This is a genomic window from Exiguobacterium antarcticum DSM 14480, assembly GCF_000685865.1.
GTDB lineage: Bacteria > Bacillota > Bacilli > Exiguobacteriales > Exiguobacteriaceae > Exiguobacterium_A > Exiguobacterium_A antarcticum.
This window is the reverse complement of record NZ_JMKS01000003.1, coordinates 173,015-230,685: the sequence shown is the minus strand read 5'-3', so window position 1 is coordinate 230,685 and position 57,671 is coordinate 173,015. Positions and strand designations below refer to the sequence as shown.

65 protein-coding genes and 1 riboswitch (2 of these 66 running past the window's edge) are annotated in these 57,671 nt (G+C 46.8%); of the genes, 62 read left to right on the top strand and 3 right to left on the bottom strand.

Annotation, left to right across the window (positions count from 1 at the left end; all coding sequences use genetic code 11):
* From rsmB to P404_RS0102230, 7 genes are all read left to right on the top strand, one after another.
* On the top strand, positions 1–1,271 hold the 3' portion of the coding sequence (gene rsmB, locus P404_RS0102260) for a 16S rRNA (cytosine(967)-C(5))-methyltransferase RsmB (RefSeq protein WP_026829883.1). 58 nt of this gene lie to the left of the window's left edge; the window shows 1,271 of its 1,329 coding nt (coding positions 59–1,329); its start codon lies off the left edge, out of view; it ends in the stop codon at positions 1,269–1,271.
* A 35-nt stretch (positions 1,272–1,306) separates the two neighbouring features.
* Positions 1,307–2,041 (top strand): Stp1/IreP family PP2C-type Ser/Thr phosphatase, encoded by a 735-nt coding sequence (locus P404_RS0102255; RefSeq protein ID WP_014970727.1) that lies wholly within the window; start codon positions 1,307–1,309, stop codon positions 2,039–2,041.
* A gap of 2 nt (positions 2,042–2,043) precedes the next feature.
* Positions 2,044–3,969: a Stk1 family PASTA domain-containing Ser/Thr kinase gene (gene pknB / locus P404_RS0102250; protein WP_014970726.1), complete on the top strand. Its 1,926-nt coding sequence runs from the start codon at positions 2,044–2,046 to the stop codon at positions 3,967–3,969.
* A gap of 38 nt (positions 3,970–4,007) precedes the next feature.
* Positions 4,008–4,913, top strand: a complete 906-nt coding sequence (rsgA, locus tag P404_RS0102245) for a ribosome small subunit-dependent GTPase A (protein ID WP_014970725.1) — start codon at positions 4,008–4,010, stop codon at positions 4,911–4,913.
* Between the two features lies 1 nt (position 4,914).
* On the top strand, positions 4,915–5,571 hold the full coding sequence (rpe, locus tag P404_RS0102240) for a ribulose-phosphate 3-epimerase (RefSeq protein ID WP_014970724.1): 657 nt from the start codon (positions 4,915–4,917) through the stop codon (positions 5,569–5,571).
* A gap of 23 nt (positions 5,572–5,594) precedes the next feature.
* Positions 5,595–5,701, top strand: a riboswitch (TPP riboswitch).
* 62 nt (positions 5,702–5,763) lie between these two features.
* On the top strand, positions 5,764–6,324 hold the full coding sequence (gene thiT, locus P404_RS0102235) for an energy-coupled thiamine transporter ThiT (RefSeq protein WP_014970723.1): 561 nt from the start codon (positions 5,764–5,766) through the stop codon (positions 6,322–6,324).
* Positions 6,324–6,929: a thiamine diphosphokinase gene (locus tag P404_RS0102230; RefSeq protein ID WP_014970722.1), complete on the top strand. Its 606-nt coding sequence runs from the start codon at positions 6,324–6,326 to the stop codon at positions 6,927–6,929. The genes thiT and P404_RS0102230 overlap by 1 nt, the downstream gene beginning before the upstream one ends.
* Before the next feature lie 259 nt (positions 6,930–7,188).
* Here the strand turns inward: P404_RS0102230 and P404_RS17280 are convergent, their stop codons facing one another.
* Both P404_RS17280 and rpmB read right to left on the bottom strand, forming a co-directional pair.
* Positions 7,189–8,592 (bottom strand): amino acid permease, encoded by a 1,404-nt coding sequence (locus P404_RS17280; RefSeq protein WP_014970721.1) that lies wholly within the window; start codon positions 8,590–8,592, stop codon positions 7,189–7,191.
* A gap of 140 nt (positions 8,593–8,732) precedes the next feature.
* Complete coding sequence (gene rpmB / locus P404_RS18155) at positions 8,733–8,921, bottom strand: 50S ribosomal protein L28 (protein ID WP_012370787.1); 189 nt, start codon at positions 8,919–8,921, stop codon at positions 8,733–8,735.
* 282 nt (positions 8,922–9,203) lie between these two features.
* Here rpmB and P404_RS0102215 point away from each other — a divergent pair, with 282 nt between their 5' ends.
* From P404_RS0102215 to rnc, 11 genes are all read left to right on the top strand, one after another.
* Positions 9,204–9,566 (top strand): Asp23/Gls24 family envelope stress response protein, encoded by a 363-nt coding sequence (locus P404_RS0102215; protein WP_014970720.1) that lies wholly within the window; start codon positions 9,204–9,206, stop codon positions 9,564–9,566.
* Between the two features lie 25 nt (positions 9,567–9,591).
* Positions 9,592–11,265, top strand: a complete 1,674-nt coding sequence (locus P404_RS0102210) for a DAK2 domain-containing protein (RefSeq protein ID WP_026829882.1) — start codon at positions 9,592–9,594, stop codon at positions 11,263–11,265.
* Positions 11,266–11,354: 89 nt separating this feature from the next.
* A complete protein-coding gene (gene sdaAB / locus P404_RS0102205) occupies positions 11,355–12,017 on the top strand; it encodes an L-serine ammonia-lyase, iron-sulfur-dependent subunit beta (protein WP_014970718.1) in 663 nt (220 codons plus the stop codon).
* Between the two features lie 4 nt (positions 12,018–12,021).
* Complete coding sequence (gene sdaAA / locus P404_RS0102200) at positions 12,022–12,918, top strand: L-serine ammonia-lyase, iron-sulfur-dependent, subunit alpha (protein ID WP_014970717.1); 897 nt, start codon at positions 12,022–12,024, stop codon at positions 12,916–12,918.
* A complete protein-coding gene (recG, locus tag P404_RS0102195; RefSeq protein ID WP_026829881.1) occupies positions 12,902–14,932 on the top strand; it encodes an ATP-dependent DNA helicase RecG in 2,031 nt (676 codons plus the stop codon). Before sdaAA ends, recG begins: the two co-directional genes overlap by 17 nt.
* 85 nt (positions 14,933–15,017) lie before the next feature.
* Complete coding sequence (gene fapR / locus P404_RS0102190) at positions 15,018–15,587, top strand: transcription factor FapR (RefSeq protein ID WP_014970715.1); 570 nt, start codon at positions 15,018–15,020, stop codon at positions 15,585–15,587.
* A complete protein-coding gene (gene plsX / locus P404_RS0102185) occupies positions 15,584–16,579 on the top strand; it encodes a phosphate acyltransferase PlsX (RefSeq protein WP_014970714.1) in 996 nt (331 codons plus the stop codon). The genes fapR and plsX overlap by 4 nt, the downstream gene beginning before the upstream one ends.
* Before the next feature lie 13 nt (positions 16,580–16,592).
* Entirely contained in the window at positions 16,593–17,513 is a 921-nt protein-coding gene (gene fabD, locus P404_RS0102180; protein WP_014970713.1) for an ACP S-malonyltransferase, read from the top strand.
* On the top strand, positions 17,510–18,241 hold the full coding sequence (fabG, locus tag P404_RS0102175; protein ID WP_014970712.1) for a 3-oxoacyl-[acyl-carrier-protein] reductase: 732 nt from the start codon (positions 17,510–17,512) through the stop codon (positions 18,239–18,241). The genes fabD and fabG overlap by 4 nt, the downstream gene beginning before the upstream one ends.
* Positions 18,242–18,312: 71 nt before the next feature.
* Complete coding sequence (gene acpP, locus P404_RS0102170) at positions 18,313–18,552, top strand: acyl carrier protein (protein WP_012370777.1); 240 nt, start codon at positions 18,313–18,315, stop codon at positions 18,550–18,552.
* Between the two features lie 59 nt (positions 18,553–18,611).
* Complete coding sequence (gene rnc / locus P404_RS0102165; protein ID WP_034773956.1) at positions 18,612–19,382, top strand: ribonuclease III; 771 nt, start codon at positions 18,612–18,614, stop codon at positions 19,380–19,382.
* Positions 19,383–19,432: 50 nt separating this feature from the next.
* On the opposite strand, the gene P404_RS0102160 is transcribed toward rnc, so the two are convergent.
* Positions 19,433–19,633, bottom strand: coding sequence for a DUF1128 family protein (locus P404_RS0102160; RefSeq protein ID WP_014970710.1), 201 nt, complete (start codon positions 19,631–19,633; stop codon positions 19,433–19,435).
* Positions 19,634–19,759: 126 nt separating this feature from the next.
* Here P404_RS0102160 and smc point away from each other — a divergent pair, with 126 nt between their 5' ends.
* The 44 genes from smc to flhB all read left to right on the top strand — a co-directional run.
* Positions 19,760–23,326 carry a chromosome segregation protein SMC gene (gene smc, locus P404_RS0102155; RefSeq protein WP_026829879.1) on the top strand — a complete coding sequence of 1,189 codons (3,567 nt, stop codon included), beginning with the start codon at positions 19,760–19,762 and terminating at the stop codon, positions 23,324–23,326.
* Positions 23,326–24,330, top strand: coding sequence for a signal recognition particle-docking protein FtsY (ftsY, locus tag P404_RS0102150; RefSeq protein ID WP_026829878.1), 1,005 nt, complete (start codon positions 23,326–23,328; stop codon positions 24,328–24,330). Before smc ends, ftsY begins: the two co-directional genes overlap by 1 nt.
* A 101-nt stretch (positions 24,331–24,431) precedes the next feature.
* The gene (locus tag P404_RS0102145) at positions 24,432–24,752 is read left to right on the top strand and encodes a putative DNA-binding protein (RefSeq protein ID WP_014970707.1); all 321 of its coding nucleotides are present in this window, start codon (positions 24,432–24,434) and stop codon (positions 24,750–24,752) included.
* A gap of 11 nt (positions 24,753–24,763) precedes the next feature.
* A complete protein-coding gene (gene ffh / locus P404_RS0102140) occupies positions 24,764–26,116 on the top strand; it encodes a signal recognition particle protein (RefSeq protein ID WP_014970706.1) in 1,353 nt (450 codons plus the stop codon).
* Positions 26,117–26,209: 93 nt separating this feature from the next.
* Entirely contained in the window at positions 26,210–26,485 is a 276-nt protein-coding gene (rpsP, locus tag P404_RS0102135; protein WP_012370770.1) for a 30S ribosomal protein S16, read from the top strand.
* 86 nt (positions 26,486–26,571) lie between these two features.
* Complete coding sequence (rimM, locus tag P404_RS0102130) at positions 26,572–27,081, top strand: ribosome maturation factor RimM (RefSeq protein WP_026829877.1); 510 nt, start codon at positions 26,572–26,574, stop codon at positions 27,079–27,081.
* Complete coding sequence (gene trmD / locus P404_RS0102125; RefSeq protein ID WP_014970704.1) at positions 27,078–27,806, top strand: tRNA (guanosine(37)-N1)-methyltransferase TrmD; 729 nt, start codon at positions 27,078–27,080, stop codon at positions 27,804–27,806. The genes rimM and trmD overlap by 4 nt, the downstream gene beginning before the upstream one ends.
* 112 nt (positions 27,807–27,918) lie before the next feature.
* Positions 27,919–28,272, top strand: a complete 354-nt coding sequence (rplS, locus tag P404_RS0102120; RefSeq protein ID WP_012370767.1) for a 50S ribosomal protein L19 — start codon at positions 27,919–27,921, stop codon at positions 28,270–28,272.
* A 100-nt stretch (positions 28,273–28,372) separates the two neighbouring features.
* Entirely contained in the window at positions 28,373–28,912 is a 540-nt protein-coding gene (gene lepB / locus P404_RS0102115; RefSeq protein ID WP_014970703.1) for a signal peptidase I, read from the top strand.
* 208 nt (positions 28,913–29,120) lie between these two features.
* Positions 29,121–29,987: a ribosome biogenesis GTPase YlqF gene (ylqF, locus tag P404_RS0102110; RefSeq protein ID WP_014970702.1), complete on the top strand. Its 867-nt coding sequence runs from the start codon at positions 29,121–29,123 to the stop codon at positions 29,985–29,987.
* A 57-nt stretch (positions 29,988–30,044) separates the two neighbouring features.
* On the top strand, positions 30,045–30,797 hold the full coding sequence (locus P404_RS0102105) for a ribonuclease HII (RefSeq protein WP_026829875.1): 753 nt from the start codon (positions 30,045–30,047) through the stop codon (positions 30,795–30,797).
* Between the two features lie 20 nt (positions 30,798–30,817).
* Positions 30,818–31,696: a hypothetical protein gene (locus tag P404_RS0102100; RefSeq protein ID WP_026829874.1), complete on the top strand. Its 879-nt coding sequence runs from the start codon at positions 30,818–30,820 to the stop codon at positions 31,694–31,696.
* Positions 31,693–31,953 (top strand): EscU/YscU/HrcU family type III secretion system export apparatus switch protein, encoded by a 261-nt coding sequence (locus P404_RS0102095; RefSeq protein ID WP_014970699.1) that lies wholly within the window; start codon positions 31,693–31,695, stop codon positions 31,951–31,953. Before P404_RS0102100 ends, P404_RS0102095 begins: the two co-directional genes overlap by 4 nt.
* Before the next feature lie 88 nt (positions 31,954–32,041).
* Positions 32,042–33,202 carry an ADP-forming succinate--CoA ligase subunit beta gene (gene sucC / locus P404_RS0102090; protein WP_014970698.1) on the top strand — a complete coding sequence of 387 codons (1,161 nt, stop codon included), beginning with the start codon at positions 32,042–32,044 and terminating at the stop codon, positions 33,200–33,202.
* 13 nt (positions 33,203–33,215) lie between these two features.
* On the top strand, positions 33,216–34,130 hold the full coding sequence (gene sucD, locus P404_RS0102085; protein ID WP_026829873.1) for a succinate--CoA ligase subunit alpha: 915 nt from the start codon (positions 33,216–33,218) through the stop codon (positions 34,128–34,130).
* A gap of 64 nt (positions 34,131–34,194) precedes the next feature.
* On the top strand, positions 34,195–35,022 hold the full coding sequence (gene dprA, locus P404_RS0102080; RefSeq protein WP_014970696.1) for a DNA-processing protein DprA: 828 nt from the start codon (positions 34,195–34,197) through the stop codon (positions 35,020–35,022).
* A 47-nt stretch (positions 35,023–35,069) separates the two neighbouring features.
* Positions 35,070–37,166, top strand: a complete 2,097-nt coding sequence (gene topA, locus P404_RS0102075; RefSeq protein WP_014970695.1) for a type I DNA topoisomerase — start codon at positions 35,070–35,072, stop codon at positions 37,164–37,166.
* Positions 37,167–37,169: 3 nt separating this feature from the next.
* Positions 37,170–38,474, top strand: a complete 1,305-nt coding sequence (trmFO, locus tag P404_RS0102070) for an FADH(2)-oxidizing methylenetetrahydrofolate--tRNA-(uracil(54)-C(5))-methyltransferase TrmFO (RefSeq protein WP_014970694.1) — start codon at positions 37,170–37,172, stop codon at positions 38,472–38,474.
* A gap of 172 nt (positions 38,475–38,646) precedes the next feature.
* Positions 38,647–39,525 carry a tyrosine-type recombinase/integrase gene (locus P404_RS0102065; RefSeq protein ID WP_026829872.1) on the top strand — a complete coding sequence of 293 codons (879 nt, stop codon included), beginning with the start codon at positions 38,647–38,649 and terminating at the stop codon, positions 39,523–39,525.
* Between the two features lie 13 nt (positions 39,526–39,538).
* A complete protein-coding gene (gene hslV, locus P404_RS0102060) occupies positions 39,539–40,090 on the top strand; it encodes an ATP-dependent protease subunit HslV (protein ID WP_026829871.1) in 552 nt (183 codons plus the stop codon).
* The gene (gene hslU, locus P404_RS0102055; protein WP_026829870.1) at positions 40,077–41,453 is read left to right on the top strand and encodes an ATP-dependent protease ATPase subunit HslU; all 1,377 of its coding nucleotides are present in this window, start codon (positions 40,077–40,079) and stop codon (positions 41,451–41,453) included. The genes hslV and hslU overlap by 14 nt, the downstream gene beginning before the upstream one ends.
* A 16-nt stretch (positions 41,454–41,469) precedes the next feature.
* A complete protein-coding gene (gene codY / locus P404_RS0102050; RefSeq protein WP_014970690.1) occupies positions 41,470–42,249 on the top strand; it encodes a GTP-sensing pleiotropic transcriptional regulator CodY in 780 nt (259 codons plus the stop codon).
* A gap of 248 nt (positions 42,250–42,497) precedes the next feature.
* A complete protein-coding gene (gene flgB, locus P404_RS0102045; RefSeq protein WP_014970689.1) occupies positions 42,498–42,860 on the top strand; it encodes a flagellar basal body rod protein FlgB in 363 nt (120 codons plus the stop codon).
* A 3-nt stretch (positions 42,861–42,863) separates the two neighbouring features.
* Entirely contained in the window at positions 42,864–43,262 is a 399-nt protein-coding gene (gene flgC / locus P404_RS0102040) for a flagellar basal body rod protein FlgC (protein WP_014970688.1), read from the top strand.
* A 15-nt stretch (positions 43,263–43,277) separates the two neighbouring features.
* Positions 43,278–43,565, top strand: coding sequence for a flagellar hook-basal body complex protein FliE (gene fliE / locus P404_RS0102035; protein WP_012370750.1), 288 nt, complete (start codon positions 43,278–43,280; stop codon positions 43,563–43,565).
* A 28-nt stretch (positions 43,566–43,593) separates the two neighbouring features.
* The gene (gene fliF, locus P404_RS0102030) at positions 43,594–45,162 is read left to right on the top strand and encodes a flagellar basal-body MS-ring/collar protein FliF (protein ID WP_026829869.1); all 1,569 of its coding nucleotides are present in this window, start codon (positions 43,594–43,596) and stop codon (positions 45,160–45,162) included.
* 4 nt (positions 45,163–45,166) lie between these two features.
* Positions 45,167–46,174 carry a flagellar motor switch protein FliG gene (gene fliG, locus P404_RS0102025; protein WP_014970686.1) on the top strand — a complete coding sequence of 336 codons (1,008 nt, stop codon included), beginning with the start codon at positions 45,167–45,169 and terminating at the stop codon, positions 46,172–46,174.
* Positions 46,158–46,883 (top strand): FliH/SctL family protein, encoded by a 726-nt coding sequence (locus P404_RS0102020; RefSeq protein WP_034773951.1) that lies wholly within the window; start codon positions 46,158–46,160, stop codon positions 46,881–46,883. The genes fliG and P404_RS0102020 overlap by 17 nt, the downstream gene beginning before the upstream one ends.
* The gene (gene fliI, locus P404_RS0102015) at positions 46,876–48,189 is read left to right on the top strand and encodes a flagellar protein export ATPase FliI (protein WP_034773949.1); all 1,314 of its coding nucleotides are present in this window, start codon (positions 46,876–46,878) and stop codon (positions 48,187–48,189) included. Before P404_RS0102020 ends, fliI begins: the two co-directional genes overlap by 8 nt.
* A gap of 12 nt (positions 48,190–48,201) precedes the next feature.
* Positions 48,202–48,636 (top strand): flagellar export protein FliJ, encoded by a 435-nt coding sequence (locus P404_RS0102010; protein WP_014970683.1) that lies wholly within the window; start codon positions 48,202–48,204, stop codon positions 48,634–48,636.
* On the top strand, positions 48,633–49,187 hold the full coding sequence (locus P404_RS0102005) for a MotE family protein (protein WP_014970682.1): 555 nt from the start codon (positions 48,633–48,635) through the stop codon (positions 49,185–49,187). The genes P404_RS0102010 and P404_RS0102005 overlap by 4 nt, the downstream gene beginning before the upstream one ends.
* Positions 49,188–49,212: 25 nt before the next feature.
* Entirely contained in the window at positions 49,213–50,373 is a 1,161-nt protein-coding gene (locus tag P404_RS0102000) for a flagellar hook-length control protein FliK (RefSeq protein WP_236624247.1), read from the top strand.
* Positions 50,366–50,836 (top strand): flagellar hook capping FlgD N-terminal domain-containing protein, encoded by a 471-nt coding sequence (locus P404_RS0101995; protein ID WP_026829865.1) that lies wholly within the window; start codon positions 50,366–50,368, stop codon positions 50,834–50,836. Before P404_RS0102000 ends, P404_RS0101995 begins: the two co-directional genes overlap by 8 nt.
* Positions 50,836–51,732 (top strand): flagellar basal body rod protein FlgG, encoded by an 897-nt coding sequence (gene flgG / locus P404_RS0101990; protein ID WP_014970679.1) that lies wholly within the window; start codon positions 50,836–50,838, stop codon positions 51,730–51,732. The genes P404_RS0101995 and flgG overlap by 1 nt, the downstream gene beginning before the upstream one ends.
* Positions 51,729–51,965 carry a flagellar FlbD family protein gene (locus P404_RS0101985; protein WP_014970678.1) on the top strand — a complete coding sequence of 79 codons (237 nt, stop codon included), beginning with the start codon at positions 51,729–51,731 and terminating at the stop codon, positions 51,963–51,965. The genes flgG and P404_RS0101985 overlap by 4 nt, the downstream gene beginning before the upstream one ends.
* On the top strand, positions 51,940–52,389 hold the full coding sequence (locus P404_RS0101980) for a flagellar basal body-associated FliL family protein (RefSeq protein WP_014970677.1): 450 nt from the start codon (positions 51,940–51,942) through the stop codon (positions 52,387–52,389). Before P404_RS0101985 ends, P404_RS0101980 begins: the two co-directional genes overlap by 26 nt.
* Positions 52,390–52,398: 9 nt before the next feature.
* Complete coding sequence (gene fliM, locus P404_RS0101975; RefSeq protein WP_012370738.1) at positions 52,399–53,382, top strand: flagellar motor switch protein FliM; 984 nt, start codon at positions 52,399–52,401, stop codon at positions 53,380–53,382.
* Between the two features lies 1 nt (position 53,383).
* Entirely contained in the window at positions 53,384–54,502 is a 1,119-nt protein-coding gene (fliY, locus tag P404_RS0101970) for a flagellar motor switch phosphatase FliY (RefSeq protein WP_026829864.1), read from the top strand.
* A 12-nt stretch (positions 54,503–54,514) separates the two neighbouring features.
* The gene (locus P404_RS0101965; protein ID WP_014970675.1) at positions 54,515–54,880 is read left to right on the top strand and encodes a response regulator; all 366 of its coding nucleotides are present in this window, start codon (positions 54,515–54,517) and stop codon (positions 54,878–54,880) included.
* A gap of 35 nt (positions 54,881–54,915) precedes the next feature.
* Positions 54,916–55,374, top strand: a complete 459-nt coding sequence (locus P404_RS0101960) for a flagellar biosynthetic protein FliO (protein ID WP_236624245.1) — start codon at positions 54,916–54,918, stop codon at positions 55,372–55,374.
* Positions 55,371–56,039 carry a flagellar type III secretion system pore protein FliP gene (gene fliP / locus P404_RS0101955; RefSeq protein ID WP_026829862.1) on the top strand — a complete coding sequence of 223 codons (669 nt, stop codon included), beginning with the start codon at positions 55,371–55,373 and terminating at the stop codon, positions 56,037–56,039. The genes P404_RS0101960 and fliP overlap by 4 nt, the downstream gene beginning before the upstream one ends.
* Positions 56,040–56,049: 10 nt before the next feature.
* The gene (fliQ, locus tag P404_RS0101950; RefSeq protein ID WP_012370733.1) at positions 56,050–56,322 is read left to right on the top strand and encodes a flagellar biosynthesis protein FliQ; all 273 of its coding nucleotides are present in this window, start codon (positions 56,050–56,052) and stop codon (positions 56,320–56,322) included.
* Positions 56,319–57,086 (top strand): flagellar biosynthetic protein FliR, encoded by a 768-nt coding sequence (fliR, locus tag P404_RS0101945; protein WP_014970672.1) that lies wholly within the window; start codon positions 56,319–56,321, stop codon positions 57,084–57,086. The genes fliQ and fliR overlap by 4 nt, the downstream gene beginning before the upstream one ends.
* 1 nt (position 57,087) lies before the next feature.
* A protein-coding gene (flhB, locus tag P404_RS0101940) for a flagellar biosynthesis protein FlhB (RefSeq protein ID WP_014970671.1) crosses the window boundary here: on the top strand, positions 57,088–57,671 show its 5' portion. It continues 508 nt past the right edge of the window; the window shows 584 of its 1,092 coding nt (coding positions 1–584); the start codon lies at positions 57,088–57,090; the stop codon falls past the right edge of the window.

Sequence of the window (57,671 nt, the reverse complement as noted above, 5' to 3'; positions counted from 1 at the left end):
TTTCCACGATTTCCGTCCACCAGATGCTCGAGAAACGAGCCATTGCCAAAGCCGATGTCGGTTTATACACGGAACTCGTCTATGGCACGCTCAGCCGTGAATTGACACTCGACTATATTTTAGAACCATTTTTAGCGTCTCAAAAAAAATTAGACCCGTTCATGCGTCCGTTGCTTCGGATGAGCGTTTATCAACTGTTTTATCTTGACCGGATTCCTGATCACGCTGTCATCAATGAAGCAGTAGAGATTGCCAAGACTCGTGGCAAGCCACATATCGCCAAAGTCGTCAACGGTGTTTTACGGAATGTCTTGCGAAAAGGGAAACCTAATTTTTCGACGATATCCTCTACCGTACAGCGAATCAGTATCGAGACCAGTCATCCGGCATGGCTCGTTGAACGGTGGATTGAATTGTTTGGAGAAGACGAGACATGGCAGATGTGCCGTCTGAACAATGAACCGGCACCTGTAACGGTTCGTGTCAATCAAAGACGGGCAGACAGACAAGAAATGATTCAATTATTAGAAGAACAGGGTGTCATCGCGAAACTAGCGCATGCGGCGCCAGATGGACTGGAAATCATCAGTGGCAGTGTCCAACAAACAGACTTACTGGAGCGGGGCTATCTGTCACTTCAAGATGAAAGCTCGATGCTGGTCGCATCTGCTGTTGGTGCGCAAGCGTCTGATCGGGTATTGGACAGTTGTGCCGCGCCAGGCGGGAAGGCCATGCATATTGCGGAAGGATTGACGACAGGTTCTTTGTTCGCACTTGACCTTCATCCCCATAAAGTGAAATTACTTGAAAAACAAGCGAAGCGATTGGGTCTAGAGACGGTTCAGACAGACGTACTCGATGCACGACAAGCGGGAAGCCGTTTCGACCCAGCATCGTTTGATCGTATTCTCGTTGATGCACCGTGTTCAGGACTTGGTGTGATTCGCCGGAAACCTGATATCAAATGGACAAAACGTCCGGAGGATCTGACACAGTTACCGGTCATTCAACGTCAGATCATTGAAGCCGTCCTCCCACTCGTCAAGACCGGTGGAACGTTTGTCTACTCGACCTGTACGATGGATCCGCTCGAAAACGAACAGCAGACGGAGTATATCCTCAGTCAAGGGTTTGAATTTGATGAAGGTTTCAAAACGCGGATGCCGGAATCGGTCCAATCTTTGATTGGTGAACGGGCAGAATTGAAACTCTTGCCGACGACGCTCGGAACGGATGGTTTTTATATCGCTGCCTTCAAAAAAACGATTTGAAGAATGGATGATCAGAAACGAAGAGGAGGACGGGTATGGAGTTAGCTTATTTGACGACGACCGGAAAGGTCCGTTCAAAAAATGAAGATACTGTCTTGTTGGTAGGGGATGCGAAACAAGGATTGGCAGTTGTTGCAGATGGTATGGGCGGGCACGCAGCTGGTGAGACGGCGAGTGCGATCGTTCGACAGATTTTTGCAGAGGCCTATACCGAGATGCCGAACCGACCGATGGAACTGTCTTCTTGGATTGAACAATTGGTGAAAGAAGCGAATACGCAAATCCTACGTTTTTCTAAAATCGAGAACTTATCAATTGTCGGGACGACGATGGCCTGTGTCTGTTGGTCAGATAATCTGCTCGTCATTGGTCATGTCGGAGATAGTCGGGTGTATGCGCTCGAAGAGGGACAGCTCAAACAACTGACCGACGACCACTCGTATGTCAACATGTTGAAACAGCTAGGCGAATTATCGGAAGCGGAGCTTGAGAATCATCCCCGTCGTAATGTCATCACACGATCGGTTGGTTCGAATGAATCCGTTGATGTCGACATCCAAGTCCGAGACGCACCAGATTATGACATCGTCTTAGTCTGCAGTGACGGATTATCGGATGAAGTCCCCCACGACGTGATGCAGCGACTCCTAAAAGCAGATGAGTCGCTCGAGACAATCGTCGAACGTTTAGCATCAGAGGCAAATGAGCGGGGGGGCGCAGACAACATTACGATTGCTGCAATCCGTTTTAAAGAAAGAGAGAGGATCTGAATATGCGTTACGGAGATCGATTGAACGACCGCTACCGCATAGAACGGTTAGTTGGAAATGGCGGAATGGCAAACGTTTATCAGGCATATGATGAAATCTTGAATCGAACTGTCGCAATCAAAATTTTACGTACTGAGTTTTCACACGATGAACAATTCATTCGGCGATTTGAACGAGAAGCACATGCTGCGACAAGTTTAAATCATCCAAATATCGTTGCGGTGTATGATGTAGGGGAAGAAGAAGCCATTTATTATATCGTGATGGAATACATCGACGGGATGACACTGAAAACCTATTGTGAAGGTCAGGCCTTACCAGTGTCAAAAGCGATTGACATCATTCGTCAGATTTGTGATGCGATTGACCACGCGCATGCGCATCGGATCATCCATCGCGACATTAAACCACAGAACATGCTTGTCCGTGAGGATGGGACCGTAAAAGTTACGGATTTCGGAATCGCCGTCGCCATGTCAAATGCAACCTTGACGCATACGATGTCTGTCTTAGGATCGGTTCATTACTTTTCACCAGAACAGGCAAAAGGAAAATTTGCCGATGAAAAATCAGATATTTATTCGCTGGGAGCTGTCCTGTATGAACTCGTGACCGGACAAGTTCCGTTCGAAGGCGATTCGCCGGTGGCTGTCGCCTTGAAGCACCTTCAAGACACAGCACGGCGACCGACGGCACTAAATCCTGCCGTCCCACAAGCACTCGAGAATTGTATCATGCAAGCCTTGGCGAAGGCCCCACACGATCGACAACAGTCAGTCGCAGCGTTCAAGGAAGACATGATAACCGCGATGTCTGCCGAGCGAGCAAATGAAGGGATTCGCGGAGACGATCAAATGGAACAAACGATGGTACTCAGCCCGGTTTCCCTACCGACAGAAGATACTGCACAGACAGCATCGATCCCGAAAGTCGCAACCGTCACTCCGAAACCGGAAAAGAAGAAAAAACGCGGCTGGTGGTGGGTCTTGCTGATTCTTTTATTAGTAGGGGGAGCGGCGACCACGTTTGCGATGTGGCCTGATCCGACAGTCGTTGTTCCGGATGTGGCAGGGGAAGATGCGGATGAAGCAGAAACGACACTTGAGAAACTAGGTTTTCTCGTCGAGTCGACCGAACGCTCAAGTGATACGGTGGAAGAAGGTTTCGTCATCAGTCAATCTCCACGCGAGAAAGCAACCGTCAAAAAAGGTTCGACCGTCAATCTTGTTGTTTCGACAGGAAGTGATCCGGTTGAAGTTCCGGATGTGACAGATGAGACAGAGAAAAAAGCCATTGCCATACTTAAGGATAGTGGATTTGAGAAAGTCGATATCGAACGAGAAGAGTCAGAAGACATCAAACGTGGGAACGTCATCCGACAGTCGATTTCAGCTGGAACAGAAGTCATTGCCAAAGAACAGATGATCACGATCACGGTTTCAAACGGATCGTCGACGTTTGTCTTAAAGGATCTGACAGACTTGTCGAGCGCCGAAGCGAAAGCTTATCTTGACGAGACGGGACTAGACGGAACGTTTGAACAAGAATTCTCAAGTGACGTCGCGCTGGATCAAGTGATTCGACAGTACCCGCAAGCGGGCGCGCAAGTGGAACCCAATGATTCGGTGACCGTCTTCATCTCACGTGGCGAAGAAGAAAAAACGGTTACGGCTACATTCCCTGAAAAAGTGGTGTATGATGGCATCAGTGAAGAAGAAGAACCCGCTCCTCGTCAAGTCATCCGGATTGAAACGGAGGACGCGAAGGGCAAACGAACAGTCATCGAAGAATCGATTGATCAAGATGAAACATTTGATGTTCCGTTGACGATTGATCCAGGTGACGAAGGAAAGATTACGATTTATAAAGACGATGAAGTATATCGCTCCAAAACGATTACGTACAATCAGGCAAAATCACAAGAATAATGGGCAGGAAAATAATCCTGCCAACAGGAGGGCACAGGATGGCAGAAAGTCGAATCGAAGAAAATCGGGATGGGACGATTATTCGTTTGCAAGGTGGATTTTATGATGTCATGACACCTCAGGGTGAAATTCGATCACGGGCACGTGGTAATTTCAGAAAACGAGGCATCAGTCCGGTTGTAGGGGATGAAGTCGTGTTACACATCGAAAGTGAAACAGGATACATTTTGGAAGTAAAAGAACGGCAAAATTTCTTAGTCCGACCACCGGTTGCGAACATCGATCAAGCACTTTTGGTCGTCTCAGCAGCAGAACCCGATTTTTCTGCACATCTCCTTGACCGCTTTCTTGTTTTGATTGAAGCGAAGGACATTCAGCCGATCATCATCTTGACGAAGATGGATTTATTGCAGGGGAAAACAGCACAGGAAGTAAACGAAGCGATTGCTGCGTATCGAAAAATTGGTTATCACGTGGTCGAGACTTCAAGTGAGACATTGCTTGGTGTCGAACTTGTTCGTCCACTACTCAAGGATAAGACCAGTGTCTTGGCCGGACAGTCCGGCGTAGGTAAAAGTTCATTGTTGAATGCCTTAGAACCGGCGTTAGCGCTTGAGACGAGTCATATCTCAAAATCACTTGGACGCGGTCGGCATACGACGCGCCACGTGACGTTGATTCCACTTGGTGAAGGATTGATCGCCGATACACCTGGTTTTTCGAATCTCGATTTCCCACATGAGATGGAGCTTGAGGAATTACGGTGGTGTTTCCCAGAGTTCGTTGCTTTACAAGATGACTGTAAATATCGAGGTTGCCTTCATCTGAATGAACCGGGGTGTGCGGTCAAGGTTGCCATGGAAGCGGGCGAAATCATGCCTTCCCGGTATACGAATTATGGTATGTTTGTAGAGGAAATCAAGAATCGGACGCGGAGGTATTAAGATGATTAAAATCGCACCATCAATCTTATCAGCAGATTTTGCAAACTTAGAGCGGGACGTTAAAGCCGTTGAAATGGCCGGAGCGGATTATATCCACTTCGATGTCATGGACGGACAGTTCGTTCCGAATATCTCGTTTGGTCTACCGGTCTTAAGCAGTTTGCGTCAAAAAACAGACATGGTTCTCGATGTTCATTTGATGATTGACCGTCCGGAAAACTTCGTCGAAGCATTTGTTGCGGCAGGGGCCGATATCGTGACGTTTCATGTCGAAGCAACGAATCATGTCCATCGTGTCCTTCAACAAATTAAAGCAGCGGGAGCTAAGGCTGGGGTAGTACTCAATCCACATACGCCCCTTTCAGCGATTGAGCATGTGTTAGAAGACGTTGATATGGTCCTATTGATGACAGTTAATCCAGGTTTCGGTGGTCAAGCATTTATTCCGGGTGTCATGAAAAAATTAAAGCAACTGGCCGCCTTGAAAGCAGAACAAAATCTATCATTTGAGATTGAAATCGATGGTGGCGTCAACGCCGAGACGGCGAAGTTATGTATCGAGAACGGTGCAAACGTCCTTGTTGCGGGATCCGCCATCTACAATACACCGGATTATGCAGAAGCAATCACTAGTATTCGGAACGCTGCTCACGTATAATAAACAAGAAATCAAAATTAAATGATGACCGCAAGGGGTGTCGCGTCAAGCGGCTGAGAGAAGTGATCGGACTTTAACCCTTCGAACCTGTTCCGTTCAGACGGACGTAGGGATGTGGCGCACGCAGGCAGTACGGCGTCCGTCGTACTGCCTTTTTGCCGTCCTGCGATTTTATTTTTAGGAGGAAAAAGAATGAAACGGCTACAAATGTTAATGGAAATTGCAATCTTTGCAAGTCTAGGGGTTGTCTTTGATTTATTGATCCCGTTTAAAATGCCTCAAGGTGGTTCTATCAGTTTGGCAATGTTGCCGATTTTCGTGATGGCATTTCGTCATGGTGTCGTTGGTGGTGTCGTGACGGGAGCTCTTGTCGGGACCATTCAATTGATGTTTGCCCCACAAATCCTGACGGTCGTTCAACCGTTACTCGATTATACGATCGCCTTTGGTGTCGTCGGGTTGAGCGGACTGTTTGCCCGACAAGTCAAAAAAGCAGCAGCGGATGGGAAAAATGGACGTTTGATGACGATTGTTCTCATTGCGACGTTGCTTGGTGCAGGCTTACGGTATGTCTGTCACGTCATCAGCGGCATCGTGTTCTTTGCCGAATACGCAGAAGGTCCGGTCGTGCCGTATTCACTGATTTATAATGCGACCTACATGGTTCCGTCTTATCTACTATGTGGAATTGTTGCTGGTCTCTTGTTTACGACGGCGCCACGACTTCTTCGTTATTCGGCACGAGGTGTCTGATGCGGATCATCATCGTCGCAGCCGGTCCGTCGGAAGAGGTGCCGCTACTAAAACCGTTTTTATTCGAAAACACACGTGTCATCGGCGTCGACGGGGGCATTGCGACCTTGGTGGATCAAGGCATCGACTTTGACCTGGCGATCGGTGATTTTGATTCACTTGGTCATATACCGACGGGAGCTATTTTGCATCCTGCTGAAAAAGATGAGACGGATTTGGAATTGGCGTTACGGTATGTCTATGAACACTATGAAGTCACGGAATTGTTAATCTTTGGCGCGACGGGCGGGAGGATTGATATGACACTTCAAAATGTGTATTTGTTAAAACAATTCCCCGAAGCGCGCCTTGTGACGAAACAGGCAGATGTACGTTTTTTGCCCGAAGGACGTTATGAAATCGAAGCGGAACAGTATCATTACTTGTCCTTCATTCCACTTGTTTCGACAGTCTTGACGCTCTGTGGCGTCAAATATCCATTGATGGAGCAGACCGTTCCAGTCGGTGGTTCATTGACTGTCAGTAACGAATGGACCAGACAAAGAGTGGCGGACATCCGTGTTCAAAAAGGTGAGATCCTCATGATCAGAAGTCTTGCCGATTAACAGAGAAAACGGGGCTGACTCATAAGTCAGGTCAAGATCAATCCTTGAGACGGACGGTTCCGTCCTCCATCAATCAAATGGCCGCTGATTCCATCTTTTCACGGAATCATCGGCCATTTCTATGCAAATTCTTATTGTTCACGAAGGAAAAGGGAGGTGGATTTCCGAATCAAACACCGGAAATCCACCTCCCTTCATTCCTTTTAATCGAGAGACGGTCCTCACTTTTGAGTCAGCCCCGTTTTTTTGAGATGAATCATCATTGGTCCAACGTAGAACTGGCAGCTTGCCGTTCCGTCTGTGCTGCAATATGTTTTCCTTTGACGAACAGATGGTAAGAAGCCCATGTCAGAAGGAAAAAGGGAACGCCGATATACAGCGCGATCCGTTGATCTGCCTGAAACGCCAGACTGATCAAGACAAGCATGTTCAATGAAAAGGATAGAATCGGTAAAATCGGGAAGAACGGTGTTTTAAACTTCAGCTCGCTGACCGAATGACCGTCTTTAATGAATTGACGGCGGAAAGCGATTTGTGAGGCGGAAATCGAAATCCAACCGACCTGTGCCCCGAGTCCTGCGAGTGACAATAACCAGATGAAGACGGTATCTTCGGCGAAAAAAGCGGTCAGGAGCGATAACATGGCAAATAGCATCGTAAAACATAACGCCCGCATCGGAACGCCACGTGAATTGACGATCGCAAGTCTTTTCGAAATCATCCCTTCTTGTGACATCGACCATAACATCCGGGTCGCGGCATACAGACCAGAGTTTCCGACCGATAGTAAGGCAGTCAAGACGACGATATTCATCAAATCTGCTGCATACGGGATTCCGATGGCATCAAAGACCATGATGAACGGACTGCTGATCCCACTTGCGGTTTCATACGGAATCAAGGCACCGATGATCGTGATCGAGAGGACAAAAAAGATGAACGTTCGCCAGACCGTATTGCGAATGGCTTTTGGAATCGATTTTTCGGGATCACTCGATTCACCGGCAGCGACACCAATCAATTCAGTCCCTTGAAAAGCAAAATTGACGGCAATCATCGTCGTCAACACGCCGAGCACGCCGTTCGGGAACCAACCGTTTGCCGTAAAGTTCGCAAATAAGGTTTCTGGACGTGCGGCGGTCATATCGATCCAACCAAACCAAGCGGCTCCCCCGAGCGCGATGAAAAAGAGAATGGCGAGGACCTTCAAACTCGAAAACCAAAATTCTGCTTCCCCAAACGCTTTTGCCGAGACGGCATTGAGACCAAATAAGATAACGGTGAAAAGGGCACACCAGATGACGATTGGTGTGTCCGGGAACCAACGTCCCATCAAACTGCCGGCGGCTGTAATTTCAAGCGCCACCGTCACGGCCCAGCCTAGCCAGTAGATCCAACCGACGGCAAAACCGATCCCCGGCCCGATGAACCGGGTCGTATACGTCTGGAACGAGCCCGATACCGGCATGTGCACGGCCATTTCCCCTAAACATAACATCGTCAGATACATGATGGTCCCACCCACGATGTAACTGAGGACCGCCCCCAGCGGTCCAGCTTGCGAAATTGTCAATCCAGAACCGAGGAACAATCCTGTTCCGATGATGCCGCCAAGCGAAATCATGAAGAGATGCCGGCTTGTCATTTCTCTTTTTAACTGCATGTTGACCCTTCCCCCTTGAAAAAAATAACTGCCCACTTATTGTAAGCGTTTTCAAATGTTCCGACAATTAGTTTATGAGAAAAATAAAAAAAGACCAAAAAAAGAACCGGAAGGGAAGATTCCCATCCGGTTACTGCGTCTTATACGCGTTCGACTTTACCTGATTTGAGCGCTCGAGCTGAAACCCAAACCTTTTTAGGTTTACCGTCAACGAGGATACGTACTTTTTGTACGTTGATTCCCCAAGTGCGTTTCGTTTTGTTCAATGCGTGTGATCGGTTGTTTCCCGACTTCGGCGATTTCCCAGTAACGTAGCATTTACGTGCCATGCGTTCCGCCTCCTTTTATGTTGTTTTGCGTTCGTCCTAATAGACACTTTGCTATCTTAGCATGCTGTTAAGACGGTTGCAACATAAAAAAAGTAGCTGACAAGAAAAAAACTTGACAGACAACCTCAAAATTTAAAATAATGAATGAGGATGATGGTAAAAGTTCATTTGACCGCTACTATTTTTCACTTATTCATTGTATAGTCAGTACGGCGACTTTTCAATAGTAGGTCCTTATAGTAGAATTATGAGAAGAACAGATTAATAAAGGGGGCTACACAGGTGGCGATCGAGATGAAAACGACCTATGGAAAAATTGATGTAGACAATGATGTCGTCGCGCAACTTGCGGGCGGAGCAGCTATGGAATGTTTTGGTGTCGTTGGTATGGCATCCCAATCCCAAATTAAAGACGGACTTGCTGAATTGCTCAAACGAGAAAATTTTGCACGTGGCGTCATCGTACGACAAGCTTCTGAGCAGGTTCATATCGATATGCATATCATCGTGAGTTATGGAACAAAAATTTCAGAAGTCGCAAACAATGTCCAAAGCCGTGTGAAGTATTCACTCAGCCAGGCACTTGGTTTAGAAGTAACATCTGTCAATATTTTTGTCCAAGGAGTCCGCTTGACGAATGTCTAAGGCGGGAATAGAGGAGGAAATTTTAGTGAGCGTAGATCGTTTAACAGGAGCGCAACTGGTCAAGATGATCCAGAATGGCGCAGCGAATCTCTATCAAAATGCGGATTTCGTCGATTCGCTGAACGTTTTTCCGGTCCCAGATGGTGACACGGGAACAAACATGAACTTGACGATGACATCCGGTTCAAAAGAAGCATCAAAAACAACAACAGACTCTGTCTCTGAAGTCGCCACGGTTTTTGCACGTGGTCTTTTAATGGGAGCACGTGGAAATTCTGGTGTCATCTTAAGTCAATTGTTCCGTGGTTTCTCGAAGTCGATCGAAGGAAAAGATGCGATCAACACAAAGGAATTTGCAGACGCGTTACAAAAAGGGGTCGATACAGCGTATAAGGCTGTCATGAAACCAGTCGAAGGAACAATCTTGACCGTTGCCCGTGAGACAGCTGTTGCGGCAATCGCTCAGTCCGAGACGACAACGGATCTTCTTGAATTAATGCGTGGCATCGTCGAATCATCAAAAGTATCACTCGAAGGCACACCAGATTTATTACCTGTACTTAAAGAAGTCGGCGTCGTCGATTCAGGTGGTCAAGGACTGGTCTGCATCTATGAAGGGTTCCTCGCGACACTCGAAGGCAAAGAGTTAGAGAAACCACATGCTCCAGTCATGGAAGCCCTCGTCGAAGCAGAGCATCATAAATCGGCTCAAAGCTTCATGTCGACGGAAGAAATCCATTACGGGTACTGCACAGAAATCATGGTGCGATTCCAAGACGATAAATTGGCAAACACACCGTTCAGTGAGGAAGCGTTCCGAAATGAGTTAGCGGAATTCGGCGATTCCTTGTTGGTCGTTGCAGACGAAGAATTGTTGAAAGTCCACGTCCACGTCGAAACGCCAGGCGAAGTCATCACAAAAGGACAACGTTTTGGTGAACTGGTTGCCGTTAAAATTGAAAACATGCGTCAACAACACTCGACGATCCTCGAAGAAGAGGGTGTCAATCAAGTGGCAGCACCGGTCGCGACGAAAGCAAAAGCCCAGTCGGCGCTCGTCACGGTAGCGATGGGCGAAGGTATCAGCGAACTCTTTAAGTCGCTTGGTGTCAGTGTCGTCATCGAAGGTGGACAGACGATGAATCCGTCAACGGAAGATATCGTCAAAGCGATTGAAGATGCACATGCGGAGCATGTCTATGTCTATCCGAACAACTCAAACATCATCATGGCGGCAGAACAAGCGGCATCGGTTGCGTCTTGTGGTGTGACGGTCGTCAAATCGAAGACCGTTCCCCAAGGATTAGCAGCGACAATCGTCTACAATCCGGAAGCGACGGTCGAAGAAAACGAACGTCATATGATGGATGCGATCGCCGCGGTCAAGTCAGGTCAAGTAACGTATGCGGTTCGCGACACGAGCATCGACGGCATTGAGATTAAAAAAGATGATCATATGGCGATTGCGGAAAAACAAATCATCGCAACGGATCACTCGAGCCTTGGAGCCGTCAAAAAATTGGTTGATATCCTCGTCACGGAAGACGATGAGATCATTACCGTGTTGTTTGGCGAAGGGGTAACGCAAACGGAAGTGGACGAACTCGTTGCGTATATCGAATCGGTTAATCCAGAAGCGGAAGTAGAAGTCCACGACGGGAAACAACCACTTTATTCTTATATTTTAAGCGTCGAATAATATAAAACGTGAACGTACCTTTTCACACATCCCACCATCTGCGATAATAGAGGTGGGATTTTTGTTTTTAAACGAGAGGGGGAAATAAGATGAAGTACCGGAGTGTATTTGATATCATCGGTCCGATCATGGTCGGACCATCCAGTTCGCATACGGCGGGGGCAGCACGAATTGGCTTGATGGCGGGGAAATTATTTGGGGAGTTACCAACAGATATTACAATTACATTTTATGGGTCATTTGCAGATACGTATCGGGGACACGGAACGGACGTCGCGATTATCGGAGGGGTATTGGGGTACGATACGTTTGATGATCGGATTCCCGAATCGATTAAGATTGCGGAACAAAAAGGGATTCGGATTCATTTTGAGACGAGTGAAGCGTTGACGGATCACCCGAATACAGCACGTGTCCATCTGACCGATGGGCAAGCAGAGTTTGAACTCGTCGGGATTTCGATTGGTGGGGGCACGATTGAGATTACCGAACTGAATGGGGTACCGTTACGCCTATCCGGTGGTGGACCTGCCTTAGTCGTGTTGCATCATGATCGCTTCGGAGCGATTGCAGCCGTGACTAGTATCTTGGCAGATTATGAAATCAATATCGGACACATGGAAGTCTCGCGACACGAAAAAGGGAAACAGGCCTTGATGGCGATTGAAATTGATGATCGGATGCCAAGCGCTGTACTCGAAGAAATCAATCGGTTACCACAAGTGGAACGTTCTGTCATGATGGGAGAGTGAAGAGATGTTTAAATCCGTAAAAGAACTCGTCGCACTTGCGATGGATAAAAATGTACCGATTTCAGAAATCATGATTGAGCAGGAAATGACGGTCCGTCATTTAGAACGGGACGAAGTGTTGGGCATGATGGAACGGAATCTCGAAGTGATGGAAGCGGCAGTTGAACGTTCGTTGACAGGTGACGGTGTTGAATCCGTTACCGGTCTGACGGGGGGCGACGCCGTGTTGCTACAACGGTATCGGGCGAGTGGCAAAGGATTGTCTGGTGATTTATTGCTGGATGCAGTCAGTAAGGCGATTGGAACAAATGAAGTCAACGCGGCGATGGGGAAAATTTGCGCGACTCCAACAGCCGGTAGTGCGGGTGTTGTCCCCGGGACGTTGTTTGCGGTGAGAGAACGTTTGAATCCAAGTCGAGAACAGATGTTACGCTTTTTATTCACATCCGGAGCGTTTGGATTCGTGGTTGCCAACAATGCCTCGATTTCCGGTGCGGCCGGAGGGTGCCAGGCAGAGGTCGGTTCGGCAACGGCGATGGCTGCTGCTGCAATCGTTGAAATGGCGGGAGGGACACCGGATCAATCAGCCCATGCCTTTGCGATCGCTCTAAAAAACATGCTCGGACTCGTCTGCGACCCAGTGGCAGGACTTGTTGAAGTACCGTGTGTGAAGCGGAATGCGATGGGGGGCGCAAATGCTCTTGTTGCTGCTGATATGGCGTTAGCCGGAATCACGTCACGGATTCCTTGCGACGAAGTAATCGGGGCGATGTATGAGATCGGACAAATGATGCCGTCAGCGTTACGTGAGACGGCAAAAGGTGGGCTCGCGAACACACCGACCGGGCGCTGGCTCGAATCGAAGATTTTTGGAGAGTTATCGAATGAATCCATTAAGTAAGGTAACAGAACTAAAGGGAGTCGGGCGTGATTTAGCCCGGAAACTAGAAGAAATGGATATCCTGACGATTGCGGACGTGCTCGAGCACGTCCCGTTTCGTTATGACGATTTTGTGACCGGCAGTTTGACGGAAGCGATTCATGAAGACAAAGTCAAATTTACCGGACAAGTACAATCAGAAGCGCTCGTTCGTTACTATGGAAAAGGGAAAAACCGCTTGACGTTCCGGTTGCTAGTCGAAGAACGGTACAGCGTCACGGTGACGATGTTTAATCGTGCCTTTTACAAGGAACAATTGAAACTGGGAGAAGAAGTGACGGTCAGCGGGAAATGGGATTTACACCGGATGACGATTTCAGCGACGGAGCTTCAGTTCGGGGCGATTGAAGGCGAATTGACGCCTGTCTATTCGTTGAAAGGTGATATGCGGATGAAGACGTTTCGCCGCGTCGTCGAATTGGCCTTTGCGGAAAGTGTGTCCTTAGAAGAACGGGTTCCGGATCCGATTCGGACTACATACCGGTTACTGGACCGGATGACGATGTTGAGACGACTACACTTTCCGGTGACCCGTCAGGATCTCACGACGGCCCGGCGGAGTTATGTCTATGAAGAATGTCTCTATTTTCAACTGAAGTTACAGACACTTCGCCTGGGAAAACGAAAAGGACAAGGCATCGCCTTACCGCTCTTTCAACAAGAGATTGACCAGTTCATCAACCGGCTACCGTTTCCGTTAACCGGTGCCCAACAACGTGTGACGGAGGAAATACTAGCGGATATGCATCGGTCAGAACGAATGAATCGTCTGCTCCAAGGGGACGTCGGGAGTGGGAAGACGGTCGTGGCCGCCATCGCCTTATTTGCGACGGTCCGTGCAAATAAACAAGGAGCCTTGATGGTACCGACGGAAATTCTAGCGGAACAACATGCCTCATCCTTAGCGCCCTTACTGGAACCGCTCGGAATCAAGGTTGGATTATTGACGAGTTCGGTCAAAGGGAAAAATCGTCTGCTGTTGCTAGAAGCTTTGCGACAAGGAGAAATCGATGTTTTGGTCGGGACACATGCCTTGATTCAAGATACCGTCGTCTTTCAAAATCTCCATCTTGTCATCACGGATGAACAACACCGTTTTGGGGTCGAACAACGGAAACGACTTCGGGCGAAAGCCGAGCAAGCGGATGTTCTTTACATGACGGCAACACCGATTCCACGGACGCTAGCGATTTCCGTGTTCGGCGATATGGATGTTTCAATCATTGACGAGATGCCAGCAGGAAGAAAAGAAATCGAGACGTATTGGGCTAAACCGGAACAAATCGATCGTGTGTTTGGGTTTGTCGAAAAAGAATTGCTGCTCGGTCATCAAGCTTACATCATCACGCCATTGATTGAGGAATCTGAGTCGCTTGATGTACAAAATGCGATTGAACTGCATCATCTGTTAACCGAACGTTTTTCGACGCATCGGGTCGGTCTGATGCATGGACGCCTCAGTTCGTCGGAAAAAGAGGACGTCATGCAGGCGTTTAAAGACAATCACGTTCAACTTCTCGTCTCGACGACGGTTGTCGAAGTGGGGGTCAACGTTCCGAATGCCTCAATCATCGTCATTTATGATGCGGAACGGTTTGGTTTGGCTCAACTACATCAGCTACGTGGCCGTGTCGGTCGCGGTGCCGCTCAATCTTTTTGTATCTTGATTGCGGATCCTTCCTCGGATACGGGGAAAGAACGGATCAAAACGATGACGGAAACGAATGACGGCTTTAAGTTAGCGGAAAAAGATTTAGAGTTACGGGGTGCCGGTAATTTTTTTGGAACAGAACAAAGTGGATTGCCACGGTTTATTTTGACCGATCCAGCACTTGATATTCAAGTCATGGAAACGGCTCGAAATGATGCTGTCCGTTTGCTCCGATCGGATGCCTTTTGGCAACACCCCGAGTATGCCGTCTTAAGACGGTATATCGAGCAACAAGGTTTGCTTGACGGAGAAAGAATTGAATAATACTTGAAAGTGAACAACAAGGGATATATACTACTATTAGTACCAGGTAATAATGGTGGTCATCCTTCTTGTGGGAGGAACGTACATGCGGGTACCTAAAAAAGAACGACAAACTGAACTACAGCATACAATTGAACAAAATCCGTTCATCACCGATGAAGCGTTAGCAACACGTTTCAACGTCAGCATCCAGACGATCCGATTGGATCGGATGGAGATGAAGATTCCAGAATTACGCGAACGGATTAAACATGTTGCGACGGAACGACTGGATGATGTGCGTACGTTAACTGAAAATGAAGTCATTGGTGATATGATTGACCTGAAACTCGATACATCGGCGATTTCGATCTTAGAAATTCTACCGGAACATGCGTTTAGCCGAAATGCCATCGCGCGAGGACATATTTTATTTGCGCAAGCCAATTCACTTGCGATCGCGTTGATTGATGATGAACTGGCATTGACGACAAAAGCCAATGTCCAGTTCACCCGGTCCGTTCACGTGGGAGAACGTGTCGTGGCGAAAGCCTTCGTCAGTTCTCATCGTCAAGATGGACGGTCCGACATCAGCGTCGAAAGTTTTGTTGGCGATGAGTGTGTGTTCATCGGTGAATTCACCGTGTATCGGAGCAGTAAGGAGGAGTCCAGATGATTTTAGCAGTAGACGCGATGGGGGGCGACCATGCTCCCCGCGCCATCGTAGAAGGAGTCGTTCAATTTTTAGCAGAACGTCCCAAACAACAACTCGAGATTCGCTTAGTCGGAGATGAGTTGAAATTGCGTTCATATGACATCAAAGATCCGCGGGTGACGATTGTTCATGCCCCCTCTGTCATTACCGGAGAAGACGAACCGGTCCGTGCCATCCGGCGAAAAAAAGACAGCTCACTCGTAGTGGCTGCAAACCTGGTGAAATCAAAAGAGGCAGATGCCTTGATTTCAGCAGGCAATACGGGAGCACTCATGACAGCCGGATTGTTTGTGATTGGTCGGATCGAAGGGATTGACCGTCCGGCACTTGCGCCGACGTTCCCGACACGAAACGGAAAAGGTGTCGTCATCTTAGATGTCGGTGCCAACCCGGATGCGAAAGCAGAACATTTGCTCGATTACGCAATCATGGGCTCTGTCTACGCAGAACAAGTAAGAGGAATCGATCGACCGAAAGTCGGATTGCTGAATATCGGCTCAGAAGCCGGCAAAGGGAATGCATTGACGAAAGAGACCTATCCATTACTTGAGACAGCGCCGATTCATTTTGTAGGAAATATCGAAGCGCGAGACGCGATGAGTGGGGATGTGGATGTCATCGTGACAGAAGGTTTTGCTGGAAACACCCTTTTGAAAAGTACAGAAGGGGCTGCTAGCATGATCATGGGGATGATGAAGGAACAGTTCATGAGTTCACTCAGTTCAAAAATTGCTGCGTTCATTTTAAAGCCAAAGTTAAAGAAGATGAAACAACTCCTCGCCTACGAAGAATATGGCGGAGCCGGATTGTTCGGAATTGCTGCGCCTGTGATTAAAGCACACGGATCGAGTAACGCCTATGCGTTCAGTCGTGCGCTGGCACAAGCAGAACAGATGGTCGAGCAACAAGTGGTCTCAAAAATCATCGAGGCAAAGGCGACAAAAGAAATCTAAAGGGGTGAGACGGATGGGTAAAACGGTTTGGATGTTCCCTGGTCAAGGCTCACAAATGCCAGGAATGGGACAAACACTCGTTCAACAGGACGAGACACGTCAAGCGTTAATGGATCTTGGTACACGTATCGGTCTTGATTTGACGGATTTACTGACGACGGGGACAAAAGACGACTTGAAATCGACGGAAATCGCACAACCTGCGATCGTCGCACACAGCACATTACTTGCGAACCGTTATGCGGCACTTGGTCATCGGCCAGACTTCGTACTCGGACATAGTGTCGGAGAGTACAGTGCCCTCGTTGCGGCGTCGGTTTTGACAGCGAGTGAAGCGGTTTACCTTGTTCGGGAACGCGGGAACTTAATGAATCGAGTCAAAGGCGGAACGATGGCAGCTGTCATCGGCTTGGATGATGTAGAGGCAGCCCATCATGCAATTGAATCAATTGCAGCGACGGGAGAAATCGTACAAATCGCCAATTATAACTGTCCGGGACAATTCGTGATTTCGGGACAAGTCGCAGCCGTTGAGACAGCGACAGCGAAATTAAAAGAACTCGGTGCGAAACGTGTCTTGCCACTTGATGTATCCGGTGCATTCCATTCTTCATTGATGACACCGTTCGCACCTCGTTTTGAAGACATCCTGGTCTCTTCGCCTTTCCAAGCAGCAAAAACGAAGTTCATCTCGAATGTCGATAACGATTTCCACGATCAGCCGGAAGAACTCATTCGTCTACTCGTCCAACAATTGTATTCGCCAGTTCGTTTTGAGGCATGTGTTGAAAAGCTGATTGCAGAAGGCGCGGATACGTTCATCGAATTTGGTCCGTCTTCACCACTTAGTGGACTCGTCAAACGTATCAAAAAAGATGTCAAGATCGTCAGCATCACGACGCTTGAGCAACTAGAAGCGGAGGCGATTCGTTGAATAAGGTAGCCCTCGTAACAGGTGCATCACGCGGTATCGGCGCTGCGATTGCAAAACGTCTGGCGGCGGATGGTTTCCGAGTCGTCATCAACTATGCCGGAAATACGCAAAAAGCAGAAGAAGTCGTATCGGCAATCGTCACTTCAGGTGGTGAAGCCATCGCGGTCCAGGCGGACGTCGCCGATGCGGAGCAAGTCAAAGGGTTGCTGAAGACGACGCTCGATACGTATGGACAGCTTGACTGTGTCGTCAATAATGCCGGCATCACACGCGACGGTTTATTGATGCGGATGAAAGAAGCCGACTTTGATGCCGTCTTGAACACGAACTTAAAAGGTGCATTCCTCGTCACACAAGCGGCGACGCGACCACTTCTAAAATCGAGTGGCCGAATCATCAACATCGCGTCGGTTGTCGGCATCACGGGGAATCCGGGTCAAGCCAATTATGTCGCGGCGAAAGCAGGATTGATCGGTTTTACGAAGTCGGTCGCACGTGAACTGGCAAGTAAAGGGGTCACGGCAAACGCGATTTGCCCGGGGTTCATCGAAACGGATATGACGGACGAATTGACCGAGGAACAACGGAATCAAACACTTGGTCAAATCCCGTTAAAACGATTTGGGCAGACGGAAGAGATCGCTTCCTTAGTCAGCTTCATTGCTTCAGACAACGCCCGTTACATCACTGGCCAAACCTTGGCGGTTGATGGCGGCATGACGATGTAATTCATAACTGTGGTAGTACTTTGCCAAATCGGCAATCATCTTATATACTCAACTCATGGAGGGATTTTCAAATGACAAAAGAACAAATTTTAGTAGACGTACAAGAAGCAATCGCAGAAAAATTAGGGAAAGAACAAAGTGAAATCACACTCGACAAATCGTTTAAAGACGATCTTGGTGCCGATTCACTTGAAGTGATGGAACTCGTCATGGATCTCGAAGACAAGTTCGAAATCACAATCGAAGATGACCAAGCAGAAAACTTGAAGACGGTTGGCGATGTCGTAAGCTACATCGAAACACAAGTCTAAATCATCAGGCTAGACCCACCGTGGTATTTGCGGTGGGATTTAGCTGTTTAGGAGGCATTATGACGAATCCAAAAGGACGTCGTGTCCGCAAAGGACCTTATGTAAAACGGCGAAAAGACTCACGGGCATTAGCTCAAATCGAACAAAAGTTTGACGACTTACAAACACGGTTGGACATTCATTTTTCAAATGTCGATCTGTTAAAACAGGCTTTCACCCACTCGTCGTTTGTCAATGAGCAACGAGAATCAGACGGTGACAATGAGCGTCTCGAATTTTTAGGGGATGCGGTGCTAGAACTGACAGTCTCGCGATATCTGTTTCAACACTATCCGGAACGTTCCGAGGGGGAATTAACAAAGCTGCGTGCGGCAATCGTCTGTGAGCCGTCACTCGTCCAGTTCGCGAATCATTACCAATTTTCTGAAATGATTCTACTTGGTAAAGGGGAGGAACTGACAGGTGGTAGAAATCGTCCGGCATTACTTGCGGATGTGTTCGAAGCCTTTATCGGTGCCTTGTATCTTGACCAAGGAATCGATGCAGCAGAACGATTCCTCGCCGAAGCGGTTTTTCCGAAAGTGGCATCTGGTTTTTTTGAAGAACAAACAGATTTCAAAAGTCAGCTCCAAGAAGCCATCCAACGGGTCGGTCTTGGACAGATTGAATATGAAATCATCGAAGAACGTGGTCCGGCCCATAGTCGCGAATTTATTTCACGGGTCCATGTGTCTGACAAGTTAGAAGGGATCGGAACGGGTCGTTCCAAAAAAGAAGCAGAACAACAAGCTGCCAAACAGGCGTTGCTTGTGTTAAAAAATAGTCTGTAAACAAAAAAAGGCATCCATTTTGACATGGAATGCCTTTTCTTGTGTCACCTTCAGACGGTTTTCAAAGATTTTAATTCGTCGACAATCGCATCGACTTCTGCAAGTGACAACGATTCCCGCATCATGACGAAGTCATAAATCTCTTTTAAGTCGTCATTTTTTGTACCGTCGAACTGTTCAGCCTTGATGACCCCTTTGTTGATAATATTCAATTTATCCAAAATTGCCTCAATCATTTGTTCAATCGTCATGTCGTTAAAATCTCCTCTTCATCTCTTTATACTTAACGTTACCATAAAAGCTACCATTTTGTAGACCTTTCGGCTATGGTAAACTAAAAGAAAATTAAAAGAAATTTAAACATATGGGTGGTCAAGATGTACTTAAAACGAATTGAAATCAACGGCTTCAAGTCATTTGCAAGTCGGACGGAGCTCGACTTCCTTCCAGGAGTCACGGCCGTCGTCGGACCAAATGGTAGCGGAAAGTCGAATATATCGGATGCAGTGCGCTGGGTGCTCGGTGAGCAATCAGCTAAATCATTACGCGGAGCGAAGATGGAAGATGTCATCTTTGCTGGAAGTGTATCGGAACATCGAAAACAATTTGCCGAAGTGACGCTCGTTCTCGACAACGAGTCAGGGACGGTCGCATTGCCTTATCAGGAAATCAATGTGACACGCCGTGTCAGTCGAAATGGGGATAGTGATTATTTCTTAAATAAAAAACCGTGTCGTCTCAAAGATGTCCTCGACTTATTTATGGATACCGGTCTGTCGCGTGATGCATTTGCGATCATCGGACAAGGGCGGGTCGAACAAGTGATTTCCGGAAAACCGGAAGAACGTCGTTCGGTCATCGAAGAGGCAGCGGGTGTGCTGAAGTATCGTCATCGAAAAAAACAAGCGGAACGGAAACTGACGGATACAGAAACCAATCTGTCGCGTGTCGACGATATCTTGTTTGAATTAGGGGGTCGAATCGAACCATTACGGGAACAAGCAGCCTTAGCAAAAGAGTTTTTGATCGCACGTGAACGTTTTGATGTTCTCGAACGTGGGATCCTCGCAACCGAGATCGAACAGTATACGACACAAATCACGGACGTGACACGAGAAATCGAATCGTGCCAGCAACAATTGACGACAGAGCAGGAACGCTATCAGGCGACCGTCGCGACACGGGAAACGCAGGAAACGAATCTTGAAGCCGTTCGTCGACTCGAGACGGAGATGCAAGAACGATTACGCCATGTGTCAACGCAACTCGTCGAAATTCAAGGGGCATTGAATCTTGCGAAAGAACGAGAAAAACACGGGACTGAGATGAAACGACGTCTCGAACAAGAAGTAGCACAGTCTGACCAACGTGTCGAACGGATTGAACAGGAAGTGCAAGTCGCGATTCGTCAGCAGCAGGAAACGGATCAATCGTATCTCGCGGCTGTCAAAAGACGGGAAGCAGCAGATGCGGCTGTATCGTATTCCGATCGTGATTTCGAAAAAGAAGCGGAATCGTTACGTTCAGAAGCGTTTGAAGTGGCAAGTCAGTTGGCTGCGACCACAAATGCGTATCAACGAGCGAAACAAGACCTTCTGCAAGCGGAAGAACAACAAACAAGTTTTTCGGCAAATGTAGGGACGAAACAAACAGCCCGCTCGACCTATGAAGCCGAAACATTACGGTTGGCAGACCAAGTCGAGCAATTGCGACACCGTCTAGATAGATTGCGTCAAGAAGAACAGGCCCTGCAGACGACACACCGTCAGCAACAAGAGACGATTGGGCAAATGGAACAATCGATCATCGACTTATATCGACGCCGAGATAAAACAGAAGATCGAATTGAATTTCTAGAGTCGGTCAAAGCCGATTACAGCGGCTATTTCGGGGCCGTTAAAATGGTATTGAAACAACGGGATCGAATACCGGGTATTCACGGGGCCGTCGCAGAGCTGATTACCGTACCAGCACGATACGAAGCGGCGATTGAGACGGCATTAGGTGGTGCGATGCAAAACGTCGTAGTCGATACAGATGCGACGGGACGAAAATTGATTCAAGAATTACGTCGTCTCAATGCCGGGCGGGCAACGTTCATGCCGCTTGGTTCGATTCAACGTCGTGAACTGAGTCCATCCGTTCAGACGAACTTATCCTCGATGTCAGGGTATTTAGGTGTCGCAAGTGACCTTGTGACGACACGGGAAGAATTCGTTCACTTGAAACAGAACTTGTTAGGGACGACGGTAGTCGTCGAAACACTAGAACAAGCGAATGGGATTGCGCGTGCGACGGGTCACCGTTACCGAATCGTGACATTAGACGGCGACGTCGTAAACGTCGGTGGATCGATGACTGGTGGGAGTCGGAAAAAAGGGACTCCGCTGTTTAGCCAATCGCGTGAATTAGAAGAACTGCAAACTGGATTAAAACAGGGACAAGCCGTCATTAAAGAACAAGAACGTCGCCGGGACGATCTGACATCCACGCTGAAAGAGTCGGTCCAGACGCTTGCTGATACCGGGCGTGAGATCCAAGCAGTCCAAACGGAATTAGAAATCGTCCGCGAGGCCTTCACAGATGCTAAACGGAGTTTGGCGGTCACAGATTCAGAATTATCGGTTCACGATGGTCAGCTCCATCGTCTCGTCGAGCAAGCGACGGAAGCGAAAAAGATCATCAAGGTATCTGAATCAGACATCGAACGTTTGACGAAACGTCAAGCAGAGCTCCGGCAAACGATCGATCAACTAAAAGAAGCCCAATCGCGTGGCGCGGTGGCGGTGGAAGAATTAAAACAACAACAGGCAGAAGCCTTATTAGAGGAACGTACGGTCAGCATGACAAAAGAACAAGCGAGCCGTGAGGTCGAACGGATGCAAGAGACGTTAAGTCATGCCAAATTAGAGCGTAGTCATAAACGACGTGATTTGAAACATGTCTCAGAAGGATTCGACGAAGCAAAAATCGAAGCCTTACATGCGGAACAGGTCCAGATGCAACACGAACAGGTGACGGTCGAGGAAAAACTGACGACCGTGACGAAACAAATTCAACAGGCGACGGAAGCGTTACGATTACTTCGGATGCAAGAAGCCAAACTCAAGGAAGATCAACAGGTGACGACACAACGTCTCGATCAGGCCCGGCTGGCTCAAGGGCGACTCAGTACGCGTCTTGAGACCCGTCACGAGCTGCTCGAGGAGATGGGCTTAGTCGTCGACTTGATGGAACCGTTGACGATTCCGTTTGAAGAAGCAAAGGAAGAACTACATTTGCTCAAACGGCAACTCGAAGAAATCGGGATCGTCAATCTAGGGGCGATTGAAGAGTTTGCAGAAGTTGACCAACGCTTTACATTCTTGTCGACGCAACGTGACGATCTTGTCAGTGCAAAAACGGATCTCTATGCCGTCATCGACGAGATGGACCGGGAAGTGATTCGTCTGTTCAAACAGACCTACACGAGCGTACGGGAACATTTTCGCGAAACGTTCCGGGAACTGTTTGGTGGTGGAGAAGCAGATTTGATCTTAGTCGACCCAACAGATTTACTGACGAGTGGGATTGACATCGTAGCGAAACCACCCGGGAAAAAGTTGCAGAACTTGTCTCTGTTATCAGGAGGCGAACGGGCATTAACGGCGATTGCCTTATTATTTGCCATCTTAAAAACAAGACCGGTCCCATTCTGTGTCCTTGATGAGGTCGAAGCGGCACTCGACGAAGCAAACGTCGCCCGGTTCGGAGAATTTGTGCATCAGTTAGCCCGAGACACACAATTCATCATCATCACGCACCGAAAAGGAACGATGGAATCAGCCGACGTCCTGTATGGCGTCACGATGCAACAAAACGGCATTTCAGAAGTGTTATCCGTTAAACTGGAGGAAGCACGACGGACGTTAAGTGAAGAAGTAGAATCAAAGGGGATAAAATAATGAGTTTCTTTAAAAAATTAAAAGACCGTCTGACGACGTCGACCCAAGAAGTGACATCGAAGTTCACCGAAGGTCTGACGAAAACACGGGACGGATTAGCAAGTGCGGTCAATGATTTAGTGTACCGCTTCCGGGAAGTGGATGAAGAATTTTTTGAAGAGTTGGAAGAAGTATTGATTCAGGCGGATGTTGGTGTCACGACGACGATGGATCTGGTGGAGAAATTAAAAATCGAAGTCAAACGAAGAAACGTCAAAGATTCAAAAGAAGTCCGCGATGTGCTCGTTGAAGTCGTCGCTAACATGTTGATCGAAGAGGAAGAGACGGAACTTGATCTCAGTCATGAGCTGAATGTCATTTTATTTGTTGGTGTCAACGGTGTCGGAAAAACGACAACGATCGGCAAACTGGCGAACCGTCTTAAACAGGAAGGGAAAACAGTCATGCTCGCAGCAGGGGATACGTTCCGTGCGGGAGCGATTGATCAACTTCAGGTCTGGGGCGAACGTTCCGGTGTTCCGGTCATCCGCCAAGGTGAGGGCTCGGATCCGGCGGCTGTCATCTATGATGCTGTCCAAGCAGCCAAGGCACGAAAAATCGATGTCTTGATTTGTGATACGGCCGGACGCCTCCAAAACAAAGTCAACTTGATGAATGAACTGGAGAAAGTCAAACGGGTCATCGAACGTGAAATCCCGGGCGCGCCACACGAAGTGTTGTTGGCATTAGACGCGACGACAGGACAAAATGCGATGGTTCAGGCGAAGGCATTTAAACAAGCAACTGATGTCAGTGGCATCGTGTTGACGAAATTGGATGGGACCGCTAAAGGCGGAATCGTACTAGCTATCAAAAATGAATTGAATCTCCCCGTGAAATTTGTAGGTCTTGGTGAAAAGATTGATGACTTGCAACCGTTCGATGCGGAACAATTTGTCTATGGATTATTCGGGGATGTCTTTGAGGAAAAAGAAACAGTCGACGAAGTCCGAGAAGAGGACTGACCTCGATTTCCTTGTAAAGAAAAAAACTTGACAACACACTGTGAGGGCTGTACTATACTATCTGTAAAGGAATTTCACTTAACAACCGTGGAGGTGCTCGGATGACACTTGATAAAACGAACCGGATGAATTATCTGATTGACTTTTATCAGGAGCTGTTGACGCCAAAACAACGAAATTATATGTCACTTTATTATTTAGATGACTTTTCGTTAGGTGAAATCGCCGATGAGTTTGAAGTCAGCCGACAAGCAGTCTACGACAACATAAAACGTACGGAAGCGATGCTCGAACAATACGAAGAGCGGCTCGCTTTGTTCAAAAAATATGAACAAAGAAAGTTACTCCTCGACCAGTTGAAGCAACTTGACCTTCCGAGCGAAGCTCTCGTGACCATTACGGCACTTGAGCAATTAGAGTAGGGGGCATTTTCATGGCATTCGAAGGATTATCGGAACGGCTTCAAGCCAGTCTTGCTAAAATGCGAGGCAAAGGTAAGATTTCTGAAGCGGACGTAAAGGAAATGATGCGTGAGGTTCGCCTTGCGTTATTAGAAGCTGACGTCAACTTCAAAGTCGTCAAACAATTCGTAAATGATGTGAAGGAACGTGCCGTCGGACAAGATGTCATGACGTCCCTCACACCCGGCCAGCAAGTTGTCAAAATCGTCCATGACGAATTGACAAAACTGATGGGATCAGAAGTTTCACCCTTAACGTTATCGAACCGTCCTCCCACTGTCATCATGATGACAGGGTTACAAGGGGCAGGTAAGACGACGACGACCGGGAAACTGGCGAATCATTTACGGAAGAAACAAAATCGCAGTCCACTGCTTGTTGCAGCGGATATTTACCGGCCGGCTGCGATCAAACAGCTTGAGACGTTAGGGAAACAACTCGAACTACCTGTTTTCTCAATGGGAGATCAGGTGAGTCCGCAAGAGATTGTGACTGGCGCACTCGACTATGCAAAAGAGCATCACCACGATATCGTGTTGATCGATACGGCGGGACGCTTACATATCGATGAGGACCTCATGCAGGAACTTGTTGATGTGAAAGAAATCGCCAAACCAAATGAAATATTCCTTGTTGTGGATTCGATGACGGGTCAGGATGCAGTCAATGTGGCAGAAAGCTTTAATGAAAAGCTGGGCGTAACAGGCGTCATCTTGACGAAACTCGACGGAGATACTCGAGGCGGAGCAGCGCTCTCCATCAAGGCAGTCACCGGAGCACCGATTAAATTCGTCGGTCTTGGAGAGAAGCTAGACGCTATCGAGCCATTTTACCCCGAGCGGATGGCGTCACGAATTCTCGGTATGGGAGATATGCTGACGCTGATTGAAAAAGCAGAGTTTCAAATGGACGCTACCCGCGCCAAGGAACTCGAAGGCAAGATGCGCGATGCATCGTTTACGTTTGACGATTTTATCGAGCAGTTGCAGCAAGTGAAACAGATGGGTCCTTTGGATGAGTTGTTAGGAATGATTCCGGGTGCCGGTAAAGGAAAGATGAAGGGTTTGAAAAATGCCCAAATCGATGAAAAGCAACTTGTGTACGTCGAAGCGATTATTCAATCGATGACGAAACGAGAGCGAACTGAACCGGAAATCCTCAATGCAAGTCGTCGGAAGCGGATTGCGCGCGGCAGTGGTCGTAGCATTCAAGAAGTGAACCGATTGATCAAGCAATTTGAAGACATGCGGAAGATGATGAAACAATTCTCCGGCCAAATGGGCAAAGGAAAAAAGAAAGGCGGCTTTGGCCTCCCATTCTTCTAAAAGTCTTTTCTCTTTTGCTGTAACGTTGTATACTAATGAAGTTGTCAATTTGACTAAACGAAAAAATTATTTATTACTTGGAGGGACTTACGAATGGCAGTTAAAATTCGTCTTAAGCGCATGGGCGCAAACAAATCACCTTTCTACCGTGTGGTAGTAGCAGACTCACGTGCACCACGTGATGGTCGTTTCATCGAGCAAATCGGATACTACAACCCGGTTGCTAAACCAGAAGCAGAAGTAAAACTTAACGAAGAGCTTGCTCTTAAATGGCTCGCTGAAGGTGCGAAACCTTCAGACACAGTTCGTAACCTCTTCTCAAAAGCTGGTATCATGGAGAAATTCCACAACGCGAAACTCGCGAAGTAAGACGATTGGAGGTGAGCGAAAGCTTACCTCCTTTTTCTATGGCGAAATAATGAGAACGGGATATTTTGAAGAAGGAAGTGATACGGATGGAATGGTTAGAAGTCGCGAAGATTGCCAATACCCACGGATTAAAAGGGGAACTGAAACTTCTGGCGAGTACGGATTTTCCGGAACAACGATTTAAAGTCGGAAATGAAGTATTTTTAGAAGTGAATGGAGCTTACGTCCCATTTACAATCACGAGTTACCGGAAACATAAACAATTCATTATGGTAACGTTTAAAGACATGCACCATATCAATGACGTCGAGAAGTACAAAGGCTTAAAATTGTATGTACAACCGGAAGCCTTGCAGGAACTCGGAGAACATGAATATTATTATCATGAAATCATTGGGTGCACGGTCTTTGACGGGGAAGATGAAATTGGGATCATCTCGGAGATTTTAGAGACGGGTGCGAATGATGTCTGGACGATCAAACGTCCCGGGAAAAAAGACGTCTTGATTCCGTATATTGAACAAGTCGTCGCTTCGATCGACGTAAAGGCCAAACGGATTCAGATCACACCATTACCGGGATTGATCGAGGGATGAAAATCACCGTCTTGACCTTGTTTCCGGAAATGTTTACGGCATTGAATCATTCGATCGTTGCCCGTGCCCAAGCAGAGAAACAAATCGAGCTCGAGACAATCAATTTCCGAGACTTCTCGGCGAATCGTCATGGTCGTGTCGATGATGCCCCATACGGTGGGGGAGCTGGCATGTTACTGACACCACAACCAATTTTTGATGCGGTCGCTTCCCTTCCTGAAGCGAAGCGACGGATCATCGCCTTGACCCCCACCGGTCGACGATTTGATCAACGGTTGGCGGAAGAATGGTCCGAAGAAACGGAACTCGTCTTTTTATGTGGTCATTATGAAGGATTTGATCAACGAATCCATGATGAATTGGTCACAGATGAGGTATCCCTAGGTGATTTCGTCTTGACCGGGGGGGAACTCGCGGCGATGACGATGATTGACGCGACCGTTCGTCTATTACCGGACGTACTTGGTAAGTCAGCGAGTCACGAGGAGGATTCCTTTTCAACGGGACTGCTTGAATATCCGCATTATACCCGTCCGGCAAACTTTAGAGGACTTATGGTGCCAGACGTCTTATTGTCCGGTAACCATGCCCGGATTGAAACGTGGCGTCGGCAACAATCGTTGAAACGGACCTTTGAACGGAGACCGGATTTATTGGAACATGTCGTACTTTCTGCGAGCGATCGTCAGTATTTGCAGTCAATTTCAGGATTGTCAAACGACTGAAACTATGATAAGTTAGAACATGTGGCAAAAGCCACCTATTAACGATGTTCCGCTGTTGGATGCCTCAGGCAAATGAAGATACGAACATTGGTGAAAAAAGGAGAAATCATTCATGAACACACAACAATTGTTCCGTGAAATTACACAAGAACAAATCAAGTCAGACGTCCCTGCATTCCGTCCTGGTGATACAGTCCGCGTCCACGTTAAAGTCGTCGAGGGAACGCGTGAGCGGATCCAGCTTTTCGAAGGCGTAGTCATCAAACGTCACGGTGGCGGCATCAGCGAAACGTTTACAGTTCGTAAGATTTCTTACGGAGTTGGCGTAGAGCGTGCATTCCCGCTTCACTCACCACGTGTAGCGCAAATCGAAGTCGTTCGTTACGGTAAAGTCCGTCGTGCGAAACTTTACTACCTCCGTAACCTTCGTGGTAAAGCGGCTCGTATTAAAGAGATTCGTCGTTAATCATGTGAAAAAGTGGCTTGTCTCCGGACAAGCTTCTTTTTTTTATCGTTTATGCGTATACTGGATTTAGGCAAGAGATTGAGTTGAAGGAGTGGAACGCGTGAAGGAGTTATTTAGCTGGGTCAAGGCGCTCGTCGTGGCGCTTGTAATTGCGTTCATCATCCGAACGTTTTTATTCGTACCGGTGATCGTTGATGGTGAATCGATGATGCCGACGTTACACAATTCGGATCGAATGATCGTCAATAAGGTTCCCTATTACTTTAATGAACCGGAACGTGGAGATATCGTCGTGTTCCATGCGACGGAAACACGGGATTATATCAAACGTGTGATCGCAGTTCCTGGTGATACGATGTATTACAAAGATGATACGTTATATGTCAACGATAAAAAAGTCGAAGAACCTTATCTGAATGAATTCAAGGCACAAATGAATGGTGTTCCGTTAACAGAGGACTTTACGCTGGAAGAAAAAACAGCAGAGGTGACCGTCCCAAAAGGGAAAGTGTTTGTGATGGGAGATAATCGTCAAAACTCGAAAGACAGCCGCGACATCGGGTTTGTGGAGGAAGAACAGATTGTTGGAACAACGAACTTTGTCTTTTATCCGTTTAACGATGTCCGGTCTGTTGATTGAATCAGCGAAGTGAAAACCAAATCGGCGGAGTTCACTTCGGTGGACTTCGTTTTTTGTTCGTTTTCAGACAGACTTCTTTTCTTTCGTCAAGTTGCGTATACTAGAGAATGGATCGTTTCTCTCGAACAGGACGTATATCAGTGATATACGATATAGAAGAAGTTCATTATTAGCAGTCCAAGCAATATGAAAACTTGAGGTGGAAGATATGACAATACAATGGTTCCCAGGACACATGGCGAAAGCACGGCGTGAAGTCATGGAAAAGTTAAAATTAATCGATGTCGTCATCGAATTGGTGGATGCCCGATTACCGATGTCGAGTCGTAACCCGATGGTCGAACAGATTACGGCAGGAAAACCGCGTCTGATCGTCTTAAATAAATCGGATATGGCAGATGCTCGTTTGACGGAACAGTGGATGAAGGCATTACGAAAAGACGGTGTTGATGTCGTTGCTGTGGATGCAAAACACAACAAAGGGCTTGGTCAGATTCATGAAGGAGCACTACGTCTGATGAAAGACAAACATGATCGGATGCGTGACAAAGGTCGAAATCCAAGTGCGATTCGGGCCTTGATCATTGGGATTCCGAACGTCGGAAAATCAACCTTGATCAACCGACTAGCAGGACGGAATATTGCGATTACAGGTGACCGTCCCGGTGTGACGAAACGACAACAATGGATCAAGATGAAAACGGGTGAGATGGAATTGCTCGATACGCCAGGGATCCTCTGGCCGAAGTTCGACGATCAGATGGTTGGATACCGTCTGGCGGCGACAGGTGCCATCAAGGATGATATCTTGAACATCGATGATATCGCCTTGTTTGCGATGCGTGAGCTCAAAACACGTTATCCGGAGCAATTAAAAGCACGCTATCGTTTAGATGAAGTGACAGGAGAAGCCGTCGATGTGTTGGAAGCCGTCGGGAAGAAACGTGGTTTCGTGACGAGTGGATATGTCGACTTTGAACGGACGAGCGAAATGTTGCTCCATGAGCTACGGACGGAGAAAATTGGTCGGGTCACGCTTGAAACCGTCGAAGAGTGGGCGACAGTAACCGAATAAGACATGCTTGGACTTCTCAAGATGAGAATTCCAAGCTTTTTTCAAAAGGAGGGTCGTATGAATATCAATGAAATCAAAACACAATTAGCAGGGATATCTCGAATGGAATTCGAAAAACTAAAAGTGAAGTTTGCTGAAGATGCACGAAAAGGCGTCGTCAGTGCTCTGAACCAGGCGGAACGACGCCTGGTAACCGAAGAACAACAACGGATCCAGTTCCAGGAACGTTCCATCTTCGAAGCACGTTATCAAGCAGAAGGATATAAACGGATCGCCGGTGTGGATGAAGTCGGTCGGGGACCGTTAGCGGGTCCCGTCGTCGCGGCGGCCGTCATACTGCCAGATGGCTTTTACCATCCCGGTTTGACCGATTCGAAACAGCTCTCGAAAAAACAACGAATGGTTGCGTACCAACATATTCAAGACGTCGCAGAAATTGCCATCGGAATCATCGAACCGGAAGAGATTGACCGGATCAATATCTATCAAGCATCGAAACAAGCGATGCAACAAGCCGTCGCTGTGCTGAAGCCGGACGCTTTGTTAGTGGACGCGATGGCACTTGACGTGGATCTTCCGCAAGAATCTTTGATCAAGGGAGATGCCCGCAGCATTTCGATAGCGGCAGCTAGCGTCATCGCAAAAGAAACACGAGATGCGATGATGGCGGAGTATGCACAACTCTATCCGGAGTACGGTTTTGAACAACATGCCGGTTATGGAACGGCACAACACCTTCAGGCGCTCGACACGATCGGAGTGACACCGATTCATCGAAAAACATTTAAACCGGTCCTAGACCGACTCTAGACGCTAGGAGATGAATTTTCATGCAGATTGAGCATCGTGCCCTATTACCGTTTAAAATCATCGATCCAACCAATCAGCCGTTACGTGAAGGAGCAAATGTCATCGGGAAGGTATTGAAGTTACTTCCGGACGGGTTGATGGAGTTACAGGTCGGTCAGCGTGTCTTGACGGCGGGAACGACGGCTGAGTTAAAAGAAGGAGCGACCTATCGGTTCACAGTCACGAGTACAGAGGGACAACCCGTCTTAAAAATCGTCTCCCAAGAGGCGGCGCCGAGTAAAGCTGTGACGTTGCCGGTCTTTGACCGCCTATCTCATTTTCCGAGCGAGTCCATCCCGCAAACGACACGAGAATTGTTGCAACAACTCGGTCAAAAAGTCATGGATGGTTCAGGTCCTGTACTCAAGCAGACCATCATCGAGTTGGTTCAACTTGCTCGAGCGGCGGATGGCACGACGGAAGGCCAACTTGATCGCAAAACAAGTGACCATGTATTGAGTCAACAAGTCATCCAGGCAACAAACGAAACGGGACGTGGTATTTTTTTGTTTCAATTACCGCAGTTTGGTCCATTCGAAGAAGTGGATGTCACGATGGAAGCACCGTTTGATCAAAAAGAATTTAACCCGGATCATGCGCGCATTGCGTTTTACTTAAAATTGCCGAAGATCGGCGAAATCGCATTGGATTTATTGATCACAGATCGGAAAATCGCGATTTCCGTTTTTCATCCGGATGAACGAATTGCGATGTTCATGTCGATCTACCAACCGGTCATTGAACAACGGTTGCACGATCAAGGGTATACATTGATCCGGTTTGAACAAGTGGAATCGGAAAAAGAACGGGTTTCTTTTCAACCAACCGATCGAAATGGGAGGGTGGATTATCAGATATGAAAAAAGCCATCGCCTTGTCTTACGAAGAACAGATGCAAGCTCCGAAGGTCGTCGCTAAAGGATCCGAACGGGTCGCGGAACGAATACTCGAAGAGGCTTTACAACATGGTATACCGATCCGTGAAGATGCGACGCTCGTCACATTACTTGATGCGGTGCAAGTATCCGAACAAATTCCAAACGAGTTGTATGGTGTCATCGCCGAGTTATTCGCCTTTTTATATCAGCTTGATCAAACAGGAATTTCGAAGAAATAAATGCTTTCGGTCGATAACGATAGACAGCGCTTCCAATTTTAACTACAATGAAAGAGCCGAAACTAAAGGGGTTAAGGGGGATTTTTTCATGAATGTACATGAATATCAGGCAAAAGAGTTACTTCGTTCATACGGTGTACCCGTTCCGAACGGAATTGCAGCGTTTACGGTCGAAGAGGCAGTCGATGCAGCAGAACAATTGTCAGGTCCGATCAAAGTCGTAAAAGCACAGATTCACGCAGGGGGTCGCGGTAAAGCCGGTGGTGTTAAATTGGCTAAATCGCAAGAAGAAGTGAAGGAATTCGCGACAGAGTTACTCGGCAAAACACTCGTCACGCATCAAACAGGTCCAGAAGGTAAAGTCATCCAACGTCTTCTTGTTGAAGAAGGTTGTGCGATTGATAAAGAGTATTATCTCGGGATCGTCCTCGACCGTGTAACAGGTCGTGTCGTCATCATGGGTTCAAGTGAAGGCGGAATGGATATTGAAGAAGTAGCAGAAGCAACGCCAGAAAAAATCATCAAAGAAGTCGTTGATCCGGCAGTAGGTCTCCAAGCATTCCAAGCGCGTAAACTCGCCTTTGCGATGGGTGTTCCCGTTAAGCTGGTCAATAAATTTGTTGGTATGGTGACGAAATTGTACACGTTCTTCGTCGATAAGGATTGTTCAATCGCTGAAATCAATCCACTCGTCACAACCAAAGATGGTGATGTCTTGGCGCTTGATGCAAAACTCAACTTTGATTCAAACGCACTTTACCGTCATCCAGATGTCGTCGCACTTCGTGATGAATCAGAAGAAGATCCACGTGAAGTCGAAGCCTCTAAAAATGACTTAAACTATATCGCACTTGATGGGAACATCGGATGTCTCGTCAACGGTGCCGGTCTTGCAATGGCGACGATGGATATCATTAAACACTTTAGTGGTGATCCAGCAAACTTCCTTGATGTCGGCGGCGGAGCGACTAAAGAAAAAGTAACAGAAGCATTCAAATTGATTCTATCTGACGAAAATGTCAAAGGAATCTTCGTCAACATCTTCGGTGGGATCATGAAGTGTGACGTCATTGCAGAAGGTATCGTTGCAGCAACAAAAGAGGTTGGCTTAGAACTACCGCTCGTCGTTCGTCTAGAAGGGACAAACGTCGACGCAGGGAAACAAATTCTCAAAGATTCAGGTCTAGCGATTACAGCAGCTACATCAATGGCAGACGGCGCAGAAAAAATTGCTGCGCTCGTGAAGTAAGGGGGAGCTAAGGATGAGTATTTGGGTAAATGAATCGACAAAAGTCATCATTCAAGGAATCACAGGAAATCAAGGGATGTTCCACGGTGAACAAATGATTGAATACGGAACAAATCTCGTAGGTGGTGTGACACCTGGTAAGGGTGGAACGGAAGTATTAGGTGTACCGGTATTCGATACAGTCGCACAAGCTGTCGAAAAAACAGATGCCAATGCATCGATCATCTATGTACCACCTGCATTCGCAGCCGATGCAATCATGGAGGCAGCCGATGCCAACATCGCATTGATCATCTGTATCACGGAAGGTATTCCAGTCCTTGATATGGTCAAAGTGAAACGTTACCTAGATGGCAAACCGGTTCGTCTGATCGGACCAAACTGTCCTGGTGTCATCACGCCAGGCGTTGCGAAGCTCGGTATCATGCCAGGATACATTCATACGCCAGGTCATGTCGGAATCGTGTCACGTTCTGGAACGTTGACGTATGAAGCTGTTCACCAATTGACGACGGCAGGAATTGGTCAATCGACAGCAGTCGGAATCGGTGGCGATCCTGTCAACGGAACGGACTTCATCGATACGCTCAAAGCGTTTAATGAAGATCCAGAAACAAAAGCAGTCATCATGCTCGGTGAAATCGGTGGAACGGCGGAAGAAGAAGCGGCTGAGTGGGTCAAAGCCAACATGACGAAACCTGTCATCGGGTTCATCGGTGGACAAACGGCACCTGAAGGAAAACGGATGGGTCATGCCGGTGCTATCATCTCAGGTGGCAAAGGAACTGCTGCTGAAAAGATTAAAACACTTCGTGCAAATGGAATTGAAGTTGCAGAAACACCAGCCATCATTGGTGAGACCTTGATTCGTGTCATCAAAGAAGTTGGTATCTATGATGCGTGTGTCACAGGTTCGACTGTAAACTAAACAAGATGTCAGCTGTCCTGATTTATTCAGGACGGCTTTCTTCTATATAAAAGGAGCGTAATGGATGAACAGAGAACTGTATGCACGTTTTGCGACTTGCCGGGTTCCGTATTCAATCGTTGTCTTGATCGAACGGTATGGTCTTTTACCGGTAGAGGATTTACCTGTTTCCCGAGCAATCAAAAACCGATATCAGCAAGCCTTACAATTGGATCAAGTCCCAACGAACCTCCTCGTCCCAGGAGATCCATATTTTCCAATGCACCTACTTCAGATTCCTCAACCTGTCTATGGATTGTTCTTTCTAGGTAATCCTTCGTTACTCGAGCAACCGATGATCAGTATCATCGGTAGTCGTGATCCCTCCACCTCCCACCCAAAACGGCTGTCCTTTTTACGACCGTTTTTTCAATCACCTTTTGTCACAGTATCTGGTGGTGCGATTGGGATCGATTCCCTCGTCCATCGTCTTTCCCTCAAACATCATCAAGCGACGATTGCTGTTTTGGCAAACGGATTTGATCGCTTTTATCCGAAGCAACACACGACGTTATTTCATCGTATTCAACAAATGGGACTTCTATTGTCTGAATATCCTGCTGTGACGCCTGTTCACAAACATCAATTTCTAGAACGGAATCGAATCATTTCTGGATTATCTTCAGGATTGATCATTGTCGAAGCGGCGCGTAAAAGCGGGACGATGAACACGGCAGGCCATGCTCTAGAACAAGGTAAGGACGTGTATTGTATACCCGGTTGTCCGACGGAAAAACACTTTCAAGGAACAAATCAATTGATTGCTGAAGGTGCGATTCCACTCTTAAATCCAGAAGAAGTTTCAAAAAGTATCTTGATGAACGTTGACAAATGGGAATCGAGACTACTATGATAAGTGAGATTAAAATACGAGTACGCCTCTAATAGGGAGCGATTGTAATGGCAAAATATCTAGTAATTGTCGAATCACCTGCAAAGGCAAAAACCATCAAACGTTATCTCGGTTCGAACTATACCGTGAAAGCTTCGATGGGGCATGTCATCGATTTGCCAAAAAGCCAAATGGGTGTTGACGTAGAACATGACTATGAACCAAAGTATATTACGATTCGTGGTAAAGGACCGGTTTTAAAAGAATTAAAAACGGCCGCTAAAAAAGCACAAAAAATTTATCTCGCGGCCGACCCCGACCGTGAAGGGGAAGCAATCGCATGGCACTTAGCGAAAGCCCTCGGCGTCGATGAGTCGACGGAATGTCGGGTCGTCTTTAATGAAATCACAAAAGATGCCATCAAAGATTCGTTCAAGAGACCCCGCAAGATCAACTATGATCTTGTCGATGCACAACAGGCACGGCGTATCTTGGACCGTCTAGTTGGTTATAGCATGAGTCCGTTACTTTGGAAAAAAATCAAAAAAGGATTGTCTGCAGGACGCGTTCAATCCGTTGCCGTGAAGATGATCATCGATCGCGAGCAGGAAATCAATGCCTTTTTACCAGAAGAATATTGGACGATCAAATTAGAGTTAGATGCGAACGGTGAAAAGTTAGAAGCAAACTTTTATGGGATTGATGGGAAAAAACGTGAATTACACTCGGAAGAAGAGGTCAACGAAGTGTTGGCTAAACTGTCGCAATCGTTTACGGTTGATTCCGTGACGAAAAAAGAACGTCGCCGTAATCCAGCATTGCCGTTCACGACGAGTTCCCTTCAGCAAGAAGCAGCACGTAAGTTAAATTTCCGGGCGAAGAAGACGATGATGATTGCTCAGCAATTATATGAAGGAATCGAGCTTGGAAAAGAAGGGACGGTCGGTCTGATTACGTATATGCGGACAGACTCGACACGGACATCTGAAACAGCGAACGTCGAAGCACATGGATTCATTGAAAATGCGTACGGAAAAGAATACATCGCGGTTGAAAAACGAAAAGAGAAAAAAGCAGCGAATTCGCAGGATGCCCACGAAGCTGTTCGTCCGACTTCGACGATGCGCGATCCGCAACTCGTCAAATCGTATCTCTCGCGTGATCAATTCCGATTATACAAATTGATTTGGGAACGGTTCGTCGCAAGCCAAATGGCACCGGCGATTTTAGATACAGTCAAAGTCGACCTTCTCTCAAATGATGTGATGTTCCGCGCGAACGGTTCGACGGTCAAGTTCGCAGGATTCATGAAAGTATACATCGAGGATACGGATGATGAAGCAGTAACAGATGTCAAAGACGGATTGTTGCCACCGCTTGACGATGGAGAAGTGTTGCAACAAGAAACCATCGAACCAAAACAACACTTTACGCAACCGCCACCCCGTTATACGGAGGCGCGTCTCGTCCGGTCGATGGAAGAACTTGGGATCGGTCGACCGTCGACGTATGCCCCGACACTCGATACGATTCAAAAACGCGGGTATGTCACGCTGGAAGAGAAAAAATTCTTGCCGACGGAACTTGGTGAACTTGTCATTGATATGATCAGTGATTATTTCCAGGAGTTCATCACCGTCCAGTTTACGGCCGACATGGAAGCTTTACTCGATGCCATTGAAAAAGGTGACATGCAGTGGACAGAAGTCGTCGATCCGATTTATAAATCGTTTGCAAAACGGTTGACTCGAGCAGAAGCTGAAATCGAGAAGATTGAAATCAAAGATGAGCCAGCAGGGGAAGATTGTGAAGTCTGTGGCCATGCGATGGTCATCAAGATGGGGCGTTACGGTAAGTTCATGGCGTGCTCAAACTTCCCGGAATGTCGCAACACAAAACCGATTCAAGTCGAGATTGGTGTGAAGTGTCCGACATGTGGGACAGGTGAAATCGTTGAACGACGGAGTAAAAAAGGACGCCTCTTCTACGGGTGTTCCAATTATCCGGAATGTGAGTTCGTCTCATGGGATAAGCCGGTCGAAGAACCTTGTCCGGTCTGTAGCAGTATGATGGTACAAAAGAAAATCAAGAACGGTGTGAAAGTAGAATGTACGTCTTGCGGACATCATGAAACACGCATCGATCAGGAGCAAGAGGAGGAATGACCGGTGAAACGAGTAACCGTGATCGGAGCCGGACTCGCAGGTTCTGAAGCAGCATGGCAACTTGCGAAGCGTGGCGTTCAAGTAGATTTATATGAAATGCGACCAGTAAAGCAGACACCTGCTCACCATACGGACCAATTTGCAGAACTCGTCTGTTCGAATTCCCTTCGGGCGAATCAACTGACGAATGCAGTCGGGGTATTAAAAGAAGAGATGCGTCAACTCGACTCGCTCATCATGAAGGCAGCGGACCTTGCGAGTGTGCCAGCAGGTGGTGCACTTGCCGTCGACCGACATGATTTTGCAGGGTATGTGACAGATACATTAAAAAATCATCCGAATGTCACCGTTCATCATGAGGAGCTTGAAGCGATTCCAGATGGACCAACGATCGTCGCGACAGGACCTTTGACGAGTGCTGCGTTATCGGAATCATTAAAACAGTTTACAGGTGAAGATTATCTCTATTTCTTCGACGCAGCAGCACCGATTCTTGACGGTGATACGATTGACCGCGATAAAGTGTATTTAAAGTCACGTTATGATAAAGGAGAAGCCGCGTACTTGAACTGTCCGATGACGGAAGAAGAGTTTACGCATTTCCACAATGAGTTGATTCAAGCGGAAGTCGTTCCGTTAAAAGAATTCGAGAAGGAAATCTACTTCGAAGGATGTATGCCGTTTGAAGTACTGGCGACACGCGGACCGAAGACACTTTTATTCGGACCGATGAAGCCGGTTGGGCTTGAAGATCCTAAGACCGGAGAGCGTCCGTATGCGGTCGTTCAACTTCGCCAAGATAACTCAGCGGGAACGTTGTTCAACTTAGTTGGCTTCCAAACCCACTTGAAGTGGGGCGAACAAAAACGAATCATTCGTTTGATTCCAGGGCTTGAAAATGCAGAAATCGTCCGTTACGGTGTCATGCATCGAAATACGTTTGTCAATTCGCCAAACTTATTGCAACCGACCTACCAGACACGGACACGCCACGATCTGTTCTTTGCCGGTCAGATGACAGGGGTCGAAGGATACGTTGAGTCGGCGGCATCCGGCTTGACGGCAGGAATCAATGCGGCTCGTCTCGTGAATGAGGCAGAACCGATTGCTTTCCCGAAAGAGACGATGATGGGAGCGATGGCTCATTACATCACGACGACGGAAGGAAAGAACTTCCAACCGATGAATGCGAACTTCGGACTCGTTCCAGCACTTGTCGGGCAGACCGGACGGATGAGAAAACCAGACAAGTATGCGCTTTTTGCAGAACGTGCATTAGAAGCAATCAAAGACTTTACCGATATGTAAGGCAAGATGGGGGAGAAGGCGCGATTTAGCGTTCTTTTCTCCCATTTCTTAATTTGTCATAAAAGCGTGATAATTTTGTTATTTTTCCGATTTTTGGTCTATTGTCAGACTACTTCCGGTGTGCTATGCTAAGGGCGATTCGAGTATGAAATGGGTAGAAGGGGGCTCACAGATGGGAGTAGACTCAGAGTTTGACGTACTGCGAAAATCTTTTTTGCGGTATGTACACATCGAACGTCAATTATCTCCAAATACGGGCCGTTCTTATGATCAAACACTTCGACAATACGCCGCTTTTTGCCTCGATCATCAGTTGAGATCGATTGAATTGGCAACTGCACGGCGTTATTTGTTTGCCCTTTATGATCAAAAAGCCTCTAAATCAACAATCGCTCAAAAAGTCTCCTGTTTAAAACAGTTCGGACGTTTTGTGACGCGTGATACGGATGAGATCAATCCATTTGAAGGATTAAAGGCGCCAAAACGTGTGCAGACGTTACCGACATTTCTAGTACCTTCTGAATACGAACGTTTTTTGGAAGCATTTCGGACGACGGATGCATTTGGTGCCCGTAATGTCGCCTTGATTGAGTTGCTGTATGCGACAGGCATGCGTGTAAGTGAATTAGCCGGATTGAATGTAAAGGATTTGGATCCAGATTTAGAGTACGTTCACGTGTACGGAAAAGGCAGGAAAGAACGGATTACACCCATCGGATCGTTTGCGAGAAAAGCGCTACGTCTTTATTTAGAGGAGCGGCAACCGTTTGAAGTCGAAGAACAAGCGATATTTCTTTCACGGTCAGGTCGCCGCCTGACGACGGATGGGATTCGAAAGATTTTAAAAAAGGGTGATCCGCTTCTATCGAAACATGTCACACCGCATGCTTTACGACATAGCTTCGCGACAGATCTTCTTGAACGTGGAGCAGACTTACGAGCAGTACAAGAATTGTTGGGTCATGCTTCATTATCCACAACAGGACAGTACACACATGTCACGACGGAACGTCTTCGTCATGTTTATCAGCAAGCGCACCCGCGTGCCTAAGGGAGGAAACAGAATGTTTCATGCAACGACGATTTTTGCCATTCAACATAACGGTCAATCTGCGATGAGCGGTGATGGACAGGTGACCTTCGGAAATCAAGTCATCATGAAGAAAAGTGCGAAAAAAGTACGACGTCTCTATGGTGGGAAAGTGATTGCCGGATTTGCCGGAAGTGTGGCCGATGCGTTTACACTGTTTGAAAAATTTGAAGCCAAACTTGAAATGTATAATGGGAATTTGCAACGAGCCGCCGTTGAACTGGCTAAAGAATGGCGTGGCGATAAAATGTTACGTCAACTCGAAGCGTTATTGCTTGTCATGGATGGAACGCATCTACTGCTCGTTTCAGGAAACGGGGAAGTGATTGAACCGGATGATGGAATCTTAGCCATTGGCTCAGGTGGAAACTATGCCCTTGCTGCGGGTCGTGCGTTAGCACGGCATGCAGGACACATGACAGCTGAGGAAATCGCTCGTGCGGCGCTTGAGACAGCTGGAGAGTTATGTGTGTTCACGAATGACCAAGTCATTTTAGAGACGATCGGAGGAAGTGCAGATGCATGAATTGACACCGAGACAAATCGTAGAGAAACTAAATGAACACGTCATTGGTCAAGCCGATGCGAAACGAGCCGTTGCGATTGCCCTTCGGAACCGTTATCGTCGACAGTTACTAGAACCAAGTTTACGTGATGAAGTGACACCCAAAAATATCTTGATGATCGGACCGACTGGCGTAGGGAAAACCGAAATCGCACGTCGGCTCGCGAAACTGGTTCGAGCTCCCTTCGTCAAGATTGAGGCGACTAAATTTACCGAAGTCGGTTATGTCGGACGTGATGTCGAATCGATGGTCCGTGACTTGGTGGAAGCATCCCTTCGTCTTGTAAAAGATGAAAAAAAGGAAGCCCTTAAAGAGCGTGCTGAAGCCGTTGCCAATGAACGAATCGTCGATGCATTAGTCGGGAAAAAATCATCAGCAGGACTTGGTGGAGGAAATCCCTTTGAAATGTTGTTTGGTGGGAATCAAAAGCCACCGGAACAAGAAACGGCAAATGATACAGCGGATCGTTCGGTGATTCGTCAACAATTATTCCAAGGTCAACTAGAAGACCGCATGATTGATGTCGACATCGAAGAACGCCAAATGGACTTATTTTCCGGGCAACAAGGAATGGAAGGTCTTGCAAACCTACAAGATATGCTCGGGCAAGTCATGCCGAAAAAAACAAAAAAACGTCAGTTGACGGTCAAAGAAGCACGGCCGATTTTGACGGCAGAAGAAGCAGAACGGTTACTTGATTTAAATGAAGTGCATGATGAAGCCGTTCGTCGCGCCGAACAGATGGGCATCATCTTTGTTGATGAAATCGATAAAATCGCAACAAAAGGACAAGACAGTGCTGGTGTGTCCCGTGAAGGGGTACAACGCGACATCTTACCCATCGTCGAAGGTTCGACGGTCGTCACGAAATATGGCCCTGTCAAGACGGATCATATGTTGTTCATTGCAGCCGGTGCGTTTCATATGGCGAAACCATCTGATTTGATTCCGGAATTGCAAGGACGTTTTCCGATTCGTGTTGAACTCGATAGCTTGACGGAAGACGACTTCGTCAAGATTTTGACGGAGCCCAATCAGGCGTTACTGAAGCAATATAAGGCATTACTTGGTGCTGAGCAAGTCCATGTCACGTTTACAGACGATGCGATTCGTCAAATCGCCCGGATTGCAGCGCAAGTAAATGATGAAACAGACAATATTGGGGCGCGCCGTCTATATACCATCATGGAACGAGTTTTAGAAGAATTATCGTTTGAAGCGGCAGAGATGCCAGAAACAGACGTGACCATTACACCACAATATGTCATGGACCGCGTCGGAAAAGTAGCAGATGATCGTGACTTAAGTCAGTTCATCTTATAAGTGGAGGAAGAAAATCATGAATTTACTGGCAAAAACACGAAAGCTCAACACGATGTTACAACAAGAAGCAAGCACACATGTCGACTTTAAGGTCATGGCGGACCGGTTAAGTGAAGTCATGGAGTCGAACACCTTTATCGTCAGCCGTCGTGGAAAGTTATTAGGGATTGCAATTAAACAACAAATCGAGAATGCACGGATTCGTGGATTCCTCGAAGAACGTCAATTCCCGGAAGACTATACAAAAAAATTATTCAATGTCACGGAAACAACGGCAAACATTGCGATTGATAGTGAACACACCGCGTTCCCGATCGATAACCGAGACATGTTCGAAACGTCAAAAACGACGATCGTTCCCATCATCGGTGGCGGAGAACGTTTAGGGACACTTGTTCTTGGGCGAATGATGGAAGATTTCAACGAAGAAGACTTAGTCCTTGCTGAATACGGGGCAACTGTCGTCGGGATGGAAATCTTACGTGAGAAAGCTCATGAAGCAGAAGACAAGGCGCGAAAAAAAGCCGTCGTTCAAATGGCGATCAATTCGTTATCGTATTCGGAACTCGAAGCGATCGAGCATATCTTCGAAGAATTAGATGGAAACGAAGGATTGCTTGTTGCTTCAAAAATTGCAGATCGTGTCGGAATCACGCGTTCCGTCATCGTCAATGCACTCCGTAAACTGGAAAGTGCCGGCGTCATCGAGTCACGTTCGCTTGGGATGAAAGGGACGTACATCAAAATCTTAAATGACAATTTCCTCTACGAGTTAGAGCGAATTAAATCAAACTAAAATAGAAATTGTTAGAATTATGAAGAAGACCTAGTAAACTACTAGGTCTTCTTATTTTTATAGGTATTATTTATCATTTTTATAAAAAAAGGGTTTAAAAAGCGTAAAATTAACATCTCATTCCCCTCTTTTACAAAAAACTTCTTTTCAAACATTGACCTATTTGTTTCAATTATTTCAGATATGTTACTAATCGCTTACGGTATAATACTACGTTTTATCATATAAATCAGAGTGGAGGTTGAAAGATGAACTGGCTTGGTTCAGATTATGCAACGATGACACAGGCTGTCGATCGGACAGTCGCAGCTCAAAAAGTAATTTCAGCAAATATTGCGAATGTTGATACACCCGGATATAAATCAAAACGTGTTGTGTTTGGAGATATGTTGGATTCGGAAATGAAGATGAGTTTAAAACGACATGCGACGATTGGTTCTTCCGGTAGCATCGTTGAACAATCATCTGCGATGCGTAACGATGGAAATGGTGTCGATATTGACCTTGAGATGTCTGAATTATCACGCAATCAAATTGAGTACGAAGCACTGGTCGAGCAATTGAACCGGAAATTTTCCGGCATTCAATCGGTCATCCGAGGAGGACGTTAAACAATGAGTATGTTTTCTGGATTTCATACATCTGCTACAGGGCTGACGGCGCAACGTCTACGATTAGACACTGTTTCAGCCAATATCGCCAATGCGCAGACGACACGTGGTGAACTCGTCGACGGTGAATGGCAACCATACGCACGAAAATTAGCGGTTTTAAAAGAAACGGGGAACGGTGTGACGGTCAGTGAGATTCGAAAAGACCAAGAACCGTTCAAATTAGAGTACAACCCAAACCATCCGGATGCCGATGACTTAGGATACGTCAAAATGCCGAATGTCGATCTATTAAAGGAAATGGTGGATATGATGGGGGCGACCCGTTCATATGAAGCCAACATCACGGCGTTAAACGCAACAAAAGCAATGTTAGTCAAAGCGATGGAAATCGGGAAGTAATGAGGAGATGTCATAATGGCGATTCAACCAATCCAAAGTATGCAGATGGTATTACCTTCACAATCGGTGGCGAAAACGACACCCAGTGACTTTAGTGAAGTACTAAGCCAAGCCATGAACGGCTTGAATGATGCACAACAAGCTTCCTCACAAGCACGAGTGGATCTTGCGACCGGCAAAACAACCGACTTACATAACATCATGATCAAAACAGAAGAAGCATCGCTTTCTATGCAACTCGCTATCGAAGTCCGGAACAAGGGCATCGAGGCATACCAAGAAATGATGCGTATGCAACTGTGATTGTTGAGGAAAGCGTGGGAGATGTTTAATGAATGAAGGACTAAAAACGCGTTTTGGCGCATTAAAAACGACATGGCAGGAATGGTCGCTTGCTAAAAAGGCAACAATCATCGGACTTGTCTTATTTTTAATCGCAGCGATTGTGGTCGCGGCGATCTGGTTCAGTAAACCAACGATGACACCGCTGTACTCGAAGTTGTCTCCTCAAGAGGCAGGTCAAGTGACAGAGAAATTAAACGAAGACGGTGTGAAGTCGGAAGTCGTCAGTGGAACAGACGGTGTAACGATTCTTGTACCGGAAGAAAGCGCAGAAAATTTAAAAGTCGAACTCGCAACAGCTGGAATTCCAAAATCAGGTCAAATCGATTATTCATTTTTCAGTGAGAACGCAGGTTTTGGAACGACCGATAAGGAAATGAATATTTTAGAACGAGACACGATGCAGACAGAATTAGAAAACCTCATTACACAAGTCAATGGGATCGATGCGGCGAAAGTCATGATCACACTACCTGAAAAAAGTGTTTTCTTATCTGATCAAGAAGAGACGTCTACCGTCTCGGTTGTCTTGACGTCAAGCGCCGGAAGCGATTTAAACCAACAGACCGTCCAAGGGCTTTACCACTTAATCGCTAAGAGTATTCCGAATCTAAAAGAAGAAAACATCACGATCATGGATCAGTACTTCACATACTATGAACCTGGTAAAGGTGCACAGACTGCTGGTGGAACGGATCCAATGCAATTAAAGAAGACAACGGAAAACGATTTACGTAAACAAATTCAACAAATGTTATCGGTGGTGCTCGGACCACAAAAAGCATTGGTATCCGTGACAGCGGATGTCGATGTCACACAACGTCAAGAAGAACAAAAATTAGTCGAACCTGTCGACCCGGATAAGATCGAAGGAATTGTCACATCAGCTGAGAAGGTCGCGGAAGCCTATACAGGAGCAGCGAACGAAGGAACAGCTGGGACGGGTGAAAACGAGACGATCAACTTCCCTGAAGGTACGGGGACGACGGGGGATACAAGCGAAAAAACGCATGACATCATCAACTATGAAGTCAATCGGATCACGAAACAAATTACCGGTGCCCCTTATGAAATCCGTGACTTAGGAATACAAGTCATCGTCGAACCGCCAAAAGGGCAAAATCAGATTGATCCACAGCTTCAAACCGATCTTCAGACGATGATGTATTCGATCATTCGAACATCGCTTACGAAAGAAGATGCAAAAACGACATTGACGGATGCAGAACTTGCGAATAAAGTCGTCGTCATGTCACGTCCATTTGCAGAAACGCCAAAACAAACGGTGACGACAGAAACGACACCGATGTGGGTCTGGTTTGCGTTAGGTGCTGCAGCATTAGTTGTAGTAGGCACCATCTTCGTGATGATGCGCAGACGTCGCACGACAGAAATCGAAGAACTCGAAGAATGGGCACCAATCGAAACAGATATTCCTGAACTGTCAACGGAAGATACAAGTGACGGGGCGGTTAAACGGAAACAGCTTGAAAAGCTTGCCGCATCCAATCCAGATGAATTTGCGAAGTTGTTACGCACATGGTTAGCGGAGGATTGATGAAATGAAAAAGTTAGAGATGAGCAGTCGGGAAAAGGCCGCGATTTTAATGATCTCACTGGGACCGGAAGTAGCAGCGACTGTCTACAAACACTTGTCGGAAGAAGAAATGGAATGGCTGACCTTACAAATTTCGAGTATGAAACGGATTGATCCGGAAGAAAAACTTGAAGTGTTAGAAGAATTCCATGAATTGGCGACAGCGCAAAACTACATTACGCAAGGCGGAATCGGATTTGCAAAATCAGTCCTTGAAAAGGCACTCGGTGAAGAGAAGGCGATGGAGCTGATTTACCGATTAACATCGACGCTCCAAGTACGACCGTTTGAATTTGCTCGTAAGGCAGACCCAAAACAGTTATTGAACTTTATTCAAAACGAACATCCACAAACGATTGCCCTTGTGTTAGCTCACTTGGATCCTGCTAAATCGGGACAAATTCTGTCGGAACTACCAGCAGAAGCACAATCCGATGTCGCACGCCGGATTGCGACGATGGATCGGATGAATCCAGAGATCATTAGTGAAGTCGAACAAATTCTTGAACGTAATCTTTCACAAGCAGGCATGCAAGATTATGCACAGTCTGGTGGAATCGAAGCTGTCGTTCAAGTCTTGAACGGAGTAGACCGGACGACGGAACGGACGATTCTCGATACACTCGAAATCCAGGATCCGGAACTGGCAGAAGAAATCAAAAAACGGATGTTTGTCTTTGAAGATATCGTTACTCTTGATGCGCGCGCCATTCAGCGGATCATCCGTGAAGTATCCAATGAAGATTTATTATTATCACTCAAAGTATCCTCGGATGACGTCAAAGAGATGGTTTACCGCAACATGTCACAACGAATGGTCGAATCGTTTAAAGAAGACATGGAGTTCATGGGACCTGTCCGGTTGCGTGACGTCGAAGAAGCACAAAGTCGGATTGTCGGTATCATTCGTCGCCTAGAAGATATGGGTGAAATCGTCGTAGCCCGTGGTGGAGGAGATGATATCGTTGTCTAACGTCATTAAACGCCAAATCGTCTTTGAACGTGATCAACGGACCATCTTTCATCAGACGGCGTCAACACACGAGGTGGATCAAGAACCGGTTGTTTCCTACGAGGAAATGATGAACGAAGGACAGAATCGATTGAAACAACAACGGGACTTGATCGAACAACAAGAACAAAAACGTCGTGTTGCCTTTGAACAGGAACGGATGGCCGCGCTTGAAGAGGCAAGGCAACGTGGATATGAAGAAGGGTTTCAATCTGGTCAGCAGGCAGGACTTGACCACTACCAACAACGGATTGATGAGACCAATCAATTTGCGAATCGTCTCGAACAGATGTTTTCAGATCGTTTAGTCATGATGGAAGATGAATTGTGTGCGCTGGCCCTTCAACTGACTCATCAGTTTTTGGAACAGCTGCACGACACGGATGAGGAAGCCCTTTACCAAACGATTCATCAGTTGATTCTTCAATTTCGTGATCGTGAAAAACTGATTGTCTATACTTCTGCCGAAGACTTTGAACGCGTGGTTTTATTAGATGAACGTCTCCATACGATTTTAGGTGGTACCGCGACGATTAGTTTGCGGATTGACCCGGAACTCGCAGCACGTGACTTCCGTGTCGATTCGGAAAACGGGGCAATCACAGGCGGACTTACCGCAGGGTATCAAACCTTGTTGGAACAACTTACCGAGGTGTTACACGATGTATAAGCTAAAACAACTGCAGGCAGCCATCCGTGACATTCGCCCGGAAGACTTGGTTCAGCATTCTGGAAAAGTCGTTCAAGTCATTGGTTTGATGATTGAATCACGTGGCCCTACGGCGGTCGCAATCGGAGAACGGTGTTTGATCCGGATTCACCGGGGACAGGAAATCGAGGCAGAAGTCGTTGGTTTTCGAGAAGGACATGTCTTATTGATGCCATACGGTGAAACGACGGCAATCGCACCAGGTTCGATCGTCATCGCAACAGGCAAGCCGCTCCATGTGCCAGTCGGAGATGATTTGATTGGCAAAGTCTTGGATGGACTCGGGCGATCGTTAGATGGGGAATCATTGACGCATTTGCGGACGACCTCGATTGTCCGCAAACCTCCTAGTCCGTTGGATCGTCCGCGAATCGATCAAGTTTTATCGACCGGGATTCGAGCCATCGATGGGTTGCTGACGGTCGGACAAGGTCAACGTGTAGGACTGTTCGCGGGTTCCGGCGTAGGGAAGTCGACGCTCCTCGGAATGATTGCGAAACGGTCGACCGCTGACATCAATGTCATCGCCCTGATTGGCGAGCGGGGACGCGAAGTGAAGGAATTTATCGAGGCAGAACTCGGGGAAGAAGGTATGAGTCGTTCGATCATTGTCGTAGCGACCAGTGACCAACCTCCACTCGTTCGATTAAAAGGAGCCTATACGGCAACAGCGATTGCCGAGTACTTCCGAGATCAAGGAAAAAATGTCGTACTGATGATGGATTCCGTGACACGTTTTGCGATGGCGCAACGAGAAATTGGTTTAGCGACTGGTGAGCCACCAGCATCAAAAGGATATACGCCTAGTGTGTTTGCCTTACTTCCTCAATTACTAGAGCGAAGTGGGAAAACGACAGAAGGTTCGATCACCGCATTTTATACCGTCTTAGTCGACGGAGATGATATGAATGAGCCGATTGCCGATGCCGTCCGTGGGATTTTAGATGGTCACTTTGTACTCGACCGTAATCTCGCCAATAAAGGTCAATATCCTGCCATCCATGTCCTGCGTTCAATCAGTCGGGTCATGAATCAGATAACCTCGACAGAACATAAGGACAGTGCGATCACGTTTCGACAGTTATTGTCCACGTATCTCGATGCGGAAGATTTAATCAATATCGGGGCTTATAAAAGTGGGACCAACCCAGACATTGACCGGGCTGTTGAAAAATACCCAGAATTAATCGGTTTTTTAAAACAACGTGTCGAAGAAAAAAGTCATTTTGAAGAAGGTATGAGTCGTTTGATCACGACAATCCGTTAAGGAGGTGCAAGTATGAAGACGATATATGAACGCATCATCCCTTTAGCGGAGGCGGAGAAGGATCGTGTTTCAAAACATACTGCTGAAAAAAAGAAACAATATGAAATCGAAGTTGAAAAACTGTACCATCTTCTCATTCGCTATGAAGCTTTTTTGAAAGCGCAAAACGAAACAGGTGCCGTTGAACTACTCGCATCCCAATACCGAGAACGGGCACGTGATGTCGTTAAACAACAAATCGAACGGCAACAACTGTATGTGACACAAGCCAAAAATCAGTACGAACGAGCTCAAGTCGACTTAAAAGAAGCGTTGATTGAAGAAAAGAAATTCACGCGACTTCAGTCCAATCAATTAGAGGAAAACCGTCGTACGCTTGCATTGACGGAACAAAATCAAATGGATGAACTGGCCTTATTACAGTTTGGAAGAAGGCAAACGACATGAGTGATCAAAAATCATCGAAACAATGGATTTTACCATTACTGATTATTCCATTATTGCTGCTCTTATTTACAGCTTATCTTGTTTTAAATTATGCGAATGGGAGACCGATCTTTTCCTTACCGTTCTCTTCAGAAGAAGTAGCAGATCAACAGGTTACCTCAACAAAAAATGCGGACGTCGAGCAACGGTTGAAGCTTGCGAACGCCGAAATTAAAAAATTACGGACTAAAACGACCGATCAAGCTGATATCATTCAGGCGAAGGAACAGGAAGTCGTCCGATTGATTGCGGAACGGGACCGTTTGAAAAAAACACCGGCTACTCCGGCTGTAGCGGCTGATGAAACCACAACAAAGAAAAAGACGGCGAATGTGACCGATGTCTATGCGGAGATGCCACCAAAAGACGCGGCAAACATTTTAAACGAATTGAGTCCGACAGAGGTCGTTCCCATCATTCAAAAGATTGAGGCAGAACAACAAGCAGCAATCATGGCAAAGATGGATCCTAAAAAAGCAGCCGCGTTAACACAACTGTTGGCAGTCGAATGAGGGGTGAGTAAATAAGATGAACTTGATGGATGTACAACAAGCACAGACGGCGAAACCCGTCACGAAGTTAAACGGGAAAGACATTCCGGTGAACGGGGTCGGGAATTTTGCTTCATTGCTCCAGTATTTAGTACAACCGATGGCTGAGGCAGCTCAAAACACATTACCGGAACAACAGGTGTTACCGGTTGATGCAACAAACAATTCCGAAGTGAAAGCTTTGATTGTCCAGTTGACGGCGCAACCGGAAAAAGTATTACAACTCCTCGATCAGCCGGAGTTAGAAGGCGTAACACAGGATCCGAAAAAAACGACGGAATTGCTCCAGTTCATCAAAACGATGCAAGAAGGTCAGGGAGAACAGGCGATGGACTTGTTTCAACAGCTCCCGACGGCTGTTCAGCAGACCATCGTAGCTGCCTTATCCTCTGTTCTTGGCGTAGTCAAAGAAAATGGGTTGCCAAAGGACGGTCAAGCGGTACCGGTTAATACAGTGACAAATGTACCATCTGATACAAAAAAATCGTTTGTTACGAAAACGATACCGTCGACAGTTGAAACCATGTTAACGAATCCGAGTAAACCAGTAGTCAGTACTCCAATCGTCAAACCTCTTACTCCAACTGAAACAGATGGAGTGACTGCTAAGTCATGGAATACGGTTAAAAAAGGACTCGAGTCGCTTCCGGTAGTCGCTGATCCGAAAGGTAACGAACAACCGGTATCATTAAATGGATTGAAATTCGACCGCTTGACGGTCGCAGCACCAGTCCTTTCACGGACTTCAGCTACTCCCCCTACCGTCGATGAACAACTGGCAACACGAATCGAGGCGGCTTTAAAACAAGCGCCCTTTTTAAAGGGAGCGGACGGTTCGACGCGGATGTCGATTCGGTTGTATCCGGAACAGTTAGGCGAGGTTGTCGTTCAGTTGGATCGAAAAGAGGGACTGCTTACGGTCAAGCTATTCGCAGCAACCGAACAAGCGAAACAATTGATGGACCAACAACTTGGAAAGTTACATACGTCGCTTCAACCACAAGCACCACTCGTCAAAGTCGAGACGGGATTGCTCGCATCGAGCGTCAAGGAATTTGAACAAGGATTGCCACAAGAACGGCGCGAACGACAGCAGGAAGAGCCTGTGCCATACGAGGAAGAACTAGAGGAGGATGAAGATGACTGAGTCAATCAAAAATGAGGCGTCGTCTTACCAATTACCGGATAAAACGAAAGTGCCATCCAGTAATACGATGGACAAAGACATGTTCATGAAAATCTTGATCGCCCAGCTATCGAACCAAGATCCGACGGCTCCGATGGAAGACAAGGAGTTCATCTCACAGATGGCGCAATTTTCTTCGCTCGAACAGATGCAAGCGATTGGGAAAGGGATGGATACGATGATGCTCAATCAGCATGCAGGAGCATTGTTGACTTACAGTAACTTGATCGGAAAAGCGGTCAGTTACGAAGGGGAGACCACGACAACAGATGCAACAGGTGCTGAAGTATCGTCAACCGTTAAAGAAACGGCAAACGTCCTGAGCGTAAAACGGGACGGGGTAGACGTCGTCGCTGAGTTATCAAATGGGAAAAGTGTGAGTGTCTACGAATTGACTGAGATTAAAACAAAGGAGGAAAAATAATGTTACGTTCAATGTATTCAGGAATCAGTGGGTTAAAGAACTTCCAGACAAAGTTAGATGTCGTCGGGAATAACATCGCCAACGTCAATACGTTTGGTTATAAAAAAGGCCGTGTCACGTTTAAGGATCTTGTCAACCAATCTGTTGGTTCCGCATCAGGTAATGGTGGAGGTGTCGGGGGGACAAACCCGAAGCAAGTAGGACTTGGTGCATCGATGTCAACAGTCGATAATGTCTATAATCAAGGAGCATTACAAAATACTGGGCGAACGCTTGATGTCGGGATTTCAGGTGAAGGATTTTATCAAGTCTTAACGGCAGACGGTGTACGTTATTCTCGTTCTGGTAACTTTTATACAGATCTTCAAGGAAACATCGTGACGGGAGATGGAAATTATCTCGTAGGATTGTCTGATCCACCGCCTGCTAATCCAGGACAACCACCTGCAGATCAAGCAAACCTACCTGCAAACCAATACGATGCTCAGGGGCAAATCACAAACAAAGTAAATAATGGCTATATGAAATTACAAATTCCGACGGGAGCCCAAAACTTAGCGATCGGTAAAGACGGACTAGTCACATTTGTTGATGGAACAGGTAATCTGCAACGAGTTGGTTACGTATCGATGGCGAATTTTGCAAACCCAGGTGGTCTTGAAAAATCAGGGGTAAACTTGTTTGCCGCTTCTCAAAACTCGGGCATCGCAGCGACTGGAACACCAAGCACAAACGGTCTTGGTCAATTAACATCCGGAACACTCGAAATGTCGAACGTCGATTTGTCGGAAGAATTCACGGAAATGATCATCGCCCAACGTGGTTTCCAGGCGAACACACGGATTATCACGACGTCCGATCAAATTTTAGAAGAACTCGTCAATCTCAAACGATGATCACGCTGACGACATTACGTGAAGCACCGATTGTCTTGAATGCAATCTTAATCGAAGCGGTCCGATCGACACCCGATACGACGATCCAGTTGGTCGGAGGACAGACCTATGTCGTAAAAGAAACGTTAGAAGAGGTAAAAGCGGCGACAATCGACTTTTACCGCCAAGTCGGTTTGACGGGCTTGAACAGTGCTAGGAGGCTCGAAGATGGCAGAAGAAAAGAAGAAGAGTAAATTAAAATTACCACTCATCATGATCGTCGTCGCACTCATGATGGTCGGCGCCGGTTACATGCTTTCGAAATATTTATTGACGAGTGATCCGACGGAAGCAAAGGTCGAACAACCGACCGGCGTTGAACTCGAGGAACGAAGTTTTCAAACCGACGACTTAACGACGAATATCGCGGATGAACGGTTTTTAAACGTTCAATTCACGATCGTCACGGACGACGCGGCGACACGGGAAGAACTAGAGTTACGTAAATTCCAAATCAACAACATTATCTTGGGTGATCTCGCTTCGATGAAAAAACAAGATTTGGATTCGAAACAAGACATGGCGAAGCTGGAAGAAAAATTACGGGGGCAATTTAAAAAACTCCTGCAAGAAGGCGATGTTCAACGTGTCTACACGACGAAAAAAATCATCCAGTGAGGTGGCCGCATGAGCGAAGTATTATCACAACATGAAATTGACGCCCTGCTATCAGCCATTTCAAGCGGAGACATGGAAGTCGAGGAAATACGTAGCCAAGAAGAAGAACGACGGGTCAAAGTCTATGACTTTAAACGGGCGTTACGATTCTCGAAAGATCAGATGCGTAACCTGACGCGAATTCATGAACAATTCGCCCGGGTCTTGACGACTCATTTCTCAGCACAACTTAGAACATACGTCCAGTTTACGGTCAACACGGTGGAACAGTTACCGTATGATGAATTCATCCATTCGATTCCGAACATGACATTGATTAATTTAGTGAATCTTCATCCGTTAGACGGACGGGTCATCTTTGAAGTCAACCCGAACATTGCCTATGCGATGCTTGACCGACTACTTGGTGGACCTGGCGAAGGGATGAATAAAATCGAAAACCTGACGGAAATCGAAACCCGCATCTTGACACAATTGTTCAAGCGAGCCTTTGTCCAGTACGGGGCAGCTTGGGAATCGATTGCGGAGATTGAGGCGGAGTATGACGACTTAGAGATCAATCCACAATTTCTTCAACTTGTGTCACCAAATGAGACGGTCATTCTCGTCTCGATTTATGTGACGGTGGGTGAAGTGAGCGGGACGCTCAACGTCTGTCTACCGTTCGTGACACTCGAACCGATTATTCCGAAACTATCGAGCCACTTTTGGATGCAACAAGAAAAACGAAAGTCAGCCGATAATCAAGAGTCTGAACATATGCAAACACAGTTGATGGGATCAATCGTCGATTTGAAAGCAGTGCTCGGCCAGACGGAACTTTCGTTTGGAGAATTGTTACACCTCGAGGTAGGCGACTGCCTGTCCCTGCAGACACGTACATCTGATCCGGTTGAATTGTTCGTCGATGATCGGAAAATGTTCAAAGCGCGACCTGGTCTGAATGGGAAGCATCTCGCTTTACAAGTCTTACAACGAATTGAGGAGGAATAACATGAGCGATATGCTTTCGCAAGATGAAATCGATGCGTTATTACGCGGGACCCCATCGGCTGAAGAACCAACCGATACAAGTTCAACCGATGAGTTAAGTCAATTGGACGACATGGAGATTGATGCGCTAGGAGAAGTCGGGAATATCTCGCTTGGAAACTCCGCGACAGCCCTGTCCGCCTTATTGAATCAAAAAGTTGAAATCACGACGCCGCACGTCCGGATGATTACGATGGAAGAGTTACGGAGTCGGTATCCGATACCACACGTTGCCCTTCGTGTTGGTTATACAGAAGGATTTAAAGGCGAAAACGTCTTGATTTTGACACAACGGGACGCCTCGGTCATTGCCAATCTGATGATGGGTGGCGACGGTGTTGTAGACGAAAGTCTAGAGATGGAGCCGATTGCGTTATCTGCGGTCCAGGAAGCAATGAACCAGATGATGGGCGCTGCTGCGACATCGATGTCAACCGTCTTCTCGATGCGCATCGATATTTCACCGCCAGCGGTTGAAATTTTTGATTTCTCACAAGAAAAAAGTATCGTCGACAGCTTCTCGTTATGGGAAAGCATGGTCATCATCGAGTTTGATTTAAAAATCGGGACACTGATTGATTCAAAAATCGTTCAGTTGGCACCCCTTGAATTTTCAAAACAGTTGATTCAGAAATTATTTAATGCCAGTACGACAACTACTCAAGCACCACCGGTTAGTCAACCGGAACCGATGCGTGAACAGCCTGTGCCTAGCCCGCAACCAGAACCACGTTATGAAGCACCGCCTGAACCGAAAAAAGAACCGGTCGGAGTCAGCCCTGTTCAATTCGGTCAGTTTTCTGAAGTACAACCAGAAGGTCCACCTGGAAATATCGGCATGCTTTATGATGTTCCATTAAACGTCACCGTTGAGCTTGGTCGGACGCGTCGTTCAGTCCGAGACATTCTTGAACTGACCCAAGGCTCGATCATTGAACTCGATAAATTAGCCGGTGAACCGGTAGACGTATTCGTCAACAATACGTTGATTGCAACAGGAGAAGTCGTCGTCATCGAAGAAAACTTCGGTGTACGAATTACAGAGATCGTTAATACAAAAGAACGTCTACGGATGTTCTAAGGAGGAAATAGGATGAGTGCAAAAGTTTTGATCGTAGATGATGCAGCTTTCATGCGAATGATGATTAAGGAAATTTTATCAAAGAATGGATATGACGTTGTAGGAGAAGCGGAAAACGGTCGTGAAGCTGTTTCGAAATATAAAGAGTTATCGCCGGACCTCGTCACACTGGATATCACGATGCCGGAAATGGATGGTATTTCGGCTTTAAAAGAAATCAAAGCATTTAATCCGGCTGCTAAAGTCATCATGTGTTCCGCGATGGGACAACAATCGATGGTTATTGATGCCATTCAAGCAGGTGCGAAGGACTTCATCGTCAAACCATTCCAAGCGGATCGTGTACTCGAAGCCGTTTCGAAAACCATTTCATCATGAAAAGACTGACCTGTTTGACCTGTTTGCTCCTGTTATTGCTGATACATCACGTCGGTGCTGAAACAGTGGAAGAGAATCTGAACCCATCCAAGAAGAATGAACCTACAACACAACAGGTCGGCGGGTCATCGACGGTCGTCACGATTGTGAAAATCGTCGTGACGCTCGTAGTCTTAATCGGCGGATTTATCGTTGCCGTCCGTTTCATCAATGAACGGACGAAAGGTGTCCGTCAGTCGAGCAGGCTTTCCCATCTAGGTGGTATATCGCTTGGCAAAGATCGATCCGTTCAGCTCGTGAAGGTTCACGGTAAGGTTTACGTCGTCGGTGTCGGTCAGAACGTGGAGTTGATCGATACGATCGAGGAAGACGCCGAATGGGCATCGACGACCGATCTACCGGAAGACGAGTTACATACATCAACGGCGTCTCCGTTTCTGGAATCGTTTAAGCAACAGCTGGATCAGTTCCAGAAGAATCGAGGACGTTCATGACGACGATTGAAAATTTGATTTCACTGGATACGCCGTCTGGGACGGCGACTTCGATTAAGTTACTTATATTACTGACACTTTTGTCACTCGCACCATCGCTTTTGATTTTAATGACGTGTTTTACCCGTGTCATCGTCGTCTTGTCCTTTGTCCGCTCGGCACTTGGTACACAGCAGACACCACCGAACCAACTGCTTGTTGGACTGGCTTTGTTCATCACGTTATTTGTCATGGCCCCTATCTTGACGGAACTCAATACGACAGCATTACAACCGTATATGGATGAGAAGATCAGTCAAGATGAGGCGTTTGATAAGGCCGGTGGTACGATGAAACGATTCATGTCGCAGTATACACGCACGAATGACTTAGAGTTGTTTTTGAAATACGGAAATTATGAAAAACCAGAAAAAGTGGAAGATATTCCACTCGTCGCATTAGTACCAGCCTACGCGATTAGCGAGTTGAAGACCGCCTTTCAAATTGGTTTCATGATCTTCATTCCTTTTCTCGTCATCGATATGGTCGTCTCGAGTGTCTTGATGTCGATGGGGATGATGATGTTACCACCGGTCATGATTGCGTTACCGTTTAAATTATTATTATTCATTTTGGTAGATGGTTGGCATTTGATTGTCGAGTCACTACTCGTCAGCATGCGATAGGGGGGACGACATGACGCAGGAAATGATTATTCAATTAGCCAGTTCGGCTGTTTGGACCTTGCTCAAGGTCTCAGCCCCGCTCTTGCTCGTCTCACTCGTCGTTGGCCTTCTTGTCAGCATTCTACAAGCGACGACACAAATCCAAGAACAGACGTTATCGTTTGTTCCGAAGATTGTTGCGGTATTTTTAGCCCTCGTCTTTTTTGGACCATGGATCATGGAAGAACTGAAGACGTTTACGATTGAAATTTTTAAACAGATTGCAGAGGTTTCACGGAAATGACGTTACTGTCCTTTGTCAGTGTCTTTTTACTTGTGTTTGGTCGAATTGTCGGATTTCTTGTTGCAGCTCCCTTGTTTTCATCCAAGCAATTACCGGCGCAACACAAACTAGCAATTGCTGCTGGGCTCGCCTATTTTGCAAGTTATGCCGTCAAGACAACCGTTCAAGTCGATGATATTGATTTCTTTTTTCGGATGGGGACAGAAGTCATCATCGGACTCGCACTTGGTCTACTCGCTAGTTTTTTACTGTATGCACCACAGATTGCCGGATCGATCATCGATTTACAGATGGGTCTTGCGATGGCATCAGCGTATGATCCGATGTTTGGTGGTCAATCGCCCATCATTGGCCGTTTTTATTATATGTTGACGTTACTTGTTTTACTGGCTTCCGACATGCATCTGATTTTGCTTGATGGTATCTACACCAGTTTTGAGATTTTTCCGCCAGGCAGTCCGATTGGCGTGACGGGCGAGGCGGGGATGAGTTTAGTCGTCCGTGTCATCGGGATGGCGATGTTGACTGCTTTACAGATGGCGATGCCCTTAGTCGTCTCACTATTCTTAGTCGATTTGGCACTTGGATTTTTAGCAAAAACAGCTCCGCAGTTCAATATTTTTGCAATCGGTTTTTCGGTCAAGCTATTGATGGGATACGCCATTTTATTTTTACTTGCCGGTGCGATGATTACAGGAATTTCTCGATTTGTCCCATTATTACAAGAAGTATTGTCGGACGCGATTCAATTACTAGGAGGTTGAGATGAAGACGTACAAGTTAATGCTCGATCTCCAGTATTTTGCAGGCGAAAAGACAGAAAAAGCATCTCCTAAAAAACGAGATGATTCCAGAAAAAAGGGACAGGTCGCAAAGTCTGCTGATTTGACGAGCAGTCTCATGTTATTCGGAATGTTTTTAGTATTATTTTTCTTTGGTCCGTTCTTAGGGAAACGATTCGTCATGGTGCTAGAAGACGGTTTAAGTGCGCAGACGGTACTGGTCGCTGTCGAAGAAGGACGCGTTCAAGAAATTATGATCGAGATGTTGGTTCAGATGGGTATTCTCGTTTCGCCCTTTTTTGTGACAGCTGTTGTAATCGGAATTTTAGGAAATTTCGTGCAAATCGGAGCGTTACTCAGTTCAGAATCAATCCAACCCAAACTTGATCGGATCAACCCGTTACAAGGTGTAAAACGTATCGTTAGTATGAAAGCACTGATCGAATTTTTAAAATCGGTGTTCAAATTACTTGTTATTGGTGTAACAAGTGGAACCGTGTTGTGGAACAACAAGGTAGAGATTTCACGCTTGACGTCGGAGCCAATCGGCGACGCTTTAGCCATCAT

Bases quoted from the DNA above. Each gene is read 5' to 3' on its own strand.
- P404_RS0102255 (WP_014970727.1), top strand. From the start codon at position 1,307: ATGGAGTTAGCTTATTTGACGACGACCGGAAAGGTCCGTTCAAAAAAT.
- pknB (WP_014970726.1), top strand. From the start codon at position 2,044: ATGCGTTACGGAGATCGATTGAACGACCGCTACCGCATAGAACGGTTA.
- rsgA (WP_014970725.1), top strand. From the start codon at position 4,008: ATGGCAGAAAGTCGAATCGAAGAAAATCGGGATGGGACGATTATTCGT.
- rpe (WP_014970724.1), top strand. From the start codon at position 4,915: ATGATTAAAATCGCACCATCAATCTTATCAGCAGATTTTGCAAACTTA.
- thiT (WP_014970723.1), top strand. From the start codon at position 5,764: ATGAAACGGCTACAAATGTTAATGGAAATTGCAATCTTTGCAAGTCTA.
- P404_RS0102230 (WP_014970722.1), top strand. From the start codon at position 6,324: ATGCGGATCATCATCGTCGCAGCCGGTCCGTCGGAAGAGGTGCCGCTA.
- P404_RS17280 (WP_014970721.1), bottom strand. From the start codon at position 8,592: ATGCAGTTAAAAAGAGAAATGACAAGCCGGCATCTCTTCATGATTTCG.
- rpmB (WP_012370787.1), bottom strand. From the start codon at position 8,921: ATGGCACGTAAATGCTACGTTACTGGGAAATCGCCGAAGTCGGGAAAC.
- sdaAB (WP_014970718.1), top strand. From the start codon at position 11,355: ATGAAGTACCGGAGTGTATTTGATATCATCGGTCCGATCATGGTCGGA.
- sdaAA (WP_014970717.1), top strand. From the start codon at position 12,022: ATGTTTAAATCCGTAAAAGAACTCGTCGCACTTGCGATGGATAAAAAT.
- recG (WP_026829881.1), top strand. From the start codon at position 12,902: ATGAATCCATTAAGTAAGGTAACAGAACTAAAGGGAGTCGGGCGTGAT.
- fapR (WP_014970715.1), top strand. From the start codon at position 15,018: ATGCGGGTACCTAAAAAAGAACGACAAACTGAACTACAGCATACAATT.
- plsX (WP_014970714.1), top strand. From the start codon at position 15,584: ATGATTTTAGCAGTAGACGCGATGGGGGGCGACCATGCTCCCCGCGCC.
- fabD (WP_014970713.1), top strand. From the start codon at position 16,593: ATGGGTAAAACGGTTTGGATGTTCCCTGGTCAAGGCTCACAAATGCCA.
- acpP (WP_012370777.1), top strand. From the start codon at position 18,313: ATGACAAAAGAACAAATTTTAGTAGACGTACAAGAAGCAATCGCAGAA.
- rnc (WP_034773956.1), top strand. From the start codon at position 18,612: ATGACGAATCCAAAAGGACGTCGTGTCCGCAAAGGACCTTATGTAAAA.
- P404_RS0102160 (WP_014970710.1), bottom strand. From the start codon at position 19,633: ATGACGATTGAACAAATGATTGAGGCAATTTTGGATAAATTGAATATT.
- smc (WP_026829879.1), top strand. From the start codon at position 19,760: ATGTACTTAAAACGAATTGAAATCAACGGCTTCAAGTCATTTGCAAGT.
- ftsY (WP_026829878.1), top strand. From the start codon at position 23,326: ATGAGTTTCTTTAAAAAATTAAAAGACCGTCTGACGACGTCGACCCAA.
- P404_RS0102145 (WP_014970707.1), top strand. From the start codon at position 24,432: ATGACACTTGATAAAACGAACCGGATGAATTATCTGATTGACTTTTAT.
- ffh (WP_014970706.1), top strand. From the start codon at position 24,764: ATGGCATTCGAAGGATTATCGGAACGGCTTCAAGCCAGTCTTGCTAAA.
- rpsP (WP_012370770.1), top strand. From the start codon at position 26,210: ATGGCAGTTAAAATTCGTCTTAAGCGCATGGGCGCAAACAAATCACCT.
- rimM (WP_026829877.1), top strand. From the start codon at position 26,572: ATGGAATGGTTAGAAGTCGCGAAGATTGCCAATACCCACGGATTAAAA.
- trmD (WP_014970704.1), top strand. From the start codon at position 27,078: ATGAAAATCACCGTCTTGACCTTGTTTCCGGAAATGTTTACGGCATTG.
- rplS (WP_012370767.1), top strand. From the start codon at position 27,919: ATGAACACACAACAATTGTTCCGTGAAATTACACAAGAACAAATCAAG.
- ylqF (WP_014970702.1), top strand. From the start codon at position 29,121: ATGACAATACAATGGTTCCCAGGACACATGGCGAAAGCACGGCGTGAA.
- P404_RS0102105 (WP_026829875.1), top strand. From the start codon at position 30,045: ATGAATATCAATGAAATCAAAACACAATTAGCAGGGATATCTCGAATG.
- P404_RS0102100 (WP_026829874.1), top strand. From the start codon at position 30,818: ATGCAGATTGAGCATCGTGCCCTATTACCGTTTAAAATCATCGATCCA.
- P404_RS0102095 (WP_014970699.1), top strand. From the start codon at position 31,693: ATGAAAAAAGCCATCGCCTTGTCTTACGAAGAACAGATGCAAGCTCCG.
- sucC (WP_014970698.1), top strand. From the start codon at position 32,042: ATGAATGTACATGAATATCAGGCAAAAGAGTTACTTCGTTCATACGGT.
- sucD (WP_026829873.1), top strand. From the start codon at position 33,216: ATGAGTATTTGGGTAAATGAATCGACAAAAGTCATCATTCAAGGAATC.
- dprA (WP_014970696.1), top strand. From the start codon at position 34,195: ATGAACAGAGAACTGTATGCACGTTTTGCGACTTGCCGGGTTCCGTAT.
- topA (WP_014970695.1), top strand. From the start codon at position 35,070: ATGGCAAAATATCTAGTAATTGTCGAATCACCTGCAAAGGCAAAAACC.
- P404_RS0102065 (WP_026829872.1), top strand. From the start codon at position 38,647: ATGGGAGTAGACTCAGAGTTTGACGTACTGCGAAAATCTTTTTTGCGG.
- hslV (WP_026829871.1), top strand. From the start codon at position 39,539: ATGTTTCATGCAACGACGATTTTTGCCATTCAACATAACGGTCAATCT.
- codY (WP_014970690.1), top strand. From the start codon at position 41,470: ATGAATTTACTGGCAAAAACACGAAAGCTCAACACGATGTTACAACAA.
- flgB (WP_014970689.1), top strand. From the start codon at position 42,498: ATGAACTGGCTTGGTTCAGATTATGCAACGATGACACAGGCTGTCGAT.
- flgC (WP_014970688.1), top strand. From the start codon at position 42,864: ATGAGTATGTTTTCTGGATTTCATACATCTGCTACAGGGCTGACGGCG.
- fliE (WP_012370750.1), top strand. From the start codon at position 43,278: ATGGCGATTCAACCAATCCAAAGTATGCAGATGGTATTACCTTCACAA.
- fliF (WP_026829869.1), top strand. From the start codon at position 43,594: ATGAATGAAGGACTAAAAACGCGTTTTGGCGCATTAAAAACGACATGG.
- fliG (WP_014970686.1), top strand. From the start codon at position 45,167: ATGAAAAAGTTAGAGATGAGCAGTCGGGAAAAGGCCGCGATTTTAATG.
- P404_RS0102020 (WP_034773951.1), top strand. From the start codon at position 46,158: ATGATATCGTTGTCTAACGTCATTAAACGCCAAATCGTCTTTGAACGT.
- fliI (WP_034773949.1), top strand. From the start codon at position 46,876: ATGTATAAGCTAAAACAACTGCAGGCAGCCATCCGTGACATTCGCCCG.
- P404_RS0102010 (WP_014970683.1), top strand. From the start codon at position 48,202: ATGAAGACGATATATGAACGCATCATCCCTTTAGCGGAGGCGGAGAAG.
- P404_RS0102005 (WP_014970682.1), top strand. From the start codon at position 48,633: ATGAGTGATCAAAAATCATCGAAACAATGGATTTTACCATTACTGATT.
- P404_RS0102000 (WP_236624247.1), top strand. From the start codon at position 49,213: ATGGATGTACAACAAGCACAGACGGCGAAACCCGTCACGAAGTTAAAC.
- P404_RS0101995 (WP_026829865.1), top strand. From the start codon at position 50,366: ATGACTGAGTCAATCAAAAATGAGGCGTCGTCTTACCAATTACCGGAT.
- flgG (WP_014970679.1), top strand. From the start codon at position 50,836: ATGTTACGTTCAATGTATTCAGGAATCAGTGGGTTAAAGAACTTCCAG.
- P404_RS0101985 (WP_014970678.1), top strand. From the start codon at position 51,729: ATGATCACGCTGACGACATTACGTGAAGCACCGATTGTCTTGAATGCA.
- P404_RS0101980 (WP_014970677.1), top strand. From the start codon at position 51,940: ATGGCAGAAGAAAAGAAGAAGAGTAAATTAAAATTACCACTCATCATG.
- fliM (WP_012370738.1), top strand. From the start codon at position 52,399: ATGAGCGAAGTATTATCACAACATGAAATTGACGCCCTGCTATCAGCC.
- fliY (WP_026829864.1), top strand. From the start codon at position 53,384: ATGAGCGATATGCTTTCGCAAGATGAAATCGATGCGTTATTACGCGGG.
- P404_RS0101965 (WP_014970675.1), top strand. From the start codon at position 54,515: ATGAGTGCAAAAGTTTTGATCGTAGATGATGCAGCTTTCATGCGAATG.
- fliP (WP_026829862.1), top strand. From the start codon at position 55,371: ATGACGACGATTGAAAATTTGATTTCACTGGATACGCCGTCTGGGACG.
- fliQ (WP_012370733.1), top strand. From the start codon at position 56,050: ATGACGCAGGAAATGATTATTCAATTAGCCAGTTCGGCTGTTTGGACC.
- fliR (WP_014970672.1), top strand. From the start codon at position 56,319: ATGACGTTACTGTCCTTTGTCAGTGTCTTTTTACTTGTGTTTGGTCGA.